General features: G+C 71.7%; 59 protein-coding genes (2 of these 59 running past the window's edge). 28 read left to right on the top strand and 31 right to left on the bottom strand.

Translation table 11 applies throughout. From position 1 onward, the window contains the following. Positions 1-433, bottom strand: partial view of a hypothetical protein gene (locus ACZ7PG_RS12610; protein WP_470239234.1) — the 5' portion only. Its footprint begins 95 nt before the window's first position; the window shows 433 of its 528 coding nt (coding positions 1-433); the start codon lies at positions 431-433; its stop codon lies off the left edge, out of view. A gap of 132 nt (positions 434-565) precedes the next feature. Between ACZ7PG_RS12610 and ACZ7PG_RS12605 the strand changes: the two genes are divergently transcribed. Then, positions 566-1426, top strand: coding sequence for a glycosyltransferase family 2 protein (locus ACZ7PG_RS12605; protein ID WP_470239233.1), 861 nt, complete (start codon positions 566-568; stop codon positions 1424-1426). On the opposite strand, the gene ACZ7PG_RS12600 is transcribed toward ACZ7PG_RS12605, so the two are convergent. Next, positions 1423-1896 (bottom strand): hypothetical protein, encoded by a 474-nt coding sequence (locus ACZ7PG_RS12600; protein ID WP_470239232.1) that lies wholly within the window; start codon positions 1894-1896, stop codon positions 1423-1425. The genes ACZ7PG_RS12605 and ACZ7PG_RS12600 overlap by 4 nt on opposite strands. 141 nt (positions 1897-2037) lie before the next feature. Between ACZ7PG_RS12600 and manB the strand changes: the two genes are divergently transcribed. Both manB and ACZ7PG_RS12590 read left to right on the top strand, forming a co-directional pair. After that, positions 2038-3117: a mannose-1-phosphate guanylyltransferase gene (gene manB, locus ACZ7PG_RS12595; RefSeq protein ID WP_470239231.1), complete on the top strand. Its 1080-nt coding sequence runs from the start codon at positions 2038-2040 to the stop codon at positions 3115-3117. Positions 3118-3119: 2 nt separating this feature from the next. Beyond that, on the top strand, positions 3120-4016 hold the full coding sequence (locus ACZ7PG_RS12590; protein ID WP_470239230.1) for a DNA-3-methyladenine glycosylase family protein: 897 nt from the start codon (positions 3120-3122) through the stop codon (positions 4014-4016). 9 nt (positions 4017-4025) lie between these two features. Here the strand turns inward: ACZ7PG_RS12590 and ACZ7PG_RS12585 are convergent, their stop codons facing one another. From ACZ7PG_RS12585 to ACZ7PG_RS12555, 7 genes are read right to left on the bottom strand one after another with little or no spacing between them, the layout of a single operon-like run. After that, complete coding sequence (locus ACZ7PG_RS12585; protein ID WP_470239229.1) at positions 4026-4328, bottom strand: hypothetical protein; 303 nt, start codon at positions 4326-4328, stop codon at positions 4026-4028. 2 nt (positions 4329-4330) lie between these two features. Continuing rightward, complete coding sequence (locus ACZ7PG_RS12580; protein ID WP_470239228.1) at positions 4331-4696, bottom strand: GntR family transcriptional regulator; 366 nt, start codon at positions 4694-4696, stop codon at positions 4331-4333. Next, positions 4693-5067 carry a hypothetical protein gene (locus tag ACZ7PG_RS12575; protein WP_470239227.1) on the bottom strand — a complete coding sequence of 125 codons (375 nt, stop codon included), beginning with the start codon at positions 5065-5067 and terminating at the stop codon, positions 4693-4695. Before ACZ7PG_RS12575 ends, ACZ7PG_RS12580 begins: the two co-directional genes overlap by 4 nt. Before the next feature lie 27 nt (positions 5068-5094). Further along, positions 5095-5640 carry an NUDIX hydrolase gene (locus ACZ7PG_RS12570; protein WP_470239226.1) on the bottom strand — a complete coding sequence of 182 codons (546 nt, stop codon included), beginning with the start codon at positions 5638-5640 and terminating at the stop codon, positions 5095-5097. After that, the gene (locus ACZ7PG_RS12565) at positions 5637-7031 is read right to left on the bottom strand and encodes a coenzyme F420-0:L-glutamate ligase (RefSeq protein ID WP_470239225.1); all 1395 of its coding nucleotides are present in this window, start codon (positions 7029-7031) and stop codon (positions 5637-5639) included. Before ACZ7PG_RS12565 ends, ACZ7PG_RS12570 begins: the two co-directional genes overlap by 4 nt. Next, positions 6967-7956, bottom strand: a complete 990-nt coding sequence (cofD, locus tag ACZ7PG_RS12560; protein WP_470239224.1) for a 2-phospho-L-lactate transferase — start codon at positions 7954-7956, stop codon at positions 6967-6969. Before cofD ends, ACZ7PG_RS12565 begins: the two co-directional genes overlap by 65 nt. After that, a complete protein-coding gene (locus ACZ7PG_RS12555) occupies positions 7953-8705 on the bottom strand; it encodes a GNAT family N-acetyltransferase (protein WP_470239223.1) in 753 nt (250 codons plus the stop codon). Before ACZ7PG_RS12555 ends, cofD begins: the two co-directional genes overlap by 4 nt. A 59-nt stretch (positions 8706-8764) precedes the next feature. Between ACZ7PG_RS12555 and ACZ7PG_RS12550 the strand changes: the two genes are divergently transcribed. The 4 genes from ACZ7PG_RS12550 (at position 8765) to ACZ7PG_RS12535 (ending at position 10809) form a co-directional block, all read left to right on the top strand. Further along, entirely contained in the window at positions 8765-8944 is a 180-nt protein-coding gene (locus tag ACZ7PG_RS12550) for a hypothetical protein (RefSeq protein WP_470239222.1), read from the top strand. A 109-nt stretch (positions 8945-9053) separates the two neighbouring features. Continuing rightward, positions 9054-9374, top strand: a complete 321-nt coding sequence (fdxA, locus tag ACZ7PG_RS12545; protein WP_086680320.1) for a ferredoxin — start codon at positions 9054-9056, stop codon at positions 9372-9374. Continuing rightward, positions 9371-10462 (top strand): succinyldiaminopimelate transaminase, encoded by a 1092-nt coding sequence (gene dapC, locus ACZ7PG_RS12540; RefSeq protein ID WP_470239221.1) that lies wholly within the window; start codon positions 9371-9373, stop codon positions 10460-10462. Before fdxA ends, dapC begins: the two co-directional genes overlap by 4 nt. 38 nt (positions 10463-10500) lie before the next feature. Further along, positions 10501-10809 carry an antibiotic biosynthesis monooxygenase gene (locus tag ACZ7PG_RS12535; RefSeq protein ID WP_470239220.1) on the top strand — a complete coding sequence of 103 codons (309 nt, stop codon included), beginning with the start codon at positions 10501-10503 and terminating at the stop codon, positions 10807-10809. Here ACZ7PG_RS12535 and ACZ7PG_RS12530 read toward each other — a convergent pair. Further along, positions 10803-11450, bottom strand: a complete 648-nt coding sequence (locus ACZ7PG_RS12530) for a TetR/AcrR family transcriptional regulator (RefSeq protein WP_470239219.1) — start codon at positions 11448-11450, stop codon at positions 10803-10805. The two genes, ACZ7PG_RS12535 and ACZ7PG_RS12530, sit on opposite strands and share 7 nt — an antisense overlap. A 44-nt stretch (positions 11451-11494) precedes the next feature. Here ACZ7PG_RS12530 and ACZ7PG_RS12525 point away from each other — a divergent pair, with 44 nt between their 5' ends. Next, positions 11495-12901 (top strand): FAD-dependent monooxygenase, encoded by a 1407-nt coding sequence (locus ACZ7PG_RS12525; RefSeq protein WP_470239218.1) that lies wholly within the window; start codon positions 11495-11497, stop codon positions 12899-12901. On the opposite strand, the gene ACZ7PG_RS12520 is transcribed toward ACZ7PG_RS12525, so the two are convergent. The 4 genes from ACZ7PG_RS12520 to ACZ7PG_RS12505 are packed head-to-tail and all read right to left on the bottom strand — an operon-like array spanning position 12902 to position 15503. Next, positions 12902-13078: a hypothetical protein gene (locus ACZ7PG_RS12520; RefSeq protein WP_470239217.1), complete on the bottom strand. Its 177-nt coding sequence runs from the start codon at positions 13076-13078 to the stop codon at positions 12902-12904. Positions 13079-13116: 38 nt separating this feature from the next. Continuing rightward, on the bottom strand, positions 13117-14055 hold the full coding sequence (locus ACZ7PG_RS12515) for a CHAD domain-containing protein (RefSeq protein ID WP_470239216.1): 939 nt from the start codon (positions 14053-14055) through the stop codon (positions 13117-13119). Between the two features lie 28 nt (positions 14056-14083). Beyond that, complete coding sequence (dapD, locus tag ACZ7PG_RS12510) at positions 14084-15067, bottom strand: 2,3,4,5-tetrahydropyridine-2,6-dicarboxylate N-succinyltransferase (RefSeq protein ID WP_470239215.1); 984 nt, start codon at positions 15065-15067, stop codon at positions 14084-14086. Between the two features lie 28 nt (positions 15068-15095). After that, entirely contained in the window at positions 15096-15503 is a 408-nt protein-coding gene (locus ACZ7PG_RS12505; protein ID WP_470240740.1) for a hypothetical protein, read from the bottom strand. Between the two features lie 44 nt (positions 15504-15547). On the opposite strand from ACZ7PG_RS12505, the gene dapE reads away from it, so the two are divergent. From dapE to ACZ7PG_RS12490, 3 genes are all read left to right on the top strand, one after another. Further along, positions 15548-16618 (top strand): succinyl-diaminopimelate desuccinylase, encoded by a 1071-nt coding sequence (gene dapE, locus ACZ7PG_RS12500; protein WP_470239214.1) that lies wholly within the window; start codon positions 15548-15550, stop codon positions 16616-16618. 118 nt (positions 16619-16736) lie between these two features. After that, the gene (locus ACZ7PG_RS12495; protein ID WP_470239213.1) at positions 16737-17537 is read left to right on the top strand and encodes a DUF3152 domain-containing protein; all 801 of its coding nucleotides are present in this window, start codon (positions 16737-16739) and stop codon (positions 17535-17537) included. 9 nt (positions 17538-17546) lie between these two features. Next, entirely contained in the window at positions 17547-18650 is a 1104-nt protein-coding gene (locus tag ACZ7PG_RS12490; protein WP_470239212.1) for an NADAR family protein, read from the top strand. Between the two features lie 42 nt (positions 18651-18692). On the opposite strand, the gene ACZ7PG_RS12485 is transcribed toward ACZ7PG_RS12490, so the two are convergent. From ACZ7PG_RS12485 to ACZ7PG_RS12460, 6 genes are all read right to left on the bottom strand, one after another. Beyond that, entirely contained in the window at positions 18693-19745 is a 1053-nt protein-coding gene (locus ACZ7PG_RS12485; protein WP_470239211.1) for a chitinase, read from the bottom strand. 137 nt (positions 19746-19882) lie between these two features. After that, entirely contained in the window at positions 19883-21487 is a 1605-nt protein-coding gene (locus tag ACZ7PG_RS12480) for a M28 family metallopeptidase (RefSeq protein WP_470239210.1), read from the bottom strand. Positions 21488-21573: 86 nt separating this feature from the next. Further along, positions 21574-23838 (bottom strand): M4 family metallopeptidase, encoded by a 2265-nt coding sequence (locus tag ACZ7PG_RS12475; protein WP_470239209.1) that lies wholly within the window; start codon positions 23836-23838, stop codon positions 21574-21576. 314 nt (positions 23839-24152) lie between these two features. Then, positions 24153-25418, bottom strand: coding sequence for a helix-turn-helix domain-containing protein (locus tag ACZ7PG_RS12470; RefSeq protein ID WP_470239208.1), 1266 nt, complete (start codon positions 25416-25418; stop codon positions 24153-24155). A 74-nt stretch (positions 25419-25492) separates the two neighbouring features. Continuing rightward, positions 25493-27508 (bottom strand): M4 family metallopeptidase, encoded by a 2016-nt coding sequence (locus ACZ7PG_RS12465; protein ID WP_470239207.1) that lies wholly within the window; start codon positions 27506-27508, stop codon positions 25493-25495. A 386-nt stretch (positions 27509-27894) separates the two neighbouring features. Beyond that, complete coding sequence (locus tag ACZ7PG_RS12460) at positions 27895-29187, bottom strand: helix-turn-helix domain-containing protein (RefSeq protein WP_470239206.1); 1293 nt, start codon at positions 29185-29187, stop codon at positions 27895-27897. 270 nt (positions 29188-29457) lie between these two features. Between ACZ7PG_RS12460 and ACZ7PG_RS12455 the strand changes: the two genes are divergently transcribed. From ACZ7PG_RS12455 to ACZ7PG_RS12445, 3 genes are read left to right on the top strand one after another with little or no spacing between them, the layout of a single operon-like run. Continuing rightward, on the top strand, positions 29458-31290 hold the full coding sequence (locus ACZ7PG_RS12455) for a glycoside hydrolase family 9 protein (protein ID WP_470239205.1): 1833 nt from the start codon (positions 29458-29460) through the stop codon (positions 31288-31290). A 9-nt stretch (positions 31291-31299) separates the two neighbouring features. After that, on the top strand, positions 31300-32085 hold the full coding sequence (locus ACZ7PG_RS12450; RefSeq protein ID WP_470239204.1) for an LOG family protein: 786 nt from the start codon (positions 31300-31302) through the stop codon (positions 32083-32085). Next, positions 32085-32669, top strand: coding sequence for an LOG family protein (locus tag ACZ7PG_RS12445; RefSeq protein WP_470239203.1), 585 nt, complete (start codon positions 32085-32087; stop codon positions 32667-32669). The genes ACZ7PG_RS12450 and ACZ7PG_RS12445 overlap by 1 nt, the downstream gene beginning before the upstream one ends. Here the strand turns inward: ACZ7PG_RS12445 and ACZ7PG_RS12440 are convergent. Beyond that, the gene (locus tag ACZ7PG_RS12440) at positions 32666-33340 is read right to left on the bottom strand and encodes a lysophospholipid acyltransferase family protein (RefSeq protein ID WP_470239202.1); all 675 of its coding nucleotides are present in this window, start codon (positions 33338-33340) and stop codon (positions 32666-32668) included. The two genes, ACZ7PG_RS12445 and ACZ7PG_RS12440, sit on opposite strands and share 4 nt — an antisense overlap. A 51-nt stretch (positions 33341-33391) precedes the next feature. Here ACZ7PG_RS12440 and ACZ7PG_RS12435 point away from each other — a divergent pair, with 51 nt between their 5' ends. Beyond that, positions 33392-34294, top strand: coding sequence for a glucosyl-3-phosphoglycerate synthase (locus ACZ7PG_RS12435; protein WP_470239201.1), 903 nt, complete (start codon positions 33392-33394; stop codon positions 34292-34294). Here ACZ7PG_RS12435 and cydC read toward each other — a convergent pair. From cydC to ACZ7PG_RS12415, 4 genes are all read right to left on the bottom strand, one after another. Further along, complete coding sequence (gene cydC / locus ACZ7PG_RS12430; protein ID WP_470239200.1) at positions 34230-35822, bottom strand: thiol reductant ABC exporter subunit CydC; 1593 nt, start codon at positions 35820-35822, stop codon at positions 34230-34232. The genes ACZ7PG_RS12435 and cydC overlap by 65 nt on opposite strands. 150 nt (positions 35823-35972) lie before the next feature. Further along, on the bottom strand, positions 35973-37532 hold the full coding sequence (cydD, locus tag ACZ7PG_RS12425; protein WP_470239199.1) for a thiol reductant ABC exporter subunit CydD: 1560 nt from the start codon (positions 37530-37532) through the stop codon (positions 35973-35975). Between the two features lie 10 nt (positions 37533-37542). After that, complete coding sequence (gene cydB, locus ACZ7PG_RS12420) at positions 37543-38529, bottom strand: cytochrome d ubiquinol oxidase subunit II (RefSeq protein ID WP_470239198.1); 987 nt, start codon at positions 38527-38529, stop codon at positions 37543-37545. 3 nt (positions 38530-38532) lie between these two features. Next, positions 38533-39711, bottom strand: coding sequence for a cytochrome ubiquinol oxidase subunit I (locus ACZ7PG_RS12415; RefSeq protein WP_470239197.1), 1179 nt, complete (start codon positions 39709-39711; stop codon positions 38533-38535). Positions 39712-39852: 141 nt separating this feature from the next. Here ACZ7PG_RS12415 and ACZ7PG_RS12410 point away from each other — a divergent pair, with 141 nt between their 5' ends. The 5 genes from ACZ7PG_RS12410 to ACZ7PG_RS12390 are packed head-to-tail and all read left to right on the top strand — an operon-like array spanning position 39853 to position 42178. Further along, positions 39853-40176: a helix-turn-helix transcriptional regulator gene (locus ACZ7PG_RS12410; RefSeq protein ID WP_470239196.1), complete on the top strand. Its 324-nt coding sequence runs from the start codon at positions 39853-39855 to the stop codon at positions 40174-40176. Next, a complete protein-coding gene (locus ACZ7PG_RS12405; protein ID WP_470239195.1) occupies positions 40173-40841 on the top strand; it encodes a permease prefix domain 1-containing protein in 669 nt (222 codons plus the stop codon). The genes ACZ7PG_RS12410 and ACZ7PG_RS12405 overlap by 4 nt, the downstream gene beginning before the upstream one ends. Further along, the gene (locus ACZ7PG_RS12400) at positions 40838-41161 is read left to right on the top strand and encodes a DivIVA domain-containing protein (RefSeq protein WP_470239194.1); all 324 of its coding nucleotides are present in this window, start codon (positions 40838-40840) and stop codon (positions 41159-41161) included. The genes ACZ7PG_RS12405 and ACZ7PG_RS12400 overlap by 4 nt, the downstream gene beginning before the upstream one ends. After that, positions 41158-41616, top strand: coding sequence for an SRPBCC family protein (locus tag ACZ7PG_RS12395; protein WP_470239193.1), 459 nt, complete (start codon positions 41158-41160; stop codon positions 41614-41616). The genes ACZ7PG_RS12400 and ACZ7PG_RS12395 overlap by 4 nt, the downstream gene beginning before the upstream one ends. Next, a complete protein-coding gene (locus ACZ7PG_RS12390; RefSeq protein ID WP_470239192.1) occupies positions 41609-42178 on the top strand; it encodes a DNA-3-methyladenine glycosylase I in 570 nt (189 codons plus the stop codon). The genes ACZ7PG_RS12395 and ACZ7PG_RS12390 overlap by 8 nt, the downstream gene beginning before the upstream one ends. Before the next feature lie 37 nt (positions 42179-42215). On the opposite strand, the gene ACZ7PG_RS12385 is transcribed toward ACZ7PG_RS12390, so the two are convergent. After that, a complete protein-coding gene (locus ACZ7PG_RS12385) occupies positions 42216-43010 on the bottom strand; it encodes an enoyl-CoA hydratase-related protein (protein ID WP_470239191.1) in 795 nt (264 codons plus the stop codon). Between the two features lie 211 nt (positions 43011-43221). Between ACZ7PG_RS12385 and ACZ7PG_RS12380 the strand changes: the two genes are divergently transcribed. Together ACZ7PG_RS12380 and ACZ7PG_RS12375 are read left to right on the top strand one after the other, a co-directional pair. Then, positions 43222-43389, top strand: a complete 168-nt coding sequence (locus ACZ7PG_RS12380) for a DUF3117 domain-containing protein (RefSeq protein ID WP_013222969.1) — start codon at positions 43222-43224, stop codon at positions 43387-43389. A gap of 90 nt (positions 43390-43479) precedes the next feature. Next, on the top strand, positions 43480-44943 hold the full coding sequence (locus tag ACZ7PG_RS12375) for a leucyl aminopeptidase family protein (protein WP_470239190.1): 1464 nt from the start codon (positions 43480-43482) through the stop codon (positions 44941-44943). 36 nt (positions 44944-44979) lie between these two features. Here ACZ7PG_RS12375 and ACZ7PG_RS12370 read toward each other — a convergent pair whose 3' ends face one another. Next, on the bottom strand, positions 44980-45897 hold the full coding sequence (locus tag ACZ7PG_RS12370) for a LysR family transcriptional regulator (RefSeq protein ID WP_470239189.1): 918 nt from the start codon (positions 45895-45897) through the stop codon (positions 44980-44982). Between the two features lie 50 nt (positions 45898-45947). On the opposite strand from ACZ7PG_RS12370, the gene ACZ7PG_RS12365 reads away from it, so the two are divergent. Then, entirely contained in the window at positions 45948-47135 is a 1188-nt protein-coding gene (locus ACZ7PG_RS12365) for an MFS transporter (RefSeq protein ID WP_470239188.1), read from the top strand. Positions 47136-47137: 2 nt separating this feature from the next. On the opposite strand, the gene ACZ7PG_RS12360 is transcribed toward ACZ7PG_RS12365, so the two are convergent. After that, the gene (locus ACZ7PG_RS12360) at positions 47138-47782 is read right to left on the bottom strand and encodes an O-methyltransferase (RefSeq protein ID WP_470239187.1); all 645 of its coding nucleotides are present in this window, start codon (positions 47780-47782) and stop codon (positions 47138-47140) included. 211 nt (positions 47783-47993) lie between these two features. Here ACZ7PG_RS12360 and sigE point away from each other — a divergent pair, with 211 nt between their 5' ends. The 5 genes from sigE to ACZ7PG_RS12335 all read left to right on the top strand — a co-directional run bounded on the left by sigE (position 47994) and on the right by ACZ7PG_RS12335 (position 52699). Then, positions 47994-48593, top strand: coding sequence for an RNA polymerase sigma factor SigE (gene sigE, locus ACZ7PG_RS12355; protein WP_470240739.1), 600 nt, complete (start codon positions 47994-47996; stop codon positions 48591-48593). Further along, positions 48590-49246: an anti-sigma factor family protein gene (locus ACZ7PG_RS12350; RefSeq protein ID WP_470239186.1), complete on the top strand. Its 657-nt coding sequence runs from the start codon at positions 48590-48592 to the stop codon at positions 49244-49246. The genes sigE and ACZ7PG_RS12350 overlap by 4 nt, the downstream gene beginning before the upstream one ends. Before the next feature lie 167 nt (positions 49247-49413). Then, a complete protein-coding gene (locus tag ACZ7PG_RS12345) occupies positions 49414-50928 on the top strand; it encodes a S1C family serine protease (protein ID WP_470239185.1) in 1515 nt (504 codons plus the stop codon). A gap of 76 nt (positions 50929-51004) precedes the next feature. Then, positions 51005-51430: a Sec-independent protein translocase protein TatB gene (gene tatB / locus ACZ7PG_RS12340; RefSeq protein ID WP_470239184.1), complete on the top strand. Its 426-nt coding sequence runs from the start codon at positions 51005-51007 to the stop codon at positions 51428-51430. 216 nt (positions 51431-51646) lie between these two features. Further along, a complete protein-coding gene (locus ACZ7PG_RS12335; protein ID WP_470239183.1) occupies positions 51647-52699 on the top strand; it encodes a hypothetical protein in 1053 nt (350 codons plus the stop codon). Positions 52700-52706: 7 nt separating this feature from the next. Here ACZ7PG_RS12335 and ACZ7PG_RS12330 read toward each other — a convergent pair whose 3' ends face one another. The 3 genes in view from ACZ7PG_RS12330 to ACZ7PG_RS12320 are tightly spaced (at most 10 nt apart) and all read right to left on the bottom strand, a layout consistent with a single transcriptional unit that may run on beyond the window. After that, entirely contained in the window at positions 52707-53852 is a 1146-nt protein-coding gene (locus tag ACZ7PG_RS12330; RefSeq protein WP_470239182.1) for an Mrp/NBP35 family ATP-binding protein, read from the bottom strand. Positions 53853-53862: 10 nt separating this feature from the next. Next, complete coding sequence (locus tag ACZ7PG_RS12325) at positions 53863-54372, bottom strand: DUF1003 domain-containing protein (RefSeq protein ID WP_285482684.1); 510 nt, start codon at positions 54370-54372, stop codon at positions 53863-53865. After that, a protein-coding gene (locus ACZ7PG_RS12320; RefSeq protein WP_470239181.1) for a magnesium transporter MgtE N-terminal domain-containing protein crosses the window boundary here: on the bottom strand, positions 54365-54989 show its final stretch. 677 nt of this gene lie beyond the right edge of the window; 625 of the gene's 1302 nt are visible here — the last part of the coding sequence; the start codon falls outside the window, past its right edge; it ends in the stop codon at positions 54365-54367. Before ACZ7PG_RS12320 ends, ACZ7PG_RS12325 begins: the two co-directional genes overlap by 8 nt.

Raw genomic sequence — 54989 nt, 5'->3', positions numbered from 1 at the left:
GAAGCGGTTCTGCCGTCGAGTCGACGTGTTCGTAGATGAGTTCGGTCTTCGAGGGACGGACGCCCAGCGCGTGCTGCAGGGTCTGGCGGTCCTGGCCGTCGCGGTGGTCGCGCGTGTCGAGGATCAGCCGATGGGCCTGCAGAGCGAGCAAGTCCTGGGCGAGCAGCGCGAGACAGCGCTGCCGGGCGGCTTCTTCGGTCTTGGGCGAGCACTTACCGACGTAAAGCCTCGATGTGACCGGTAGCGCGGCCATCCGATCGATGAGCATCCTGCGGCGAGGTTCCTTCTCCTTCTTGAAGTGCAGCTCGCGCGCGCCGCGGAGCAGGAGTGACGGCAACGCTCGCCGGGTGGGGGTCAGATGCGCGGGTTCCACGATCGTCGCGCACAGCAGATAAGTGCCGGCGCGAGCTGACTCGTCGACGAAGGCGTGCACCGTAATCGCCCCATCATGACGAGCTGGTTCTACGAGCCGCGTTCGGGTGACTACTTTTGGTGACGGGCGGTGTTTTTGTCACCGGTCGCGGGGTGGCGGGGTTGCGTTGGGTGACCGGTGGACAATGGCCGGGTGACTGAGCACTCCCGCTATGGCGACGATGTCGGCGTCGTGACCGTGACCTACTTCTCCGAGGACACCATCGAGCGGTTCCTCGAGACCCTCGAGAAGGCCACCGAGCGCGAGGTCAAGGTGGTCGTCGCGGACAACGCGTCCGTCGAGGGTGCCCTCGAAGAAGTCGCGAAAAAGCACAAGAACGTGCAGCTGCTCAGCATCGGGGAGAACGTCGGCTACGGGGCCGCCGCCAACCGCGGTGCCGCCGAGCTGGACGACCGGTACGGCTGGGTCGTCGTCGTCAACCCGGACCTCGAATGGGAGCCCGGCTCGCTCGACGCGCTCCTCGACGTCGCGAGCCGGTGGCCGCGTGGGGGTGCCTTCGGGCCGCTCATCAAGGACCTCGACGGCACCGTCTACCCCTCGGCGCGGCTGCTGCCGTCGTTCGGGCGCGGCATCGGGCACGCCGCCTTCGCGAAGGTCTGGCCGGGCAACCCCTGGACGAAGCAGTACCGCCAGGAGACCGGCACGCCGGTCGAGCGCACGTCGGGCTGGTTGTCCGGTTCGTGCCAGCTCATCCGCCGGGAGGCGTTCGACTCCGTCGGCGGCTTCGACACGCGCTACTTCATGTACTTCGAGGACGTCGACCTCGGCGACCGGCTGGCGCAGGCCGGCTGGCTGAACGTCTACGCGCCGTCCGCGAGCGTTACCCACGAAGGCGGGCACTCCACGTCGCAGGCGTCGAAGAAGATGCTCAAGGCCCACCACGACAGCGCTTACCGCTACCTCGCCGACCGCCACCCGGGCCTCGTCTGGAAGCCGGTGCTGGCCGCCGCGAAGCTCGGCCTCGCGCTCAGGCTGAAGCTCGAGACCCGCTAGATCCCGTCGAGCCGGCGCGAAAGGTCCGACCGGCCGTTGGTCTGCGTCACCGTCGGCACCAGTCCGGTGTCCTCCGGGTCGGGTTCCTTCAGCGGGCTCGTGATCGGCTCGGCCTGGGGACGGCGGGCCAGCGGCGTCGTCACCGGGGTCTTCATCGGTGTCGTCGGCGACGGCGTGCTCAGCGGCGCGGTCGCCTGCGGGCGACGGACGGCCGAGCCACCGGTGGCCTCCAGCCGCCGCGTGGGCGACGCACCCGCGAGCGGGTGGTCGTTCTCCTCGATCAGCGACGCCGGGAGCTGCGTGGTCGTGTCCGGGTCCTGGCGTCTGTCGAGGCCGTCGATGGCGGCACGCGGTATCTGCTGCGTGTTCGAGGCGTCCATCGGCGAGATGGCGCTGTCCGGCGTCACCACGAACACACCGCGCGCCTGGGCTCGTGCGAGCAGGGCGTCCGCCCGATCGCGGGGGTCCATCCCCTCGGCCTCCCGACTGACCCGGGGCCCTCTGGGGAAAGGCCCGCCTGTTTCCTGTCTAGGGTAGGCCCTCCGGGCGACCTCCGTCAGGGTTTCCCGCGGCTTGTCGCTCAGCGGTGCGTGATACAGGAGGAGATTTCCGTGACGTCCGAGGTCGAGATCGACGCCGTCGTGCTGGTCGGGGGCAAGGGCACGCGCCTGCGGCCACTGACGCTATCGGCGCCGAAGCCGATGCTCCCGACAGCCGGGACGCCCTACCTGAGCCACCTGTTCTCGCGCATCCGCGAGGCCGGGATCCGGCACGTGGTGCTGGGGACGAGCTACCGGGCGGAGGTGTTCGAGGAGTACTTCGGCGACGGCAAGTCGATCGGTCTGGACCTCGAGTACGTCGTCGAGGAGAACCCGCTCGACACGGCGGGCGCCATCCGGAACGTCTACGACAAGCTGCGCGCCGACCACGTGATCGTCTTCAACGGCGACATCATCTCCGGCTCCGACCTCGGCGAGCAGCTGCGCGTGCACCGCGAGTCCGAGGCCGACGTCACGCTGCACCTGCAGCGCGTGCCCGACCCGAGCCGGTTCGGCTCGGTGCCGACCGACGAGACCGGCCGCGTCCAGGCGTTCCTCGAGAAGACGCCGAACCCGCCGACCGACCAGATCAACGCCGGCTGCTACGTCTTCCGCCGCCCGGTGATCGAGGCCATCCCGACCGGGCGTCGAGTCTCCGTCGAGCGCGAGACGTTCCCGCAGCTGCTGGAGCAGGGCGCGCACATCCAGGGCTTCGTCGACGCGTCCTACTGGCTGGACGTCGGCACGCCCGAGGCGTTCGTCCGCGGGTCGGCCGACCTCGTGCGGGGCGTGGCGCCGACGTCGGCGCTGCCCGGCCGCCCCGGTGACTTCCTGGTGCTCGACGGCGCTTCCGTGGCCGAAGACGCCCAGCTGTCCGGCGGTTCGACGATCGGTGTCGCCGCCGTGGTCGGCTCGGGCGCGAAGATCGACGGCTCGGTGCTGTTCGACGGCGCTGCCGTGTCCGAGGGCGCGATCGTCGAGCGCTCGGTGCTGGGACACGGCGCGCGCGTCGGCGCCGGCGCGGTGCTGCGCGGGGTCGTGCTGGGCGACGGCGCGTCCGTCGGCGCCGGCTGCGAGCTGCTCGACGGCGCCCGGATCTGGCCGGACGTCGTGCTGCCCGACGGTTCCGTCCGCTTCTCGAGCGACGCGTAGCGATGTTCTGGCGTCCCGCGTTCGAGGTCGACCTGGGCGGTGTCCTGGGTCCGCTGAAGCGCGGGCGCGGATCGCTGAACATCCTCACCGACGAGCGCGGGATCACGTGGCTCGCGTCGAACACGCCGGACGGCCCGGGCACGCTCGCCCTGCGCAAGCTGACCGACGGCCGGATCGAGGCGGCGGCCTGGGGCGACGGCGCGGACCGGCTGCTCACCGGCGTCCCGGCGCTGCTCGGCGCGGACGACGACGATTCGGAGTTCGTCGCGCACCACGACGTCGTCGCGCGCGCCCGGCGGGAGAACCCGGGGCTGCGGCTCGGCGCGACCGGCGTGGTGTGGGACTGGCTGGTGCTCGCGGTGCTGGAGCAGAAGGTGACCGGCAAGGAGGCGATCCGGTCGTGGGCCGAGCTGTGCCGCCGGTTCGGCACGCCGGCGCCCGGGCCGGGGCCGGAGCGGCTGCGCGTGCCGCCGACGCCGGTCGCGCTGCGGTCGCTGCCGGACTGGCACTGGCACCGCGCGGGCGTCGACATCAAGCGCCGCACGGCGTTGCTCAACGCGGCGCGCGTCGCCGGTCACCTGGAGCGGGCGGTGGAGCTGCGCGGACTCGAGGGTCGCCACCTGCTGCGGCACGTCCCGGGCATCGGCGTGTGGACGGCGGCGGAGATCGCGCAGCGCGCATGGGGCGACCCGGACGCGGTCAGCTTCGGCGACTACAACATCCCGTCGATGGTCGGGAACGCCGTGCTGGGCCTGAAACTCGACGACGCGGGGATGGCGGAGGTCCTGGCACCGTATGCCCCGCAGCGGCAGCGGGCGGTGCGCTACCTGGAGGCGGCGGGGCATCGGCGGCCACGGTTCGGCCCGCGGATCGAGCTGCGCGACTACCGCGCGATGTGACGCCCCGGGCTACTGCTGCGGCGGGTAAGGCGGCTGCTGCCCCGGAAAGCCTTGCTGCGGCGGGTATCCCGGCTGCTGACCCGGGTACCCCTGCTGCGGCGGGTAGCCGGGCTGCGCCGGCGGGTAACCCGGTTGTTGGCCCGGATAACCCGGCTGCTGGCCCGGGTAGCCCTGCTGGGGCGGGTAGCCGGGGTAGTGCTGCGGTGGGTACGGCGGCAGCTTCGGCTTGTTGTTCACGTTGATCAAGACCACCACGACCGTCGCGACCAGCGCGACCGGTATCAGGATGATCAGCAGCATCAGCACGCTCACGGTCAGCTCTTCCCCTCGTCGAGTGCGGCGCGGGCGATCGCCAGCGCTTCCGCGTCGTCCAAGCCCAGTTTGCGGGTGAGCGCAGCGTATTCCGCCGCCGCCTGCTGGGCGCGGCGGCGGCTCTGGTCGCCCGATGCCGCGACGAAGCTGCCCGCCCGGCCGCGCGTCTCGATCAGCCCGGCTTCCTCCAGCTCGCGGTACGCGCGGGCCACCGTGTTCGGGGCGATCCCCAGGTCGGCGGCGAACTGCCGGACCGTGGGCAGCTTCGTGCCGACCGCCAGCGAACGGTCGTTGATGCGCGTCGCCAGCCCGGACCGGACCTGCTCGAACGGGGGGACCGGCGAACCGCTGTCGAAGGGGATGATCACCAGCTCTGCGGACCCGCTCCCGGGCCCGGCGGCCGTTGCCCGTACGGACCCTGCGGCGCGTACTGCTGCTGGGGCATCGGCTGCGACGGCGGGTACGCCTGCTGCGGCGCGAAACCCTGCTGCGGCGGATACGGCTGCGTGAACCCCTGCGGCGGCGGCTGAAACCCTTGCTGCGGCGGGAAGTTCGGAGGGAACTGCCCGCTCTTCTTCATCGCCTCTTCGCGGCGCATCTTCGACACCCGCACCGCCACCACGATCACGAACACGATGATCGCCAGGATCAGCAGGCCGACGACGATGTAGCCGAACACCCCGCTGTCCCCGCCGCTGCCGGAGTGATAGTGCACCCGCTCGGGGAACTGCGTAGCCATGTGGTCCCTCCCTCTCCGCAGCCCAGGCTAGTGCCCGGCACCGACAGGAACGGCCGCTTTCACCAGATCGGCGAGATCTTCGGACCCCGCCGGGAGCGCGTCCACCGGCCACCACCGCAGGTCGTCGGACTCGTCGCTGCGCACCGGCTCCGCGCCCGCCGGGGCGTGCACCGCGTACCGGACGTCGAAGTGCCGCGTCGGCACGCCGAGGGAGCAGGTGATCGGGTGGACGTCGAGGTGCACCGGCTCCGGGGAGATCCGCAGCCCGGTCATGCCGGACTCCTCGGTGGCCTCCCGCAGCGCTGCCCCGGCCAGCGAGACGTCGGAAGGTTCGCAGTGCCCGCCGAGCTGCAGCCAGCGGCCGACGCGCGGGTGCAGCGTCAGCAGCACCCGCGTCCCGGTGTGGTCCAAAACCACCGCCGACGCCGTGAGGTGCCCGGCTTCGCACGAGCGCTGACAGCTGTCCTCGCGCGCCGCGAGGAACCCGAGGAACGCCTGCCGCAGCGACTCCTGGGACGCGAGCGCGGGCCGCCACGACCCCAGCGTCGTGACGGCGTCTTCGTGCAGAGTCACAGCTCCAGCAACCCTTCGCCCGGCGAGGCCGACCCCCGCGGGGCCGGTTCGGTGAGCGGGACGCCGATCGCGACCGAGCCCAGCGGCTGCCAGCCCTCGTCCAGGCCGAGGACGTCGCGGACGATGTCGGCCGCGAAGATCGTCGACCCGATCCAGCACGAGCCGAGGCCTTCGGCGGCGAGCGCGACCAGCAGGCCCTGCACCGCGGCCCCGCCGGCGACGGTGAACATCGTCCGTTCGCAGTCGTTGCGGCGGGCGTCGGGGTAGGTGTGCGCGCCGTCCGGCACCAGGAACGGGATGACGACTTCCGGCGCCCGGTAAAGGATGTCGCCGCGGCTGAGCCGTTTCGCGACCTGCTCCGGCGTGAATTCGTCACCGGTCAGGTCGGCCTGCCACGCTTCGCGCATCGCGTCGAGCAGCTGCTTGCGTTTCCCGCCGTCGCGCAGCCAGACGAACCGCACCGGGTGCGTGTGGTGCGGCGCGGGCGCGGTGAGCGCCGAGCCGACCGCCCGCCGGATCGACGTCGGCGAGACCGGCTCGTCGCTGAACTGCCGCACGGACCGCCGGACCGGCACGGCTTCCCGGCGGCCCTGCGCGATGGCCTCGTTCGTGCCCAGCCGGAAGAGGTCCTCCTCGAGCGGGCGGACCAGGTTCCGGGCCGTCGAGCCGTCGTCGAAGATGTCCAGACCGCGGACGACGGCGACCGGCGTGCCGCCGAGCTTGCCCTTGACCAGGTCGGCGGCCGCGGCGAGCTCGTCGGCGATCGCGACCTCGGTGACGGCCAGCTCGTTGCCCTGCCCGTCGATCTCGCCGCGGTAGGCGTGCAGCACGCGCAGCCCGGACGAGCCGATCGCGGCGTCGGTCTGCCCGACCCGCCACGCGCGGCCCATCGTGTCCGTGACGACCACCGCGACCTCGACGCCGAGCCGCTCGCGCAGCCCGTTGCGCAGCGCCAGCGCCGACGCGTCCGGGTCGGCCGGTAGCAGCGCGACCTCGTCACCTTCGACGTTCGACGCGTCGATGCCCGACGCCGCCTGCACGATCCCCAGGTGGTTCTGGGTGATCACCGTGCGCGCGATCCGCGCGACCACCCGGACGGCCTCGCGGTCGACGAGCTTGCGGCGCTCGGCGTCGCGGACCTCGGGGTCCGCGGGCACCTTGACCAGCCTGCCCTCGGCCTTCGAGACGATCTTGCTGGTCACGACCAGGACGTCACCCGAGCGCAGCCAGGGCGCGGCCTTGACGATCGCGCCGGTCAGGTCGTCGCCGGGGCGGAACTCCGGCAGCCCGCTGACGGGCAGGATCTCCAGCTTGGCGGAGGCGTGGTCATTCAACGGGGGCTCCAGCCAGTTCGAGCGCCGCGCGGGCCATCGCCGCGGTCGCGTCCACATCGGACATCAGCAGCGGGACGTCGCGGACGGTCACGCCCGGCACGTCCGCCGTCTCGCCTTCCGCGATCAGCCAGCCGTCGAGCACGCCGTCGGCCTTGCGCGAGCCGTAGTGCCGGCCCACCGCCTCGGCCGACGTCTCGACGCCGATCGCGGTCAGGCACGCGTCGGCCATGCCGCGCAGCGCCTTGCCGCCGATGATCGGCGACACCCCGACGACACCCGCGGACGTCTTGCGCAGCGCGTCCCGGATCCCGGGCACGCCCAGGGTGGTGCCGACCGACACGACCGGGTTCGACGGCGCGAGCAGCACGGCGTCGGCGTCCTTGATGGCCTCGAGCACGCCCGGCGCGGGCTTGGCCTCGTCGTTGCCGACCGCGACGATCGAGTGCGCCTTCGGCTCGGCGCGGTAGCGCACCCACCACTCCTGGAAGTGGATGGCCTTCTGCTGCCCGTCCTGCTCCGGGTCGTCGATCACGACGTGCGTCTCGACGCGGTCGTCCGACATCGGCAGCAGCCGGACGCCGGGCTGCCAGCGGTCGCACAGGGCCTCGGTCACCGCCGACAGCGGGTAGCCCGCGCGCAGCATCCGCGACCGGATCAGGTGGGTGGCGATGTCCTTGTCGCCGAGCCCGAACCAGTCCGGGTCGGCGCCGTAGGCCGCCAGCTCCTCCTTGACCACCCAGGTCTCACCCGAGTGCCCCCAGCCGCGTTCCTTGTCGATCCCGCCGCCCAGGGTGTACATGCAGGTGTCCAGGTCCGGGCAGATCCGCAGGCCGTGCATCCAGACGTCGTCGCCGGTGTTGACCAGCGCCGTCACCTCGTGCTCCGACTCGCTCGCGCCTTCGGGCGACATGCCCAGCGCCGACTTCAAACCCAGCAGGAAGCGGGCCCCGCCCACTCCGCCGACCATTACCACGATCTTCACGACGTCGAATCCTCGCACGAGCCGGGTGCGGGCACCCAGTACCGGTATCTGTGGTGCGGGGCGTAGCCGAGCCCCGCGTAGAGCGCGAGCGCGCCCGAGTTCCCCTCCGCCACCTGCAACACCCCGTGGTCCGCTCCGTGTTCCGCGCCCCACGTGTGCAGGGCGCCCATCAGCGCCGACGCGAGCCCGCGGCGGCGGAAGGCGGGATCCACCTCCAGGCGCCCGACGTGGAGCCAGCCGTCGACCAGTGCGCCGCGGACGACCCCGGCGGTGGCGCCGTCGAGTGTCGCGACGCCGTACCCGACCTTCCCACCGGTCAGGACGCTCCGGGCGGCCGGGATGTCCTCGCCGGGCCCGAGCGTCAGGTCCCACCACGCCGGCGTCGGCTCGTCGTGCACGACGACGCCGTCGGCCGGGGATGCGCCGGTCAGCGGCGCGGTGAGCACGACGACCTCGTGGCCGCGGTGGTGCCGCGTCGCCTGGAACCAGCCCTCGGCGACGATCGCCCGCTCGTTCGGGCTGTCGCGGAGCACCTGCACCATCGGCTGGATCCCCCGATCGTGGGCGAAGTCACACACCGCGCGCAGGGCGTCCGGGATCGGCAGGCCGGGGTCGCCGACGGCGAGCGCGCTGTTCGCGCGGCCGGTGAAGCCGTCCGCCCAGCGCAGCCGCCAGGTCCCCAAGGGTTTTTCGACCAGCGGCGGCCATGCTCTGCTGCAGGCGATTTCGAGCGTCTCGGGTGCGTTCACCGCTAGATTGTCCCCAAGGCCGTGAAAGGCGCGGAGCGGATTTTCCCGAGGAGGTGGCCGTGGGCATCCAGCGCAAGGACGAGCGGCACAACGAGAAGCTCGTCGACGAGATCTCCGAAGGGTTCAACCGCGCCGTGGGGGAGAAGAAGTCCGACAGTGACGCAGGCGAGGCACCCAAACCCCGCTTCGTCATCACCGGCGACGCGCGGGCCACCCCACCGCGGCGCCGGGAGAGGTGAGCGCCATACCCGGGGTATGGCTAAGGCTTGCCTCACCAACCGAACGGGTGGCCGAACCGCGTAGTGTCGGCCACGACTGGCTGTTTGCAGAGAAAAGCAGGAGTGCGCAGTGACCTACGTGATCGCCGAGCCCTGCGTCGACGTGCTCGACAAGGCGTGTATCGACGAGTGCCCCGTGGACTGCATCTACGAGGGCGAGCGGATGCTGTACATCCACCCGGACGAGTGCGTCGACTGCGGCGCCTGCGAGCCGGTCTGCCCGGTCGAGGCGATCTACTACGAGGACGACGTCCCGGACAACTGGTCGGACTACACCAAGGCCAACGTCGACTTCTTCGACGAGCTGGGCTCGCCCGGCGGCGCCTCCAAGGTGGGCAAGACCGCGCACGACCCGGGGTTCATCAAGGCCCTGCCCCCGCAGGGCGAATGAGCCGGGTCTCGCTGCCCGACTTTCCCTGGGATTCGCTCGCCGAGGTCAAGGCCACGGCGAGCGCGCACCCCGGCGGGATGGTCGACCTCTCCATCGGCACGCCCGTCGACCCGGTCCCGGCCGGCATCCGCGACGCGCTCGCGTCGGTGTCGGAGATCCCGGGCTACCCGACGACGCACGGCATCCCGGCCCTGCGCGCGGCGGCCATCGCCGCGCTGGGCCGCCGGCACGGCGTCACCGGCATCGAGCCGGACGCCGTGCTCCCGACGATCGGGTCGAAGGAGGCCGTGGCCTGGCTGCCGCGGCTGCTCGGCTTCGGCGCGGGTGACCTCGTCGTCATCCCGGAGCTGGCCTACCCGACGTACGAGGTAGGGGCGCTCCTGGCGGGCGCGTCGATCCTGCGCGCGGACAGCACGGTCGCGCTCGGCCCGCAGCGGCCGGCGATGATCTGGATCAACTCGCCGTCCAACCCGACCGGCAAGGTGCTCCCGGTCGAGCACCTGCGCAAGGTCGTCGAGTGGGCCCGCGAGCGCGACGTCGTGGTGGTGTCCGACGAGTGCTACCTGGCGCTGGGCTGGGAGACGTCGCCGCTGTCGGTGCTGCACCCGGACGTCTGCGGCGGCAGCACCGAGGGCCTGATCGCGGTGCATTCGCTGTCGAAGTCGGCGAACCTGGCCAGTTATCGCGCCGGTTTTTTGACCGGCGACCCCCGGCTGATCGCGCAGCTGCTGGAGATCCGCAAGCACGCGGGCATGATCGTGCCCCGCCCGGTCCAGGAGGCGATGGTCGCCGCTTTGACCGACGACGAGGCCCTCACGGCTCAGCGCGAGCGTTACGCACGGCGTCGGCTGGCGTTGCGGAAGGCGTTGCAGGACAACGGTTTCCGGATCGACCATTCCGAGGCGGGGCTGTACCTGTGGGCCACGCGGGATGAGGACGCGTCGGCGACGGTCGAGTGGCTGGCCGACCGCGGGATCCTGGTGGCCCCGGGCACGTTCTACGGCCCGGCCGGCGGTAAGCACGTCCGGGTCGCGTTGACCGCGACGGATGAGCGCGTTGACGCCGCTGTGGAGCGCCTGACCGCCTAACGGCGAAAACTGTCGGTGCTCCCGGCTAGGTTCCAGCGGTGACGACGATCGAACTGGCCCGCTTCCGGGTCGACGAAGCCGCGGTGGAGCAGCTGGTGGCGGAGCGCCCGGCGATGGTCGAGGCGATGCGACGGCGGTTCCCCGGTTGTCTCGCCGCGTACCTGACCCGGGAGGACGACGGCGGCTGGCTGGACGTCGTCCTCTGGCGCAGCCGGGTCGAGGCCGATGAGGCGGCCCGGCTGATCGGCTCGGTGCCCGAGTGCGCCGCCTGGTTCCGGCACATCGGCACGTCCGCGGGGCCGCGTCACGTCGAGGTCGTCGACGCATGGCCGGAACCGCCTCAGTAGTCCCGGCCTGTGAAGCCCCGGTAGACGAACCGGGTGAGCGCCTCGATCGCCTCTTCGTCCGTCGGTGGGGTCCAGCCCGCCGGGGCCGGGTCGAGGAGCCACATCTGGGCGAAGCTGTCGACCAGCTGGTACATCATCGCGATCGACAGCTCCGTGCTCGCCGGGAGGCGCATCCCCGCCGCCGTCACGTGGGCCAGGTGGCCGTTGAGGTCCGATGCCTGGGTCGCGCCGAAGCTCGCCAGTGTGCGGGCGAACGCGTCGTTGACCATCGACGCCTGGCGCAGTGCCTGCATCGTCGACGCGTGTTCCCGGTAGAAGTCCCAGTACTGGGCCACGTGCCAGCGGACCGCCGCCGGGTCGCTGAAGTCCGACAGGTGACCCTCGGTCAGCGCGCTCTCGTCGCCTGATGCCGCGATGTCGGCCAGGAGCGCCTCGAGCAGCTCCTCCTTGCCCGCGAAGTGGTTGTAGAACGACCCCGCGGCCCGGCCGGCCTCGGCGGTGATGTCCGTGATCTTCGTGTTCAGGTAGCCCTTGCGCGCGAACACGCTCCGGGCCGCCGCCTTCAGCGCGGTCTCCGTCTCCGCGGCCTTCTCCTTGCGGTTCACCGCCACCTCCTTGACGTCGGACGCTAGCAGTGTCATTCTGAATCCAGATTCACTGAATTTCAATTCACTGGGAGGATGAGATGGACACACGGGTGCTGATCGCGGGAGCCGGGCCGACCGGGCTGACGCTGGCCATCGAGCTGGCGCGGCGCGACGTCGCCGTGCGGATCATCGACAAGGCCGAGACGTACTTCGTCGGCTCGCGCGGCGACGGGCTCCAGCCCCGCACGCTGGAGATCTTCGAAGACCTCGGCGTGCTCGACGCGGTGCTGGCCGCGGGGGCCGCGCCGGTGCCGATGAAGATCCACCTCGGCGGCGAGGTCGTCGGCGAGCGGATGATGTTCGACCCCGTCGAGCCGACGCCGGCGAAGCCGTACCCGACCGGCTGGTTCCTCGGCCAGTCGCAGACCGAGGGCATCCTGCGCGACCGGCTGGCCGAGTTCGGCGTCCACGTCGAGCTGAACACCGCGCTGACCGGCTTCGAGCAGGACGCCGACGGCGTCACGGCCACGCTCAGCACGGGCGAGACGGTCCGCGCCGAGTACCTGGTCGGCGCCGACGGCGGCAAGAGCGTCGTCCGCAAGACGCTGGGGATCGCGTTCGAGGGCACCACCGACGAGTCGATCCGGATGCTGCTCGGCGACGTCCACGCCGACGGCCTCGACCGCGCGTACGGCCACTGGTTCGCGGCGCCGGAAGACCCGATGAGCGGCATGATGTTCAGCCCGCTGCCGGGCACCCCGTGGTTCCAGTTCGGCGCGCCGCTCGGCGACGGCGAGCTCGACGTCGAGACCGCGCTGCCCGCGGTCCAGGCCCGGCTCGACGCCCTCAGCGGCGGCACCGTCAAGCTGTCCGACCTGGCCTGGTCGACGGTGTGGCGGCCGAACGTCCGGCTCGCGGCGCGCTTCCGTGACGGCCGGGTCTTCCTGGCCGGCGACGCCGCGCACGTCCACCCGCCGACCGGCGGCCAGGGCCTGAACACCGGCGTCGGGGACGGCTACAACCTGGGCTGGAAGCTCGCGGACGGCTCACCCGAGCTGATCGACAGCTACGAGGTCGAGCGCCGGACGAACGCGGCGCGCGTGCTCGGGATCTCGACCGAGCTGATGCAGAAGTACGTCGACGGCGACGAGGACGCGCACAAGCGCGGCGAGGACACCCAGCAGCTGGACATCAGCTACCGCGGCGGCCCGCTGTCCCCGGCCGGCTCGGGTGCTCTCCAGCCGGGCGACCGCGCCCCGGACGCGCCCCTGACCGACGCGAACGGCAAGCGCGTGCGGCTGTTCGAGCTGTTCCGCGGCCCGCACGCGACGTCGCTGACCTTCGGCGACGGCGAGGCGGAGGGCTACCGGATCCTGCCCGCGGGGAGTGTCGCGACCGGCACCGACCTGGTCGACGACGGTGGCCACGCGTACGCGGCGTACGAGGCCGAGGGTGGCCGGCAGGTGCTCATCCGGCCCGACGGGTACGTCTGGTCGATCGCCTGATCACGACATCCCGCTGTGCGTGGAGTTGTCGTAGGTGCCGTTCGGCTTGGCGCGGTAGGGGTAGCGGCCGAGCTTCCGCCCGCGCCGCACCCGGCGGCCGGCCAGGACCCCGATCGTGAGAATGATCAGGAGCAGCAGGACCACTCCGCCGATGGCCAGGGTCAGTGCGGTCGCCATCAGCCGAGCTTACGGTCGGCGGCAGGGCTCCGGGGCGGTCAGGCGTGCAGAGCCCGAGCGGCGTCGTCGACCGCGGCCCAGGACGCGCGCCAGACCGCGCGGGCCTCGGCTCGGCGGGCCAGCTCGCGCTCGGCGATCCGGCCGGCGACGAAGCCGACCTCGCCGTCCGCCGTGTCCAGCACCGTGCGCATCCGCTCGGCCGCGATCACCGCGTCCTGGTGGTCGCCGAGCACGGTCTGGAAGTCCCGGGTCGCCTTGATCAGCCGCTTGATCCGCTTGGCCTGCTTCTTCTTCGCCGACGTCTGGGCCAGCTCGGCCGCGTAGCGCAGCTTCTTGCCGTGGATGCGCAGGTCGTGCAGGTCGTCGTCCGGCGGGTCGGCGGCCAGCGCGCGGACGGCCTTGGCGAGCTTGCGGTGCGGCTTCGCCAGCCCGGCGACCAGGTCGTGCGACTGCTCCGCCACCTCGGCGGCGGCCTCCCGGTCGCGGGTCAGCAGGCTGACCTCGCGCAACAGCGTCGAGTAGCGCGCACTGGACAACGCCCTGGTCAGCCGCCGTTTCGCCGCGGTGCGCTCGGTGACGAACCGGGACACCAGCCGGCGCCCGGCGGCCTGGTCGCGGACCTCGAAGTCGGCGATGACCTCGCGCAGGTGCCCGATCAGGACGTCGTGGTCCCGCACCTCGCCGAGCGACTGGCCGAGCCAGCCCAGCTCCGCGCGCACCGGCTCGGCGCCGTCCCCGACCAGCGTGCCGGACAGCTTCAGCACGCTGCGCATCCGCCGCAGGGCGACGCGCATCTGGTGCAGGTCCTCGGGGTCGGCGCCCGAGCGCGTACCGGGTTCGTACGCGAGCAGCGCCCGGATCTCCCGGTCGAGCTTGGCCCGCACGTGGTGGACCGCCGGATCCGCCGGACCCGCCTCGACCGGGAGCTCCGGCAGGCCCAGCTCGGCCGGGGTACGCGGCAACGATTCGGTGGTCACACCATGAATACTAAGTGAATTCCGCCGCTCAGTCGTTGGCGTGCAGGATCGAGTTCAGCTCGACGCCGGCCCCGGTCCGCGGCACGACCTCGACCGCGCCGGTCGCCGAGTTGCGGCGGAACACCGCACCCGAGACGCCGTTGAGCTCGCGGGCCTTGACGACCTTGCCGTCGACGACGACCTTCGTCCCCGCCGTGACGTACAGCCCGGCCTCGACGACCGTGTCGTCGCCCAGCGAGATCCCGACGCCGCCGTTCGCGCCGATCAGGCAACGCTCGCCCAGCGAGATCGTCTCCTTGCCGCCGCCCGAGAGCGTGCCCATGATCGACGCGCCGCCGCCGACGTCCGAGCCGTCGCCGACCACCACGCCGGCCGAAATCCGGCCTTCGACCATCGACGCGCCGAGCGTGCCGGCGTTGAAGTTCACGAAGCCCTCGTGCATCACGGTCGTGCCGCTCGCCAGGTGCGCGCCGAGCCGGACGCGGTCCGCGTCGCCGATCCGGACACCCGACGGCAGGACGTAGTCGACCATCCGCGGGAACTTGTCCACGCTGTAGACGGTGACCGCGCCGCGCGAGCGCAGCCGCAGCCGCGTCGTCTCGAAGCCCTCGACCGGGCACGGGCCGTGGTTGGTCCACACGACGTTGGCCAGCAGGCCGAACATGCCGTCGAGGTTCTGGCCGTGCGGGCGGACCAGGCGGTGCGAGAGCAGGTGCAGCCGCAGGTACATGTCGTGGGTGTCCACGGGCGCGTCGGCGAGCTTGCCGATCGTGGTGCGGACGGCGACGACCTCGACCCCGCGGTCGGTGTCCGGGCCGAGCAGCGCCGCGGCGGCCTCGCCGAGCAGCTCGGTGGCCTCTTCGGTGCCGAGGCGTTCCGTGCCGGCGGTGCCACCTTCGGTCAGCTTCGGCTGCGGGTACCAGGTGTCGAGGACGGTCCCGTCGGTCGCGACGGTGGCCAGCCCGACGCCGCTGGCGCCGGTCGTTTCGGGGTTCGGGCTCTGCTCGCTCACGCCCGACACGGTAGTCGAGTGACCCGCGTCAACCACTCGTGGGCCGGGCCGCTACCTGCTTCTTCAGCCCGTCGAGAGCAGCGGCGACGTCGACCAGCGCCTGCGTGCAGGGGCCGCCCGGGGCGGGCACGGTCGTGCAGCCCGCGCCGCGGAAGGCCTTCACGGCGGTGTCGAGCTTGTCCGCTTCGGCGACCAGCTGCGGGTCGCGGTCGTCGGCGCGCTTGCGGGCCGTGCCCGGGACGTTCGCGACCTCCGTGACGTACTTCTCACAGCCCTTCGGCAGCTGGGTGCGCGGGCTCGCGTAGCACTGGTCGGCGGTCAGCGCGTCCAGCTTCGTCGGGAGCGCGTCCGGCCCGGGCTCGCCACCCTGCTTGGGGGTCGGGCCGGCTTCGTTTCCGCAGCCGGACAGGACCAGGACCAGCAACGCGCCGCCCACGGCGACCGGGAACCTACGCACACCCTCACGGTAGCGTGCCGGGCATGAGCCTCGACCTGCACGCCGACCCCGTCGACCTGACCGCCGCGCTCGTGGACGTCTTCAGCGTGTCGGGCAGCGAGGCCGAGCTGGCGGCGTTGGTGCAGGCAGCGTTGGAGAAGCAGGCACCGCACCTCGAGGTGATCCGCAGCGGCGACGCCGTCCTGGCGCGCACGAACCTCGGCCGCGCGTCGCGGGTGGTGCTCGCCGGGCACCTGGACACCGTGCCGGAAAACGGCAATTTCCCTTCGCGGCGCGAAGGCACCGGCGCCGACGAGATCCTGCACGGCCTCGGCACGGTCGACATGAAGAGCGGCGACGCGGTGTTCCTGCACCTCGCCGCGACCTTGCCTTCGCCCAGGCACGACATCACTTTCGTCTTCTACGACAACGAAGAGGTCGAAGCGGTCAAGAACGGCCTCGGCCGGATCGAGCGCGAGCTGCCGGAGTGGCTGGCGGGCGACCTGGCGATCGTCGGCGAGCCGTCGAACGGGGTGATCGAGGCGGGCTGCCAGGGCACGATGCGCGTCGAGCTGAGCCTGGCCGGGAAGCGCGCGCACACGGCGCGGGCGTGGATGGGCGAGAACGCGATCCATGCGCTGGCCGAGCCCCTGCGGCGGCTGGCGGAGTACGCGCCGCGGGTCGTGGACATCGACGGGCTGACCTACCGCGAGGGCCTGCAGGCGACGAAGATCAACGGCGGCGTCGCGGGCAACGTGGTCCCGGATTCGGCGGTGCTGACGGTGAACTTCCGCTTCGCCCCCGACCGTTCCCCGGAGGCGGCGGAACGTCACGTGCGCGACGTGTTCGACGGCTACGAACTGTCCGTTGTGGACATGTCCCCGGGCGCACTCCCGGGATTGTCGGCCCCGGCGGCGGCGGAGCTGGTGGCGGCAGCGGGCGGCCGCGCGGCGGCAAAGCTGGGCTGGACGGACGTGGCGCGCTTCGCGGCACTGGGGATGCCGGCGGTGAACTTCGGCCCGGGCAACCCGACCCTGGCCCACACGAAGCAGGAGAACGTCCACACGGCGGAGATCCGCCAGGTGACCGAGGTGCTGCGCAAGTTCCTGTCCTGAGTGGCCGTCGTCACACTCGCGGCGGCTGAGCTGCGGTGACTCTGTGCCATAGTGCGTCACCGCAACTTTTCCGTGTTGCCGGCCGTATCTCCCGGTGAGGGTGATTCCGGGAGGGACCATGTCGAAAACCGCGAGACGGGCCGCGGCCGTCGCCGGGCTCGCGCTGGCGGTCGTCGGTGCGCTCACCGCCTGTGAGCAGCAGCCCGTCGCCGCGCCCGCGGCCGGGCCGATCGTCACCGCCATCGGCGATGCCACCGCGCTCCCGCCGCCGCCCGACGAGCGGCAGCCCGTCACGCAGACCGCACCCGTCGAAGTCGCCATCACCTTCCCGCGGACCGGCTCCGGCCAGTGGATGTTCACCCCCGGCAGCGACGAGGTGGCCGGAACCGCGGGCAAGCTCATGCGCTACCGGATCGCCCTGGAAACCGACATCGACGGCGTCGGGCCGGCCGCGTTCGCCAAGAGCATCCGCGGCATCCTCGGCGACCCGCGCGGCTGGACCGGCGGCGGCGAGTGGCGGCTGCAGGAGGTCGGGCCCGAAGACCCCGCCGACTTCACGATCTACCTCGCGACGCCGGCCAGCCGCGACAGACTCTGCGGTGGCACGGCGGACAGCTACACCTCCTGCCGCAACGGCAGCAACGTCGTGCTCAACGTCGCCCGCTGGGCCAACGCCGTCCCGAACTACGGCGCCCCGCTCGACGTCTACCGGCAGTACATGGTCACCCACGAGACCGGGCACCGGCTCGGCCACGGCCACGAGCTGTGCCCGGGCGCGGGCCGGCCGGCGCCGGTGATGGAGCAGCAGACGCTCGGGCTGCACGGCTGCGTCCCGAACCCCTGGCCCTTCCCGAACGGCCGCGAGTACGCCGGCCCGTCGGGCGAGTACAACGACCCGATCCCGGCCGGCGACTCCTAGGCTTGCCGCATGCCGGACACCACTCCGACCTGGCGCACCGTCGAGGGCGACGTCGTTCAGGGGCGGCAACGCCTGATCTTCGTCAACGAACACGACAGCTGCATCCTGACCACGCTCGCCGTCTACGCCGACGGCGTCGTCGGCTGGCGGTGGAAGACGACCGACTTCGACGGCCTTCGCACCGCGTTCGCCGACGGCACCCTGACCCTGACCCCACCCGAGGACGCGAGGGTCATCGTGAACGGCACCGCCGCCGGCACAGTGCGGCTGGAGTCCTGGCTGACGCCCGACCTCCTCATCGCGGACCTCTCCGACGAGGTGGACCGGCTCAACGACCGGCCGGACTCCTCCGGGCGCTGCTGGGACGCGCTTCTCGCGTATGCCGCCGAGCCGAGCCCCGCCAACCTGGAGATCGTCCGCGAGCGGTACCACGCGGTGCCCGAGCACCGGCGGATCTACGTGCTCGGCGACATGGACCAGAACGACGTGCCGGTGCGGATCCTGCTCGCCAAGTCGGGCGAGACGATCCCCGCCCGGGACCCCGACCGCACAATCACCGTGACGCCGGAGAAGCAGGAGTGGGCGCTGGAGTACTTCCGCCGCAGCGAGCGCGGTGTCGCCGAGTCGCGGCAGCGGAACGCGGCGGACGGGCCGGAGACACCGGGCGCGATCCCGCTGCGGATCGACGTCGGGGTCTACCCGACCGGCTGGCCGGAGCCACCGGGCCCCGAGGTGTTGCAGATCGACTACCCGGCACCGGTTGTGCACGACGGCCGGGAGTACCGGACGGTCATGCACGCCTACTGGGCGCTGTCCACCGACGACGCCGCCTGGCACGATCGGATCGCCGCCGTCGAGCTCGGCCGCGAAGCCCGGATCCTCGCCGAGCGGGCACCCCGCCGGGACGGCTGGTCCGCGGTGCGGCTCGGGGTGATGGCCGCGCTCCTGCGGGACAAGTTCGACCGGCATCCGGCGATGGCGCAGCGGCTGCGGGAAACCGGCGACGCCCGGCTGCTCTACGGCGATTGGGGTTCGCGGTACTGGAGCTCCAGCGGCGCCAACTGGGTGGGGCGCCTGCTGGAGCTGGTGCGGTCGGAACTCGCGGGACGCTGATCGGGACCACCGGCCCGGAACGAGTCCGGGCCGGTGCGACTTCTAGCGGCCCTGCAACGACTTGACGTTGTTGCCGAAGGTCCAGCCCTTCGAGCCGTCCCAGTTGATCGACCAGTCCATCAGGCCCTTGAGCCCCGGAACCGACCGCCACGCCTGGGAAACCAGGCTCGTCGACATGTAGCCGCCACCCGCGCCGGGCTGCGCCGGCAACCCCGGCACCTGCTTGTCGTACGGGACGCGGATCGTCGTGCCCTGCACCACCAGGCCGTTGTTCAGGCACTGCGTCTGCACGGTGAAGCCCTGCACGGTCCCGGCCTGGTACGAGTCGCCCGAGCAGCCGTACATCGACCCGTTGTAGTACTGCATGTTCAGCCACCACAGCCGGCCGTTGTCCGCGTACTTCTTGATGATCGGCAGGTACGCGCCCCAGATCGAGCCGTAGGTGATGCTGCCGCCGGTCACGTACGCCGTCTCCGGCGCCATCGTGAGCCCGAAGTTCGACGGCATCTTCGCGAGCACGCCGTCGATGATCCGGATCAGGTTGGACTGCGACGCCGACAACGTCTTGATGTTGCCGCTGCCGGTCAGCCCGGTCTCGATGTCGATGTCGATCCCGTCGAAGTTGTACGCCTTCAGGATCGGCACGACCGTGGCGACGAACTTGTCGGCCACCGCCGACGACGACAGGTCGATCCCGGCCGCCGCGCCGCCGATCGACATCAGGAGCGTCGCGCCCGCGGCCTTCGCCGCGCACATCTCGGCGGGCGTCGACACCTTGACGCCGGCGTCCATCCCGTTCTCCCACAACACGGTCCCGTCGGACCGGATCACCGGGAACGCGGCGTTGATGACGTTGTAGCCGTGCTGCGCCATGCGGCTGTCGGTGATCGGCACCCAGCCCATCCCGGGGTGGACGCCGTTCGCGGCGCCGTCCCAGTTCTCCCAGTACCCCTGGAGGACCTTGCCCGCGGGCCGGGATTTCACCGCGCACGTGTCGGCCTGCACCGCCCCCTGCGCGGGGGCCGACACGAGCAGCGGGACGGCCAGGACCGCTGCCAGAAGGGTTCCGAACAGGCTGGTTCTGCGACCGGACATACCGATTCCCATCGTCGTTGAGGGCGAACGCGGCGTGTGGCGTCCACGATAGGGAACCGGGGAAAGCGCTGACTACCTACGAACGGGTGGTCTAGACAACCTGGGGCACCCCGGTGAGAGGCGCCCCAGGCCGGGGGTCAGACGGTCAGCGTCCAGGAGGACAGGTAACCGGTGTCGGCCGGGCCGACGTCCCGCAGCCGCAGCTGCCAGGCACCGTTCGCGGCCTCCGAAGAGGCGTTGACGGTGTAGGTGGTGTCGAGGTTCGGCGTCGAGTCGCTGCTGGAGTTCTTCAGCCGGTACGCCGTGCCGTCCGGGGCGACGAGGTCGATGACCAGGTCACCGCGGTAGGTGTGGGTGATGTGCACCTCGACCTTGGTGGCGGTGGACGCGTTGCGCGCGCAGCCGCCGACGGTCGCCGTGCTGTTCACCGCGGCACCGGGGTAGTCCGGGATGTTCAGCCGGGTCCCGTTGGTCACCGGCGCGCACGAGGACGTCCCGACGCCGAGGGTGAACGACGCCGTGTGGTCGACGCTCGCGCCGTCCGCTGTCACGGTGACCGGGAAACTGCCGGTCGGAGTGCTCGAAGACGTCGTGATCGTCAGCGTCGAAGAACCGCCCGACTGGACGGTGGCCGGGCTGAACGACGCCGTCGCGCCCGACGGCAGGCCGGACGCCGACAGCGAGATGGACTGCGCGCTGCCGGACGTCGTCGCGGTGCCGACCGCGACCTGCAGCGACTGTCCGGGTTGGACGGTCCCGGCGGTCGGGTTCAGGTTCACCGAGAAGTCGTTGCCGGTCGTCGTCGCGACGGCCAGCTTCCAGAGCGCGTACCCGATCGCGTCGGAGTTCTTCTCCAGCGGGGTGTCCGGGATGTTCGCCGTCGTGTCGCAGGCGCGGTGGTAGCAGTTGTCGAACGCCGCACCCGCGGTGCCGCCCCACTTCTGGGCCTGCGCCGAGCTCTTGATGTCGCCGGCGCCGGTGGCCAGGCCGCCGACCGGGATGCCCGCGCTCTTGAAGGACGCGTGGTCGGAGCGGCCGTCGCCTTCGCTGTCGCCCTCGGTCTGGATGCCGATGGACGAGAAGTACTCGTCGAAGATCGCCTTGACCGACGCGACGTCGTCGTAGACGAAGTAGCCCCAGTTCTTCGAGCCGATCATGTCGAAGTTGAGGTAGGTCTTGATCTTCGTGCGCTCGGCGCTCGGGAGGTTGTTGACGTAGTACTTCGAGCCGACCAGGCCGGACTCCTCGTCGGCCCACCAGGCGAAGCGGACGCGCTTGGCCATCGCCGGATTGGTGCGGGCCAGCGTCAGAGCCGTCTCGAGGATCGACGCGCTGCCGGAGCCGTTGTCGTTGATGCCGGGGCCGGCGCTCACGCTGTCGAGGTGCGCGCCGAGCATGATGACCTGGCTCGCGTCACCCTGCGGCCACTCCGCGATCAGGTTCTGCGACTGCCCGATGCAGCTGGTGCACGTCTGGCGGGTCGTGGTGAAACCCGCGTTCTTCAGCAGGTTCTCCACATAGGACACCGACGCCGCGTACCCGGCGCCGCGCGGGGAGCGCGTGCCGCCGTTGTTGTTGGCGATGGTCTGCAGCTGGTTGAGGTGGGTCTTGATGTTGGCCAGCGAGATGTCCGGCGCGGCGAGTGCCGTGGCCGGCGCGGCGGTGGCCGCTGGCGCGGAGACGACGCCCAGCACGGCGGCCAGGGCGGTGACCCCGGCGCCGAGTCGTGTTGTCCACTTCATGGCGGTGAGTTCCTTCGGTGGGGGTTGGGGGAGAACGGCCGTGAAGGCCGCACCGGGCTGGTGCGGCCTTCACGGGTGGGGAACTGCTACACGGTCAACGTCCAGGAGGACAGGTAACCGGTGTCGGCGGGGCCGACGTCTCGGATGCGGAGCTGCCACGCGCCGTTCGCGGCTTCCGAAGAAGCGTTGGCGGTGTAGGTGGTGTTGATGTTCGGCGTCGACGACGAGCTGGAGTTCTTCAGCCGGTAGGCGGTGCCGTCCGGCGCGACCAGGTCGAGGACCAGGTCACCGCTGTAGGTGTGGGTGATGTGCACCTCGACCTTGGTGGCGTTCGACGCGTTGCGCGCGCAGCCCGCCACGGTGTTCGAGCTGCTGACCGCGGCACCCGGGTAGTCCGGGATGTTCAGCCGCGTCCCGTTGGTCACCGCGGCGCACGAACCCGTGGTCCCGACGGACAGCGTGTACTGCGCCGTGTGGTCCGTGCTGGCCCCGTCGGCGGTGATGGTGATCGGGAAGCTGCCGGTCGGCGTCGACGACGTCGTCGCGATCGTCAGCGTCGAGGAGCCGCCGGACTGGATGGTCGCCGGGCTGAACGACGCGGTCGCGCCGGCCGGGAGACCCGAGGCGGACAGCGTGATCGACTGTGCCGCGCCGGAGGTGATCGCGGTGCCGACGGTGGTGGTCGCCGAGGCGCCCGGCTGCACGGAACCCGAAGCCGGGTTCAGCGCGACGGAGAAGTCCGGACCGCCGCCGCTGCACGAGGTGGGCTCACCGGTCGCGGTGGTGACGGAGACGGCGTCCCACGCGGCCTTGGTGGCGTTGTACTCGGTGCAGCTGCCCGGGAAGAGCGCGATCGCGGCTTCGAGGGTCGCCTTGCGGGCGGCCTTGTGGTTCCACGACGAGGTCTTCTTCAGCAGGCCGTTGTAGAAGATCTTGCCGGCCTTCTGGATGCCGACGCCGGTGACCGACGAGCTGTTGCACGTCGGGCTGTTCGGCTTGCCGCCACCGGGCGCGGAGCCCTCGGCGAGCAGGTAGAACCAGTGGTTCTGCGGGCCGGCCGCCGCGTGCACCTCGGTGCTCGGGATCGACGACGAGTAGCAGTTCGGGTCGCCGACCAGCGACGGCTGGTACATGTAGCGGATCGGGCCCTGGCCGACCAGGTTGACGCCCTCGCCGACCTGGTAGTCCGGGACGTCCTTCGGGTTGTTGGCGTACGCCTCGGTCAGCGCGCCGAAGATGTCACCCGTCGACTCGTTCATCCCGCCGTTCTCGTTGCCGGAACCGGCACCGCCCGGGGTGAACTGGAAGATGCCGTGCCCGAACTCGTGGCCGACGACGTCCATCGAGGTGGCCTGGCGCTGGTTGTCCTGCGAGTGCCCGAAGTGCGTGGACGAACCGTTCCAGTAGGCGTTGACGTCGCTCAGGCCGACCGACGCCGGGTAACCGGTGCCGCTGCCGTTGATGCCGTTGCGGCCCAGCCAGTCGGCGAGCATCTTCCACTCGGTCTGCACGCCGAAGAGCGTGTCGACGCAGGCGGTCTCGAGGTCCGTGCCGGTGCCGTTGCCCCAGGCGTTGTCGGTGCCGCTGTAGACGGAACCGCCTTCGCGGCCGCAGCTGATGCCGGTGCGGCCCGGGTCGCGCATGGTGTAGGTGGTGCCGGACTGCGTCGTGTCGATGGAGACGTTGCCGACGTAGTAGCTGTTGCCGGTGCCGGCGACGTTCACGGTGTTCGGCTGGGCCTGGCTCTTCGCCCCGGAGGCGAACGTCTTGACGTCGTCGCGCTTGTCGAGCACCGCGCCGGTGGCGGCGTCGACGAACACGTGCAGGTTGCTCGGTGCGGTGGCGGTGCGCCCGGCGACGACGACCTCGTAGGCGAGCCTGGGGCTCGCTCCGGCCAGCACGACCTTCTCCGGCGTGCTCACACTGTCCACAGTGGGCAGTTGAGCGCGCGCGGTGGCCGCGGCCTTCGCGGCGTCGAGCGCGGCCTGCGTCCCGACGGTGATGGCCGCGGTCTCGGCGGCGCTGGTGCCGCGGACGCGCCCGGCCCCGTCGGCGACGACGACCGCGTCCCCGCCCACGACCCGCAGGCCCTGGTAGGTCCGCTGGTAGGCGCCGTAGAACAGGCCACCGCCACCGGCGGTGAGCCCGATGCGCTGGAACGATTCCGCCGGTCCGCGCTTGAGCGCGTCCAGTCCGGAAGCCGCGGCCTGGTCGGCGGCGCGGGCGGCCGCGACGTCGGGGGCGGCGGGCTGGGCCTGGGGAGACGCGCTCGCCGGTGCCACCGGCAGCGCGAGCGTCATGGCGAGCCCGGCGGCGGCCGCCAAGCCCGTTCTGAACCCACGATGGGTCATCGAGGTCTTCCTTCCATGAAGGCAGGAGGATGGGAGCGGTGCGGGGGAAGAAGGGGACGTGTCCAAGCTGCTAACAGGAGGTATGCGTCCGGACGCATCCGAGTAAAGGATCAGCGGATCGGGGCGTCAATGCGCCGAACGGACCAATGCCACGTTCCGGATTCGGCGGTCAATTCGTACAAACCCCGCCGGTGCTGGGGATTCTCGACGCATTTCGCACCGGAACGACTTTCGTAGGGACTGTCCCGGACACCATCCGAACGCCGGGAGGTCTCGATCAACGGGAATCGTTAGTACTGCTTAAGAAAACGATGTCAGTCGGCTTCGGCGCCCAACGCGAGCAGCCCGTTCCGCAGCACGTTCGCGGCTTCTTCGGCCCGCCCGGTCTCGCCCAGAAGCTCGCTCAGCGGCCGCAGGGCGCGCACCAGCACACCCCGCGCCCCGAGCCCGGTGGCCAGTTCGACCGCCGCCCGCAGGTACTCCGCCGCGCTTCGGGCGTCTCCGCGGGCGCGGGCCAGCGACCCCAGCTGCAACCGGAGTTCCGCGGCCAGCGGCGTGCCCGCCACGACGGCCGGGCGGACCTGGTCGAGCAGCGCGCCCGCCGTCTCCAGCCGGCCCGCCGCCAGGTACTCCGACGCCAGCTCGACCGTGATCGCCGGGACGTCGTCGGGCCACGCCGTTTCCCGCGCCGCGCCGAGGTCGGCCAGCGCGCCCTCGACGTCGCCCGCGCGGCCGCGGATCCGGGCCCTGGCCAGCAGGCAGTGCGCCATCGCCGGGTGCAGCGCCCGTTCCTGCATGAGGTCGTAGGCCGCGGCGACCGACGCGGCCGCGTCGGCGAACCGGTCGGCCGCCAGGTGGCTGCGGCACACCTCGACGTGGCTGCGGGTCAGCTCGGCGAGCACCGCCGGGCCACCGCGGGTGAGCCGCAGCGCCGACTCGGCGTACTCCGCGGCCCGCTCCAGATCGCCCTGACGCAGGTGCCGCTCGGCGAGGCAGGCCCGCAGCGTCAGCAGCATCGACGGCTGCGGGTACCCGTCGCGCAGCAGCTCCGCGTGGCAGGTTTCCAGCAGGTGCAAGGAATACTGCGCCTCGCCCCAGCCGCTCAGCACCGCCGCGCGCAAGGGGACGACCATCGCCCGCACCGGCGGCGGCTCACCCGACAACGCCGTCTCGGCCTCGGCGACGTACTTCGTGCGGGCGTCGCCGGTGGAGTACCCGGCCAGCCACAGCAGCGCGATGCCCGCCTGCCGCGGCCGGTCGAGACGTTCGGCCTGTCGCCGGATCCGCTGCATCCGCGGGGTCGCGCGGCGGGCGTCGCCGGTCAGGAACCGGTCCGCCGTCTCGATCAGCTCGAGGTCGAGCTCCAGGAGCTCCCGGGGCGAGCTGCCGCCGAGCAGCTCGTCCGGATCGATGCCCAGCTGCTGGGCGAAGAACCGCAGCGCGTCGCCCGACGGCGTCCGCGCGCCGGTCTCGACCGACGACACGTACGCCGCGGAGTACTGCGGCCCGGCCAGTTCGCGCTGCGTGAGCCCGCGCTCGGTGCGCAGCTCACGCAGGCGTTCGCCGACGCTCTCGCTCACTCGGGTCGCCCTTCCACCGGTTCAGGGTAGGCCGCGTGGCGGCGGGGGAGTCGCCCGCCGCCACGCGACCGGGTTCAGCAGGCGCCGCCGTCGCTCCACACGGCCCACGAGGTGGGCGCGCCGGGCTCGGCACCGGTCGAGTACCACAGGGACGTCCACTTGTGACCGTTGTGGCCGACGACGTCGTTGGGCACGTAGGCCTTCGCGGTGTCCCACTCGGCGATACCGTCACAGCCGGTCGGCGGGGTGCCGGTGCCGACGGTGAGCGAGAACTGCGCGGTGTGGTCGGCGTCGGTGCCGTCGCCGGTGACCGTCACCTGGCTGGTGCCCTGCGGCGTGGTCGCCGAGGTGGTGATGGTCAGCGTCGCCGTGCCGCCGGACTGGACGCTCGCCGGGCTGAAGGTCGCCTTCGCGCCTTCGGGAAGGCCGGTCGCGAGCAACTGCACCGTCTGGGCGCTGCCCTGCGTGACCCGGGTGGTCACCGTGGTGGTCGCGGTCTGTCCCGGTTGGACGGACGCGGACGCCGGCGACAGCGTCAGCGAGTAGTCGTTGCCGGCCGGCGGCTGGCCGCTGCAGGTCGGCTCACCGCTGACGGCCGGCACGCTCACCGCGTCCCAGGCGGCCTTGGTGGCGGTGAACTCGGTGCAGCTGCCCGGGAAGAGTGCGATCGCGGCTTCGAGCGTGGCCTTGCGGGCGGCCTTGTGGTTCCAGGAGGACGTCTTCTTCAGCAGTCCGTTGTAGAAGATCTTGCCGGCCTTCTGGATGCCGACGCCGGTGACAGTGCTGTTGTTGCACGTCGGGCTGGCGCCGCTGCCCTGGGAGAGCAGGTAGAACCAGTGGTTCTGCGGGCCCGCGGCGGCGTGCACCTCGGTGCTCGGGATCGAGGCCGAGTAGCAGTTCGGGTCGCCGACCTTCGACGGGTTGTCCATGTAGCGGATCGGGCCCTGGCCGACGAGGTTGACGCCTTCGCCGACGCTGAAGTCCGGGGTGTCCTTCGGGTTGTTGGCGTAGTACTCGGTCAGGGCGCCGAAGATGTCGCCGGTGGACTCGTTGAGGCCGCCGTTCTCGTTGCCGGAGCCGGCGCCGCCCGGGGTCGTCTGGAAGATCGCGTGCCCGTACTCGTGGCCGACGACGTCCATCGGCGTCGCCTGGCGGCGGTTGTCCTGCGAGTGCCCGAAGTGGGTCGAGGAGCCGTCCCAGTAGGCGTTGACGTCGTTGAGGCCGACGCTCGCGCGGAAGCCGCCGCCGGCGCCGTCGATGCCGTTGCGGCCCAGCCACTCGCCAAGCATCTTCCACTCGGTCTGGACGCTGTAGAGCGCGTCGACGCAGCCGGTTTCGAGGTCGGTGCCCGAGGCGTTGCCCCAGGTGTTGGTGCTCTTGGTGAAGATCGCGCCGCCTTCGCGGCCGCAGGCGATGCCGCGGCGGCCGGGGTCGGTCATCGAGTAGGAGCTGCCGGAGCCGGACGTGTCGATCGGGACGGTGCCGGCGTAGTAGGAGTTGCCGGTGCCCGCTTCGCGGACGTCGTCGCGGGTGTCGAGGACCTTGCCGGTGGCGCTGTCGACGAAGACGTGCAGCTTGGTGGGTTTGGTGTTGTCGCGGCCGCTGACCACGACCTCGTAGGCGAGCTTCGGTTCTTGTCCGGCCAGCACGACGAGCTTCGGCGCGGTGCTGCTGTCTACTGTGGACACCTTGCTCGTGGCGATCTTGGTGGCCTGCGCGGCGTTGAGCGTCGCCTGGGTCTTCACCGTGATCGGCGCGGTGCGGGCGGCTTCGGTGCCGCGGACGCGCCCGGCCCCGTCGGCGACGACGACCGCGTCCCCGCCGACGACCGGCAGGCCGTGGTAAGTGCGCTGGTAGGAGGCGTAGTAGAGCCCGCCGCCACCCGGGGTGACCCCGGTGCGGACGAAGGCCTCCCCGGCGCCCTTGGCGAGCCGGTCGGCGCCGTTCAGGGCGGCCTGGTCGGCGGCACGGGCGGCGAGCGCCTCGGGCGGGGTGGCGGGTGCGGGTGCGGCGGCAGCCGGGATCGCCGGCACCGTCGCGAAGGTCAGGGCCAGGCCGGCGATCGCCGCCAGCCCTCGTGGGGATCTCATGGGGAACCTTTCCGGGGACGCGAGGAGTGTGTCCAGCGAAATAACTGGTGTTATTCCGCCGGACGCGTCCGAGTAAAGGTTCCGCTCGCCGGTCGGTCAATGGGCCGAACGGCCCAGTCGCCACCCGCGAAGATCACGACGTCCCGCGCGAAACCGCAGGAAACGCCCCGGTTGCCGACTGGTCTGAACCAATTCACCAGACTTTGGTAGGAAACTTCCCCCACCCGGACCACCAGTCCCGCAGGTCCGCCTTACCGCACCGGAAGACACGCGTACCCCGACGGACGACACGCGTACTCAGCCGGACGACACGGGCTTGCAGGGTTCCTGGGCCGTGTCGTCCATCCAGGTACGCGTGTCGTCCGTGTGGGTACGCGTGTCGTCCGTTACGAGTCGGTGCCGGCGGCGGAGTCGAGGCCTCTTTGGTAGGCCTGGATCGCGTCGGTGAGATGACCACGTTGTCGAAGGACGTCGCCGAGGCGGAGGGACGTCGAGACCGCCGCGCCGTGCAGGGAGGCCCGGGTCTGGATTTCCGCCGCCTCGCGCAGGAGGCGGGTCGCCTCGGGAAGGTCGCCGCGGGACTGCGCGATCTGGCCCAGCAGGCCCGTCGCCTCGCCGAGGGACTCGACGTCGCGGGCCAGGAGCGGCCAGACGTCGGCGACGAGCGTGGCCGCGTCGGAAGCGGCCCCTTGGCGTAGGCGGACCTCGGCCAGCTCGAGCGTCGCGCCCGCGACGCCTTCCTCCGCGCCGATCGCCGCCAGCTCGTCGCGGGCCGACGTCAGCTCGTCTCGGGCCTCGTCCAGGCGGCCCAGCCGGCGCAGCAGGTACCCGCGGGCCCAGCGGCAGCGGGCCGCGTCGCGGTCGAAGCCCACCGACGCGAACAGGCGGCACGCCTCGATCAGGTCCTGCTCCGCCCGGTCGGACTGGCCCGTCGCCTGCCAGACCTGCGACGCCTGCCGGTGGAACCGCGCGACGAAGTCGGGCCGCGTGGCCACCCGGACGAGGCGAAGCCCGGCGACGGCCGCGCGCTGCGCCCGGTGCAGCCCGCCCATCTCCATCAGCGGGTGGATCAACGCGCTGAGCAGGCACAGCTCGGCGTCGGGGTCGAGGTCCGGAGCGGCGAGCGCCGACTCGACGCGCGCGATCGCGGCGCCGGCGTCGCCGCTGAGGTACCGGCAGCCCGACCAGCGGTGCACGATCATCGCCCGCAGCCACGGCGGCGCCGCGTCGGCCAGTTCCGACGCGTGCTCCAGCTCCTTCTGGGCGCCCTCGACGTCGAACTGCTGCCACTTCACCTCGGCGAGGCAGAACCGCGCGTAGCACTCGACGTCGTCGAGGCGGTAGCCCGCGGCCCGCTTCCCGACGGCCGCGAACCGTTCTTCCGCGAGCGCGACCTGGCCCTGTTCGAGGTCGCGGTAGCCCTCGTCGAGGGACGCGCGCAGCTCGTCGGCGACCCCCGGCGGACGGCCGAACCGCAGGTCGTCGGCGGTGAGGCCGAGCCGTCGCGCCAGGTAGGCGAGCATCTCCTCCGACGGCGGCCGGCTGCCGGTCTCGACCTTCGCGAGAAACCCCCGGTCGTACCCCGGCTCGGCCAGCTCGCGCTGAGTCCACCCGCGGTCGGCGCGCAGCCGGCGGATCCGCGCGCCGAGCGGTTCGGTCATCTCCCCACGGTAGGTCATGGCCTCGCGGAGCCGTCACGCCAGAGACGCGGGCGTGCCCGGACGGGCATCACGTGTGTCCACGGAGGCATCACCCGTGATCAGAGGGGCATCACGCGTGATTCGAGAGGCATCACGCGTGATGCCCGCCCAATCACGCGTGATGCCTGCCCAGTCACGCGTGATGCCTGGCCAGTCACGCGCGGAAACGGACATATTGACGGCCCGCCCGCGCCGGGTTAGCGTTCTCTCGCTAAATAGGAAACTTTCCTAACAAAGTGGAGGGCGACCATGCGCCTGCTTCCCCTCGCGACGGCGGCCGCGCTGGCCGTCCCCCTCGCCGCGACCCCGGCCGAAGCCGCGACGCCGGCCGAGGTGCGTGTCGACCAAGTCGGGTACGCGCTGGGCGAGGCGAAGCACGCCTACCTGCTCGGCGGCGCGGCGGGGAAGTTCACCGTCGTCGACGAGCGTGGCCGCACCGTCCGCGAGGGACGCACCGGCGCCAGTCTCGGCGCCTGGAACGCGCGGTACGCCAACGTCTTCGACCTTGATCTGTCCACTGTGGATCGGCCAGGCACCTACCGCGTCAAGGCCGCCGGAGCGACGTCGCCGCCGTTCCGGATCGATACCGCCAGCCGCCTGTTCCGCCCGCTCGTGCGGGCCACCACCGAGTTCTTCCAGGCCCAGCGCGACGGCCACGACGTCGTCCTCGGCCGCCTCGATCGCGAGCCGTCGCACCTCGCCGACCGGAAAGCCACCGTCTACGCCGAGCCGAAGTTCGCCGGCGAAGGTGGCGACGAAATCGTCGAACCGCTGAAGCCGCAGGGTGGCCCGGTCGACGTCGAAGGCGGCTGGGTCGACGCCGGCGACTTCGTCAAGTTCACCTCGAACACCGCGTATTCGCTGGCCGAGCTGGGTTTCGTGCTGCGCGACGACCCCGATCCGGTGCTGGCCAAGGAGGTCCGCTTCGGCCTCGACTGGCTCGACAAGATGTGGGACGGCAAGACGAAGACCCTCTACGCCCAGGTCGGCATCGGCACCGGCAGCGAGGAGTTCGGCTTCCTCGGCGACCACGACGTCTGGCGCGAGCCGCAGGACGACGACGCCCTCGACGTCAAGCCCGGTGACCCCGCCTACTTCGTCAAGTACCGCCCGGTGTTCCCGGCCGCCCCCGCGGGCGCGCCGCTCTCCCCGAACCTCGCCGGCCGCGTCGCCGCCGCCTTCGCGCTCGGCGCGCAGATCCAGGCCCACCGCGACCCGCGCCTGGCCCGGCACTACCTGAGCGAGGCCGCGGCGGTGTTCGCCCAGGCCAAGACGACGGGCGTCGGCGAGCTCGTCAGCGCGTTCCCGCACGCCTACTACCCGGAGTCGTCCTGGGAAGACGACCTGGAGCTCGGCGCGACGCAGCTCGCGCTGGCCGCCCGCAAGCTCGGCGACCCACGCGCGAACGGCTGGGCCCGCGACGCGGCGAAGTGGGCGAAGGCGTACATCGGCAGCGACGACACGAGCACGTTGAACCTCTACGACACCAGCGCGCTCGCCCACGCCGACCTCGCCGGCCTGCTGCGCACCGGCGTCCCCGGGGCGGCCCTCGGCGCCCGCGAGCTGGCCGCCGACCTGCGTCGTCAGCTCGATTCCGGAGTGGCACAGGCGAAGAAGAGTCCATTCCGGACCGCGGTCGACGTCACGGACTTCGACGCCGCCAGCAAGAGCTTCGGCTTCGCGGCCACCGCGCGGCTCTACCAGCGCGTCACCGGCGACACCCGCTACGCCGCCTTCGGCGCGCGACAGCGTGACTTCACGCTCGGCGCGAACGCCTGGGGCGTGTCGCTCGTGGTCGGCGTCGGCACGACGTTCCCGCAGTGCCCGCACCACCAGGCCGCGAACCTCGCCGGACCTTCGAAAGTGCTGTACGGCGCAGTCGTCAACGGCCCGAACGGCGCGGACAACTTCGCGGATCTGCCGTTCCCGGCGGGCGCGAAGGAATGCACCCGTCTGTATGAATCCTTCGACGGCCAGGGAAGTCGCTACGCCGACGACCTGAGTTCATGGCCCAGCAACGAGCCGGCCATCGACTTCACCTCCACGGCGTTGTTGGCATTCTCGCTGGCGGGCAGGCCGTAGCATGGGGAAGTGAGTGAACAATCTGAGTTTCCGGACGGCCAGTACCCCGAGCGCCCGGTAGAGCGCCACAAGGGCCCGGTCGTGCTGCGTCGCGACCGCCGCGACCAGGGCAGCACCACCGACCAGCGCCTCCTGGACGCGCGCGGCCCGAGCGACTGGGTGCACACCGACCCGTGGCGCGTGCTGCGCATCCAGGCCGAGTTCGTCGAGGGCTTCGGCGCGCTCGCCGAGGTCCCGCGCGCGGTCACCGTGTTCGGCTCGGCCCGCACCAAGCGCGACCACCCGGAGTACGAGCTCGGCCGCAAGATCGGCGCGGCGCTGGCCAACGCCGGCTTCGCCGTGATGACCGGCGGCGGCCCGGGCGCGATGGAAGCCGTCAACCGCGGCGCGGCCGAGGCCGGCGGCTTCTCCGTCGGGCTGGGCATCGAGCTGCCGTTCGAGCAGGGCCTGAACCCCTGGGTCGACCTCGGCGTCAACTTCCGGTACTTCTTCGCCCGGAAGACGATGTTCATCAAGTATTCGCAGGCCTTCATCTGCCTGCCCGGCGGCTTCGGCACGCTCGACGAGCTGTTCGAGGCGCTGACGCTGGTGCAGACCAAGAAGGTCACGAAGTTCCCGGTGGTGCTGTTCGGCAGCGACTACTGGGGCGGGCTCTACGACTGGATCGCCAAGACCGTGCAGGGCGAGGGCAAGGTCAGCCCGCACGACCTGGACCTGCTGCACGTCACCGACGACATCGACGACGCCGTCCGCGTGGTCCAGGAGTCCTACCAGGCATGGGAGGACACCCACTGATGAGCCGGATCTGTGTCTTCTGCGGCTCGTCGATGGGGTTCTCGCCGCGCTACGCCGAGCAGGCGGCGGCGCTGGGCAAGCTGCTGGCCCAGCGCGGCATCGGCCTGGTCTACGGCGGCGCGAGCGTCGGCACGATGGGCGTCGTCGCCGACGCGGCGCTGGCCGCGGGCGGCGAGGTGATCGGCGTGATCCCGGAGGCGCTCTCGTCGGTCGAGATCTCCCACGCGGGACTGTCCGAGCTGCACGTCGTGGCGGACATGCACGAGCGCAAGGCCAAGATGGCGGCCCTGTCCGACGGCTTCCTGGCCCTCCCGGGCGGCGCGGGCACGCTCGAGGAGCTGTTCGAGGTCTGGACGTGGGCCCAGCTCGGCCTGCACGGCAAGCCGATCGGCCTGGTCGACGTCGACGGGTACTACGGGCCGCTGGTCGCGTTCGCCGACCACATGGTGACCGAGGGGTTCGTCAAGCCGGAGTACCGGCAGCTCCTGATGACCGACGCCGACCCGGCGGTGCTGCTCGACCGGTTCGAGACCTACGTTCCGCCGGCGCCGCCGAAGTGGGCGAAGGAGCCGCCCGGCATCTAGGCGACGCCCTCGCTGGGCCGCTTGTGGTACGTGTCCACGTACTCCTGGCCCGAGATCTCCAGGATCTGGTACATGACCTCGTCGGTGACCGAGCGGCGGATCGCCGGCGAGTAGTCCTGGCCCTCGTAGCGCGAGAAGTCCAGTGGCTCGCCGAACGTGATGCTGATCTTGGCCGGGCGCGGGACGCGCTTGCCGGCGGGCTGGAGCTGCTCGGTGCCGGTCAGCGCGACCGGCACCACCTTCGCGCCCGTCGCCAGTGCCAGCGCCGCGACGCCCGTGTGGCCCCGGTGCAGCCGGCCGTCCAGGGAGCGCGTGCCTTCGGGGTAGATCGCGAAGACGCCGCCCGCGTCGAGGACCTTGCGGGCCGCCTCCAGCGCCGCCAGCCCGGCCTGCGCGTTGCCGCGCTCGACCGGGATGTAGCCGAGCCCGCCGACGAACCCGGCCATCAGCTTGCCCTTGGCGCCCTTGCCGGTGAAGTACTCCGCCTTGCCGAGGAACTTGACCTGCCGCGGCGTCGCGAACGTGATCACGCCGGTGTCGAGCGCGGCGCGGTGGTTGGCCGCCAAGATCACCGGGCCCGTCGTCGGCACGTTCTCGACGCCGATCACCTCGGGCCGGTACACCGCCCTGGCCAGCGGCCCCAGCACGAACCGGACAAGCAGCGCGATCAAGTGGTCCTCCTCATCGGGTGCGGTCACCTCAGCATGGCACGATCGCTACTCGTGAGTTGGTTCGAGCGGCGTACCTGGCAGGAGCCCGGTTGGACGCCTGACGACATCGTGACCGCGAAGGGTGACCGCACGGTTTCGGTGGTGCTACCGGCGCTGGACGAAGAGCGGACCGTCGGTGACGTCGTCGCGTCCGTCCGGCCGCTCGTCGGCAGCGTCGTCGACGAGCTGATCGTCATGGACTCGGGTTCCACGGACCGCACGGTCCCAACCGCCGAGGCCGCCGGCGCGCGGGTCGTCCGCCGCGAGGACGTCCTGCCGGACGTGCCGCCGGTACCCGGCAAGGGCGAGGTGCTGTGGCGCTCGCTGGCCGCGACCAGCGGCGACTTCGTCGTCTTCCTCGACTCCGACCTCGTCGACCCGGACCCGGCGTTCGTGCCGTCGCTGCTCGGGCCGCTCGTGTCCGAAAGCGACGTCCACCTGGTCAAGGGCTTCTACCGCCGTCCGCTGCGGCTGGAGAGCTCGGGCGGTGGCCGCGTCACCGAGCTGCTCGCGCGGCCGGTGCTCTCGGCGTTGCGCCCCGCGCTCGGCGAGCTGATCCAGCCCCTCGGCGGCGAGTACGCGGGCACGCGCGAGTTCCTGGAGTCGGTGCCGTTCGCCGCCGGCTACGGCGTCGAGATCGGGCTGCTGCTCGACGCCGAGGCGCGCCACGGCCTCGACGGGCTCGCGCAGGTCAACCTCGGCGTCCGCAAGCACCGGAACCGGTCCCTGCCGCAGCTGGGCGCGATGTCCCGGCAGATCCTGGGCACGGCGCTCGCACGCTGCGGGATCCCGGCCGCGGACGCGCCGTTCACGCAGTTCGTGCAGGTGGACGAGGAGTGGCTGCCGGACGTCACCGAGGTCCGGGTCGCGGACCGGCCGCCGATGCGGGAAGTGCTCGCCCGTCCTCGAGGATGACGACCTCGTCGAAGCCCGCCAGGTGCTCGGGGCGGTGCGTCACCAGGACGACGCTGCCCTGCGCCTTGGCGAGGACCTTCGTGAGGACGGCGTCGCCGTGGGCGGGGTCGAGGCCTTCGACCGGCTCGTCGAGCACGAGGACCCCCGGCGCGGCCAGGACCGCGCGGGCGAGGATCAGCCGCTGGCGCTGACCGCCGGAGAGCGAGTCGCCGTCCGGGCCGGTGTCGCGGTCCAGGCCGAGGTCGAAATCGGCGGTCGCGCAGGCTTCCCGCAGCTCTTCGTCGGTGGCGTCCGGCCTGGCGAGCAGGAGGTTCTCGCGGACGGTCGTGTGGAAGACGTGGGCGTCGGCCAGCGCGCCGGAGACGAGTCGCGGCAGGTCGGCGTACTCGGCGACCGGCCGGCCGTCGAGGAGCACCTGGCCGTCCGTGGGGGTTTCGAGGCCGAGGAGGAGCCGGAGCAGCGTCGTCTTGCCGGCGCCGCTGGGGCCGAGGATCCCGACGCGCTTGCCGGGCGGGAGGTCGAGGTCGACGTCCTTCAGCGCCGGCGCGCGGCCGGGGTACCGGACGCCGGCCTTCCGGAGCGTGAAGTGTCCACTTTGTACGGACCGGGTGCCGAGGGGCCGGGCGGGTTCGGTGAGCACGGCCTGCACCCGCGCGGCCGACGCGCGGATCTCGGGCACGCGCCGGGCGGCGCCGACGAGCGGCAGGACGACTTCGAAGGTGGTCATGGCGGCCAGGGCGAGCGCGGCGGTCCAGGGCACGGAGGCGTGGCAGAGCAGCGCGACGGCGGCGGTGGTGAGCAGCTGGACGAGCGTCCCGGCGGCGGCGAGCAGGGCGGTGTTCGCCGACGCTTTCCGCTCGCTCGCGGCGAGCCGGTCGACGACGGCGGTGGCTCGCGCGCGAGTCGGCTCCAGGGCACCGGCGGCGACGAGCTCGCGGTGCCCGGTGACGAGCTCGACGGCCCGTTCGGCGAGTTCCGCCCGCTTCGGCGCGTCTTCCTGGGCCGCACGCCGGGTGACCCGCACGACCAGCCACGGCAGCAGCACCCCGCCGACGAGCAGCCCGCCCGCGAGCGCGGCGGCGGCCGGCGCCGACGCGGTGGCGGTGACGGCCACGGCGGCGGTCCCGACGAGCGCGGCGACCCCGGCGGGCAGCAGCCACCGCAGGACGGCGTCCTGCAGAGCGTCCACATCGGACACGAGCCGGGTGAGGAGGTCGCCGCCGGAGTGGCGCGTGCCGGGGATGAGGGCCTGGTAGACGCGAGTGCGAACGGCCCCGAGCCACCGCAGGACGACTTCGTGCCCGGCGAGCCGCTCGGCGTACCGGAGGCCCCCGCGCAGGAGGGCGAGGGTCCGGACGGCGACGATGGCGACGGTGAGGGCTTCGAGCGGCGGCCGTTCCGCGGCGCGCAGCAGCAGCCAGGCGGCGGTGGCCATGAGCGCGAGGGCGGCGAGTTCGGCCCCGGCACCGAGGAGGGCGGCGCGCAGGAGCCGGAGGATGTCTTTGGGGGAAAGGGCCCAGATTTTCATGCCGCCACCTCTGTGCGCACCCGGCTGTCGCGTAGGAGCCGGAGGATGTTTTTGCGGGAAAGGGCCCAGATTTTCATGCCGCCACCTCTGTGCGCACCCGGCTGTCGCGCAGGAGCCGGAGGATGTCTTTGCGGGACAGGGCCCAGACGTTCATGCGGCCACCTCCGTGCGCACCCGGCCGTCGCGCAACTCGATCACGTGCTGCGCCAACGCGGCCATCGCCGGGCGGTGGGCGACCAGCACCGCCGTCCGGCCGGGCAGCAGCCGGCGCGTCGCCGACAGCACCGCCGCCTCCGTGCGGGTGTCCAGCCGGGCCGTCGGCTCGTCGAGCAGCACCAGCCCCGCCGACGTCCGGGCCAGCGCCCGGGCCAGCCCGACCCGCTGGCGCTGACCCGCCGACAGGACCTCGCCCAGCTCGCCCACCGGCGTCTCGAACCCGGCCGGCAACCCCGCCGCCACCGAATCCAGCGACGCCGCCCGGGCCGCCGCCGGGACGTCCGCGGCCGACCCCAGCGCGATGTTCGAAGCCAGCGACCCCCGGAACAGCGTCGGCCGCTGCGGCACCCACGCCACGTCGGCCAGCCAGTCCGAAGGCGAGAGCGTCCGCAGGTCCACGCCGTCGATCAGAACGCGTCCCGAAGAAGGCGGGACGAACCCCAGCAGCACCGCGAGCAGTGTGCTCTTCCCGGACCCGCTCGGTCCGACCAAGGCCACCCGGGCACCGGCGGGCACCGTCAAGTCCACATCGGACAGAGCCAGCCGGCCGTCGTAGGACACCGAAACCCGCTCGAAGACCACGGAAGGCGCACCCCGCCGTCGAGTGGAAGCGGCCGGCCGGGGAAGCACCACCGGCACCGCCAAGGCCTCCCGCAACGCCGTCAACCCCTCCGCCGCCGCGTGGAACTTCGCCCCCGCCGCCCGCAGCGGCAGGTACGCCTCCGGCGCCAGGACCAGGATCAGCAGCGCCGTCCGGGCGTCGAGACCACCGGACAGCAGCCGGAACCCGATCGGCACCGCGACCAGCGCCACCGACATGGTCGCCACCAGCTCCAGCACCAGCGACGACAGGAAGGCCACCCGCAGCGTCTTCACCGTCGCGTCGGCGTGGGCGGACGCCATCGAACGGACCGTCGACGCCTGCGCCGATGCCCGCCCGAACACCTTCAGCGTCTCGAGCCCGCGGACGACGTCGAGGAAGTGCCCGCCCAGCTTCGTCAGCAACGACCACTGCCGCGACGTCCGCGCCGCCGTGTGCTTCCCGACCAGGATCGCGAACACCGGGATCAGCGGCAGCGTCGCCGTCACGACCAGCGCCGACACGACGTCGGTCGTGAACAGCCGCACGATCACCGCGATCGGCACCACCACCGAGACGACCAGCGATGGCAGGTACCCGGTCAGGTAGCTGTCCGTCGCGTCGACACCGCGCGTGATCTGCGTGGCGACGACCCCGGCGCGGTCCGAAGCCGAGCCGAGCAGCCGACGGCGCAGGCCGGCGCGGACCGAAGCCGCGAACCGTCCACTGAGGACACCGTGCCCCCAGGTGAGCACGGCCCGGCCGAGCAGGGCCACGACCAGGAAGAGCGAGACCCCGCCGCCGGTGAGCAGCGTGGCCAGCCCTTCGGCCTGGACCAGCACCAGAACGGCGGAGAGCACTCCGAGCACGGCCAGCACGACCAGGTACCGCCGGAGTCCGGGCAGAGCAGGCACCGAATCCCCCTCAGAAGTGCAGCAGCGAGCGCTGGTCGACCGGATGCCGGTGCGCGCGCCAGGTCAGCCACTGCACCACCAGGAGCACCGGCACCGCCGGCACGGCGAACCAGCCCAGCACCGCGAACGTGCCGGCCGCCGTCGCCGCTTGGTCCACGCTCAGCGCGTAGTCCGGCGAGACGAGCACCGAGGGGAACCGCAGCGTGCCGGCGAGCAGCGCCGGGCAGGCCGCGAGCACCATCGACCCGATGAGCGCCACCCGGTACCGCCGGCCCGCCAGCGCCAGCCGGAAGACGGCGAACGCGGCGAACGTCAGCACGACCACCCCCACGCCGAGCACCGTGCCGCCGTCCAGCGTGAAGAACCCCCACACCGTGGCGATCACGAGGAAGGCGAGCACGGGCGCCGAGAAGGCCCGCGCCAGCCGCACCGCGCGGCCGGCCAGCTCCGCCGGCGCGCGCACGGCGAGGAACGCCGCGCCCTGCAGGCAGAACAGCGCGACGAACCCGAGCCCCCAGAGCACCGCGTACGGGTCGAACAGCGCGAGCACGTTCCCGGACGGCGAGCCGTCGGCGTCCAGGGGCAGGCCGCGCACCAGGTTGCCGAGGAACAGGCCCCACGACAACGCCGTCACCAGCGCGCCGCCGACGATGCCCGCCGTCCAGGCGCCGCGCCGCGCGTCCGGGCGGCGGCTGCGCAGCTGCATCGACGCCGTGAACGTGACCAGGCCGAGCAGCAGCGTCACGACCAGGACGTACGCCCCGGCGAACACCTTGCCCTCCAGGTGCGGGAACGCGCCGAACAGCACGCCGACCGCGGCCACCAGCCACACCTCGTTGGCCAGGAAGAACGGCCCGAGCGCGCCGAGTGTCTGCCGTCGTCGCCGCTCGTCGGCCTCGAACGCGGGCAACAGCATGCCGACGCCGTAGTCGTAGCCCGCCAGCGCGAAGTACCCGCAGGTCAGCAGGCCCAGCAGGCACCACCAGAAAGTCGTCATCGGTCAGACTCCGCTCAGGACGGGCAGTTCGGCGGGCGCGGTGGGCTCATCGGGGTCACCGACCGGCTCCGGGCCGCGCTTGGCGACCCGCGCCATGAGCACCCAGTCGGCGACCGCGAGCGCGGCGAACAGCAGCGAGAAAGCGATGAAGGAGAAGAGGATCTGGCCGGCGGGGACGTCCGCGATCGCGTCCGCGGTGCGCAGCTTCCCCCAGACCAGCCACGGCTGGCGGCCGAGCTCGCGCACCAGCCAGCCCATGATCGCCGCGAGGAAGGGCAACGGGATCGCCGCGACCATCAGGTAGTGCAGGAGCCGGGCCTTGGTGATCCAGTTCCGGACCAGCAGCAGCGTGCCGAGGATCGCGCACAGGAACATGAGGAACCCGAGCCCGATCATCGCGCCGAGCGGCGCGCCCACCGCGCCTTCGCCCAGCTTGTCCGGTTGGTACATCTTCAGCTCGCCGAACTGCGCGAAGCCCTGGTTGACCACGAAGATCGACCCGACGAGCGCCGCGACGACGCCGATCCGCATCGAGCGGCGGAAGAACTCGACCTCGGCGGTGCGCTTCAGGAAGTGGTACGCGCTGACGCCGACCACGAAGAACCCGCCGGTCACCAGCGCGGCGCTGAGCACGTGCGGCAGCGACGCGACCAGCGCCGGGTTCGAGAACAGGGCGCCGAAGTCGTCGAGGTGCAGCGTGCCGCCCTCGAGCCGGCTGCCGACCGGGTTCTGCAGGAACGAGTTGGCCAGCATGATGAACAGCGCCGACGCGTACGCGGTCAGCGTGACCAGCCAGATCAGCGTCAGGTGCAGCCACTTGTTCAGGCGCCCGAAGCCGAAGATCCACAGGCCGAGGAAGGTCGACTCGAGGAAGAACGCGACCAGCGTCTCAATGGCCAGCGGTGCGCCGAAGACGTCACCGGCGAAAGTGGAAAGACCGGTCCAGGTCAGGCCGAACTGGAATTCCATCACGATTCCGGTGACGATCCCCAGCGCGTAGTTGATCACGTACAGGCGGCCCCAGAAGCGCGTCATCCGGAGCAGTTCGGGCTTGCCGCCGAGCGTCCAGCGCGTCTGCATCACGGCCACCAGCGTGACCAACCCCAGTGTGAGCAGCACGAACAGGAAGTGGAACGAGGTCGTCGTCGCGAACTGGAGTCTCGCGACCGGGAGTGCGTCCATGCCGGCCGACTATATACGTAGTCTGGCTACATGTAGCCGGTAAATCCATGAGATCCGGGTCATCTCCGGGAAATACCCCGGTGTGTCCGGAGTGTCCGGTCAATAGCGTGTCCGGGGTGGGCATGCGTAGACTGCGTACCTATGAAGGCGGACACCTTGCGCGGGCACCTCGACGCGTTGCTGCTGGCCGTGCTCGACGGCCGGAAGCTGCACGGCTACGCGATCATCGAGGCGCTCCAGCTGCGCAGCGACGGCGCGCTCGACCTGCCGACCGGCACCGTCTACCCGGCGCTGCGCCGGCTCGAGCGGGCCGGCTGGCTGGCTAGCGAATGGGACGTCGTGTCCGGCCGGAAGCGCCGCACCTACCGGCTCACCCGCTCCGGGCAGCAGGCCTTGGCCGCCGAACGCGCCGAGTGGCGGGAGTTCACGGCGGTCATCGGGGGAGTGCTGGGGGCACAGTCATGATCGAGGGCTACATCCAGGAGCTGGACCACCGGCTGCACGGCTGCGGCCGCTTCAAGGCCGACCTGCTGGGCGAGGCCCGCGACGGCCTGCACGACGCCGCCGACGCCTACCGCGCCGGCGGCTGGAGCGACGAGGACGCCGAGCGCCGCGCGGTCGCCGACTTCGGCCCGGCGGCCGTCGTCGCCCGCGACTACCAGGCCGAGCTCGGCATGCTCAGCGGCGTCCGGACGCTGTGGAAGCTCGTCATCGGCGTCCCGTTGATGCAGGCCTCCTGGGACTACGCCCGGATCCTCACCTTCGGCGAGTGGACGAACCTGTCGACGCCCACGCCGGAGTGGTACAAGGTGATCGCCCACGCCACCCACGGCGCCGTCTTCGTGGTGCCGGTGATCGGTCTGATCGCCCTGCTCGGCATCCGCTGGCTCAGCCGCCGCCTCGACGCCGTCCGGCTCGCCCGGTTGTGCGGAGTCCTGATCGCGCTGGCCGTCGGCATCAACCTCGCCTCGGTCGGGCTGGTCATCGGCTCGACCGGCTTGGTCGACGTCTCGAGGCTGTTCTTGAGCGTCCCGTGCGTCCTGTTGATGGTCGCGTGGGTGCTGCTTTCGCTGCGGCTGGTCGTGCTCGCGAGACGATCCTGGGGTGGGTATGCCACGATCGTCGCGTGACGACCGCGCTGATCTACCTCGTAGTCATGCTGCTGGTGGCCGCCGTGGTGTTCCTGCTCGCCGCCGTGGTCTTCGGCCGGGGTGAAGAGCTCGCCCCACTGCCGCCGGGCAGCTCGCCGACGCGCCTGCCCGCCGAGGACATCACCGGCGAGGACCTGCGGGACGTCCGCTTCCAGCAGGTCCTGCGCGGCTACAAGATGTCCGAAGTGGACTGGGTGATGCGCCGCCTCGGCGTCGAGCTCGACGAGCTGCGTGACCGCGTAGCCGAGCTGGAGCAGCGCGAACACGAGCGGGAGAGCTCGCCCGAAGGCGCCCAGTGACGGATCTGATCCTGTCGGTCGACGTCCGCGCGCCGGCCGGCACGACCTGGCTCGCGCTGACGGACTGGACGCGCCAGGGCGAGTGGATGCTCGGCACCGAGGTCGAGGTCGTCGAGGGCAACGGCCGCAGCGTCGGGTCGCGCCTGTCGGCGTTCACCGGGGTGGCCGGGGTCGGGTTCACCGACACGATGGAGATCACCAGCTGGGAGCCGCCGGTGCGGTGCGGGGTCCGCCACCTCGGCAGCGTCGTGCAGGGCACGGGCGTGTTCCAGGTGGTGCCCAAGGGCGCGACGCGCTCGACGTTCGTCTGGGCCGAGCACCTGCGGCTGCCGTTCGGGCCGCTGGGCCGGCTCGGCTGGCCGGTGGTGAAACCGGCGTTCGCGCTGGGGGTGCGCCAGTCGCTGCGGCGGTTCGCGCGGTTCGCGGAGGACTATTCGGTGGGTGGGGATGAGTGAGCTTCTCGGCGCCGACGGCGTCGCACGGTGCGGCTGGGGCAATTCGACCCCGGACTACGCGGACTACCACGACAAGGAGTGGGGCACGCCGCTGCGCGGGCAGGACGAGCTGTACGAGCGGCTGTGCCTCGAGTCGTTCCAGTCGGGGCTCTCGTGGATCACGATCCTGCGCAAGCGCGAGGGCTTCCGGAAGGCGTTCAAGCAGTTCAAGCCGGCGAAGGTGGCGAAGTTCGGCGACGCCGACGTCGAGCGGCTGATGCAGGACGCGTCGATCGTGCGGAACCGGGCCAAGATCCTGGCCGCGATCAACAACGCGAAGGCGATCGCCGCGCTGGACACGCCGCTGGACGACCTGCTGTGGTCGTTCGCGCCCGCCGATCATGTCCGGCCGAAGACGATGGCCGACGTCCCGGCCATCACCGACGAGTCCAAGGCGATGGCGAAGGACCTGAAGAAGCGCGGCTTCGTGTTCCTCGGCCCGACCACGTGCTACGCGCTGATGCAGGCCACCGGCATGGTCGACGACCACGTCGAAGGCTGCTTCCGGGCCGGTCGTGAGTGAGAAACAGGGTTAGAACACTGTTTCTCACTCACGACGCTCACTTGCCCTGGAAGTTCGGCTTGCGCTTGCCGACGAAGGCCTCGACGGCTTCGCTGTGGTCGGCCGTCGCGCCGAGCGCGGTCTGGGCGGCGTCCTCGGCGGCGAGGGCCTCGTCGAACGTCGACTGCGCCGCCAGGTTGAGGACTCCCTTGATCTTCGCGTAGGCGACGGTCGGCCCGGCCGCGAGCTTCGCCGCGATCTTCTGGGCGCGTCCCGGCAGCTCCTCGTCCGGCACGACCTCGCCGACCAGGCCGAGCCGCAGCGCCTCCGCCGCGTCGACGGTCCGGGCCAGCAGCATCAGCTCGGCGGCGCGGCCGTAGCCGACCAGCCGCTGCAGCGTCCAGGACGCACCCGAGTCCGGGCCGAGCCCGACGTTGGCGAACGCCATCAGGAACGACGACGACTCGGCGGCGATCCGCAGGTCACTGGCGTAGGCGAAGGCGGCCCCGGCGCCGGCGGCGGTGCCGTTGACCGCCGCGATGACCGGCTTCTCCATCGACACGATCGCCTGGACGATCGGGTTGTAGTGCTCCTTCACCGTGTGTAGCGGGGCGGGGTCACCCGCCTGGAGCAGTCCTACATGTTCCTTCAAATCCTGGCCGGCGCAGAACGCCTTGCCCGAACCGGTCAGGACGACCGCGCGGACGGCGTCGTCGTCCGCGGCCTCGCGCAGGGCCGCGAGCAGCGCTTCCTTCAGCTCGACGGTCAGCGAGTTGTACGCCTGGGGCCGGTTGAGGGTCAGGGTGCGCACCCCGTCGGCGTCGGCGATCAGCAGGACGTCGGATGTGGTCACGTCTTCTCCTTGCGCGGATACGTCGGTCGTCCGACAGTCTTCCACCCCATCCTTTCACCTCCCGCGAGCCGCATACCAGCACCGATACGGCGGCAAAAGATCGGTCCGCTGATGCGCCCGGCCGCTGATGAGGGACAATGGACACCAAGACCCGGCTGGCTTTCACGCGAGCGCGACCCGGGCGCGCCGGTTGAGACGGAGGGAGCACGCTATGGCGGCCATGAAGCCCCGGACCGGAGATGGTCCCCTCGAAGTGACTAAGGAGGGGCGGGGCCTCGTGATGCGCGTACCGCTCGAGGGTGGTGGGCGACTCGTCGTCGAACTTTCCGCGGAAGAAGCGAAGGACCTCGGCGCCGCTTTGGCGGAGGTCACCGGCTGAGCCGACCCCCTCGAACCGTCCTTCCGTCGCACCCCGGTCTCCCTTCGGAGGCCGGGGTCGCGGTTCCTCTGCGCCCGAAGGTTGCTCACTGTGCGTAATCCGCTACCCCCCGTTCCGACCAGTCTGCTCGACATCGAGGTGGCGGGCGACCTCCGTCGCGGCGCCCCGGTGGCCCGGCTGGTGACGGCACCCGCCGACGACGTCGAGTCCGAGCCGCTGGAGATCGGCGGTGTCCGGATCACCGGCAAGGCGGGCGACGTGCAGACGGTCCCCGCCGGCGAAGCCCGCTGGGTCGCGGGCTTGGGCAACGGCGAGCCGAAGCAGTACCGGAAGGCGGGCGCGGCGCTGGTCCGCGCGGTCAACGCGGGACTGGCGGACGACGTCGACCACGGTGGCAAGGCGTTCCGCGCGGTGCAGCTCGTGCTGCCTGAGGAAGCTTCCGGCGAGCACGTCACCGAGCTGGCGCTGGGGCTGCTGCTCGGCGGCTACAAGTTCAAGGTGACGGGTGAGGAGCCTTCGCCGTCGGTGCGGACCGTGCGGCTGGTGACGCACGACCGGGCGGTTCCTTCGTTCACGGCGCTGGTTTCGCGGGCGTCGGTGCTGGCCGCGTCGACGGCGTTGACGCGCGACCTCGCGAACACGCCGTCCAACATCAAGAGCCCGGCCTGGCTCGCCGACACCGCGGCCCGGGTGGCCGGCCCGCGCGTCGAGGTGGCGATCCGCGACGAGAAGTGGCTGACGACGCAGGGCTTCGGCGGCGTCTTGGCGGTCGGCGGCGGGTCGTCGAGGCCGCCGCGGCTGATCGAAATGACGTACAAGCCGTCGGGGGCGGCGAAGCACCTGCTGCTGGTGGGCAAGGGCATCACGTTCGACACGGGCGGCCTGTCGATCAAGCCGGCCGACGGCATGCACCTGATGCGCACGGACATGGCGGGCGGCGCGGCGGTGATCGCGGCGATCCGCGGCATCGCGGCACTGGAGCTCCCGGTCCGCGTGACGGCGCTGGTGCCGGCGGCGGAGAACCACGTGTCGGGATCGGCGTACCGGCCGGGCGACATCGTCCGGCACTACGGCGGCAAGACGACCGAGGTCGGCAACACGGACGCGGAGGGCCGCATGGTCCTGGCCGACGCGCTGGTCTACGGAATCCGCAAGTTTTCGCCGGACCTCGTCGTCGACGCGGCGACGTTGACGGGCGCGATGAAGGTGTCGCTGGGGCTGCGTACGGGCGGGCTGTTCGCTTCGGAGGACTCGCTGGCTTCGCTGGTTCGCGCGGCGGGGGAGCGCGTGGGCGAGGCGTGGTGGCGCATGCCGCTGACGGAGGACTACGCGGAGAACGTCCGCGGTGAGTTCGGCGACGTCCGCCAGACCCCGGCGGGCCCGGGCAGCATCACGGCGGCGCTGTTCTTGCGGGAGTTCACGTCGGGGCTGCCGTGGGCGCACCTGGACATCGCGGGGCCGGCGAGGTCGGAGAAGAACTACGACGACGTGGTCCCGGGGGCGACGGGCTTCGCGGCCCGGACGCTGGTGGAGCTGGCGGCTTCGCTGGCCTGAGGTCGTGAGTGAGAAACAGGGTTAGAACACTGTTTCTCACTCACGACGGGGGGCCGTGGCCAGGACGTGGTCGCGGAAGCCGGTCACCGCCGGGGTCGTCGGCTCCTCCGCGCGCCACGCCAGGCCGATCGTCCGGTACGGGCGTGGGTCCAGCGGTACCTCCGCCACCCCCGCCGGGCTGCCCGGGCCGAACCGGGGCAACAGTGCCACCCCCAGGCCCGCCGCCACCAGCCCTCGCACCGTGTCCGACTCCTGGCCCTCGAACGCGATCTTCGGCGTGAAACCCGCCGCCGCGCACAGCTCGTCGGTCAGGGTCCGGACTCCGTAGCCCTGCTCCAGCAGCACGAACTCCTCGTCGGCCAGCTCCGTCATCCGCACCGACTCCCGGCCCGCCAGGTGGTGGCCCGCCGGGACCGACAGCAGGATCTCCTCCGCCACCAAGCCCGCCGTGGCCAGCGACGGCTCCGCGGGCAGCGGCGCCAGCAGGGCCAGGTCCAGCTCGCCGCCCACCAGGCGGTCGATCATCTCCTGCCGCGAGCCCTGGACCAGCGTGAACCGCACTCCCGGGTACCGCGCCCGGTGCCCGCGCAGCAGCGACGGCACCAGTGACCGCCCGAGCAGGTGCAGGAACCCCAGCACGACGTGTCCCGACTCCGGCGCCACCTCCTCGCGCGCCAGCCGGACGCCCGTGTCCAGCGCCGCCAAGCCGCGCTCGGCCGCTTCGGCCAGCAGCTCCGCCGCGCGCGTGAGGCGGATGCCGCGGCCGTCCGGAACCGTCAGCGGCGCCCCCAGCGCGTCCGCCAGCGCCGCGAGCCGGCGGCTCACCGTCGGCTGCGGGACGCCCAGCAGTTCGGCCGCGCGTGTGACGTTCCTCGTCTCGCGCAGCGCGGCGAGCAACGGCAGGTGGGGCGCCACCTGCGCCGTCAGCGAGTCATACGTCACCGCATCAATCATGCCATGTTGACGCATTGGACGTATTGGTTAGCTTTGCTTACTTTCAGGTGGTGACTTCCACGCGCCGAGTCAAGACCGCCGTCGCCGCGGCCGGGATCTCCTCCTTCGCCCTGCTCTACGCGCCGCAGCCGGTGCTGCCCCAGCTCGCCGCGCAGTACCACCTCGACCCCGGCGGCGCGGCGCTCGCGGTCAGCGTCGCGACCGGCGCGCTCGCGATCGCCGTCCTGCCGATCGCCGCGCTGTCCGAGGTGGTCGGCCGGCGGCCGGTGATCCTGACGTCGGTGATCGCGTCCGTCGTCTTCGGGCTGCTGCTGCCGCTGATGCCGACGTACCCGGCGCTGCTCGTCCTGCGCGCGCTTCAAGGCATCGCGATCGCCGGCTTTCCCGGCGTCGCGGCCGCCTACCTGGCCGAACGCCTCGGGCGCGCGGGCGTCGCCGCCGCCGTCGGCGCGATGATCGCGGGCAACACGATCGGTGGCATGCTCGGCCGGCTGGCCAGCGGGTTCACCGCCGGGCCGCTCGGCTGGCACGGCGCGCTGTTCGTCGTCGCGGGCGTGGGGGCGATCTGCTCGGCGATCACGGTCGTGACGCTGCCGCCGGGCACGCGCCCGCGCGGCGACGCCCAGCTCAGGGCGGTGGCGAAAGGCCTGGTCACGGCGTTGAGCAAGCCGGTGCTGCTCGCCCAGTACACCGTCGCGCTGCTGGCGATGGGCTCGTTCGTCGCGCTCTACAACGCGGCCGGGTTTCGGCTGACCGGTCACCCGCTGGACCTGTCGCCGGCGATCGCGTCGCTGGTCTTCCTGGCCTACGCGACGGGCTCGGTGTCGTCGGCCGCGGCCGGCCGGCTCGTGGCGCGCGTGGGACGACGTCGGGCGCTGATCGGCGCGTTGCTGCTGACGGCGGTCGGCGCGGCGTTGACACTGCCGGAGTCACTGCCGCTGGTCATCGCCGGGTTCCTGGTGCTGACCTGCGCGTTCTTCGCGGCGCACGCGGTCGCGAACGGCTGGGCGGCGGCCGACGCGCCGGAGAACGCACGCGGCCAGGTGGGCGGCATGTACACGGCGACGTACTACCTGGGCAGCAGCGTCGGAGGGGCGGCGGGAGCGTGGGTCTACGGGCACGCGGGCTGGTCGTGGCTGATCACACTGGTGGCGGCGTGGCTTTTGCTGGCGGCGGCCGCGGTCACCGCCGGTACGCGGGTCCGCACGGAGCGGCGCGAGCTGGTCAACGCGGCCTGACGTCAGGTCGCCGCTGCGACGAGCAGGCCGCCGCCCACTGGCAGGAGGGCGGGGACCAGGCGTTCGTCCTCGCGGAAGGCCCGTGCCACCTCGCGTAGCGCCAGGGTCTCCGGGTCGCGGTGGGACGGGTCGATCACACGCCCGCCCGCCAGGACGTTGTGGAACGCGATGATCCCGCCGCGTCGCAGCAGGGACACCCCCAGCTCGTAGCACCCCGGGTACTCGATGTGGGCGGCGTCGACGAACACCAGGTCGTAGCCGCCCGGCGTCAGCCGCTGGAGGACGTCCAGTGCGCGGCCGACGATCAGCCTCGTCCGGCCCGGTGCGTAGCCGGCCTCGCGGAACGTCGCGCGGGCCGCTCGCTGGTACTCCGGCTCGACGTCGATCGAGGTCAGGATGCCGTCCGGGGCCATTCCGCGCAGCAGGCTCAGCCCGCTCACTCCGGCGCCCGTTCCGACCTCGACGACGGCCTTCGCGCGCAGTGTCGCGGCCAGGAAGCGCAGGGTCGCGCCCGCGCCTGCGCTCAGGGAGCTGCAGCCCAGGTCATCGGCCCGTGCGCGCGCCGAAGACAGCACCTCGTCGTCGGGCAGGTACCCGTCGACGAACCCGGAGTCGGCCGGTGCGGCCGCGGGGGTGGGCGTGTTCACGCACGGAGGTTAGCGTTGGTTGTCGATAAATCCGCGCAGGCTCCCTGGTAAGCACCCCGGAAGAAGTTCTCAGCCCGCTCTCAGCCCAGTCTCACTAGAACCATAAGGAGTCCCGAGAGACTGAAATCCGAGCCCACGGGGAACACCGTGGCGACAGCCCGCGTTGGGTGGAGCAGACAGGAGAACACAGATGGAGGTGCCTGCTCCCGCGATGCAGAACGCCGTTGCCGATAACGACGCCGACGCGGCTCAGCCCGTGTCCCTGGACGAGGCGGCCTGGACGCCACCGTCCTGGGACGAGGTCGTCCGCGAGCACAGCGACCGGGTCTACCGGCTCGCCTACCGCCTGACCGGCAACACGCACGACGCCGAGGACCTCACCCAGGAGACCTTCATCCGGGTCTTCCGGTCGCTGGCGTCCTACAAGCCCGGCACGTTCGAGGGCTGGCTGCACCGGATCACCACCAACCTCTTCCTCGACATGGCCCGCCGCCGCTCGCGCGTGCGGATGGAAGGCCTGCCGGAGGACACCGACCGCATCGTGGGCGACGACCCGAGCCCCGAACAGGTCTTCTCCGACACCCACCTGGACCCGGACCTGCAGGCCGCGCTCGACGAGCTGCCGCCGGAGTTCCGCGCCGCCGTGGTGCTGTGTGACGTCGAAGGCCTCTCGTACGAGGAGATCGGCGCGACGCTCGGTGTCAAGCTGGGCACCGTCCGCAGCCGGATCCACCGCGGGCGGCAGGCCCTGCGCGCGTCGCTCGAGCGCCGGCGCGCTCACGCCCCGGAGTCTGCGAAGGTGTCGGTATGACCGCACCCCGAGGCTGGGGACTCCCCGAGTCGCACCTGCTGCCGGACGCCGTGGTGGCGTTCGTCGATGGTGAGCTTTCGCACGGCGCCCGCGACCGCGCGGCGTCCCACATCACGCGCTGCCCCGGGTGCGCCGCCGAAGTGCGCGCCCAGCGGCAGACGGTGGACGCGATCCGCCGCGCGGGCGCGCCGTCGATGTCGGCGGGGTTCCTGGCGAGCCTGCAGTCGATCCCGGAACACACCGACCTCCCGAGCGCACCGGACAACCTCGCGATCACCGCCGACGGCCAGCTGGTCGCGGTCCAGCGCCCGGACCGGGTCGCGGGGCTCCGGGACACGGGCGTCCTGGGTGGTGTCGCGCCGTTGGGATCAACGGCGCCACTGGGCCAGTCACCGAACGTTCTCGGCGGTGGCCGGTTTAAGCGCCGCGCCGCGCAGGGAGCCGGCGTGGTGGTGTCCGGGCTGGTGCTGAGCGCGCTGGCGCTGGTCGGGACGACCGCGGACAGCGGCGACGGCAGCCCGGAGACCGGGGGAGGGGCGCCGCAGCCGGCGAACCTGCTGCCGGCCCAGATGGCGGTGCCTCGGCCGGTGGTTCAGGCTCCGACGTCCACCCCGGTGAGCTCGCCGTCGGCCGTGCCGGTCGGGATCCGCTGAGACTTGTTTCCCGCGAAGGCCGCCATGAGGGATTCCTCGTGGCGGCCTTCGTCATGTCCGGTGCCCGGCCCAAGCAACAGCCATTTCACTGACGGACCGGCAGACTCGCGGCACCGGGTTTGGGTATCGTCACGCCCAGCCACCTGATCTTCAGCACCGGGGAATGAATGACCGAGCCGAACGTGAATCCCGAGCAGCCCGGCGCGCCTGACGCCGACCGGCTGGGTCCGCGGCCGCTCGCGCGGCCGGCCGTCGATGCGGCGCAGGCCGCCGTCTTCGGCAGGCCGAGTGGGGTCGACGGGGCGTTCGACCAGCTCTACTCCCCGCAGAAGTCCAACGGTGTCCGGCTCGCCCCGCCCGCTCCCGAGTCCCTCGCCGAAGCCTTCCGGCGGCCGCCCGGGGCCGAAGGCGTGCTGCTCGAACGGCCGCGGGAAGCCACCGGCGATCCGAAAGAGCACGAGCCGCCCCTCTGGAACAGCACCAGCGATCCCTGGCGCGATCCGGGCGCGGGCGCCGTCCTCGCCGGTCCGGCGGTGCCCGCCGAAGACGAGGAAAAGCCCGCCAAACGTCCGCCCGGCGCCCTGCTCAGCCTGCCCGAGGTCCTCTTCGGACGCCGTGTGCGGCCGAAGGCGCTGGTCCTGCTCGGGGTCGTCGCGCTGCTCATCGGGGCCGCCGGCGGGTTCGTCGGCTGGTGGGTCGCCGACACCGGGAACGGCCTCACCGGCTCCGCCACCATCTCCGAAGCCGAAGCCGCCAAGGAACGCCCCGCCGGTTCCATCGCGGAGATCACCAAGCGCGTCGCGCCCGCCGTCGTCTCGCTCGAGGTCTTCAAGCCCGGCGCCGACTCCGGCGAGCAGGGCTCCGGCGTGATGATCGACCCCCAGGGCTACATCCTCACCAACGAGCACGTGATCTCCTCCGCGAGCGCCGACCCGGCCGTCAAGGTCACCGCGATCTTCATCGACGGCACCCGCACCGAGGCGAAGCTCGTCGGCTCCGACCAGAAGACCGACCTCGCCGTCGTCAAGGTCAACGTCACCAACCCGACCGTCCTGCAGATCGGCAAGTCCTCGGACCTGCAGGTCGGCGACACGGTGATGGCCATCGGCTCGCCGCTCGCGCTGCAGAACTCCGTGACCGCCGGCATCGTCAGCGCCCTCAACCGGCCGATCACCGCGGGCGGCGACAACGGCGCCCCGCCGGTCACCTACGAAGCCATCCAGACCGACGCCGCCATCAACCACGGCAACTCGGGTGGCGCGCTCGTCGACTCCACCGGCGCGCTCGTCGGGATCAACTCGTCGATCCGCTCCTCCGGCGCGGACGGCGGCAGCATCGGCATCGGCTTCGCCATCCCGAGCGACTACGCGGTCAAGATCGCGAAGGCGCTCATCAAGGACGGCAAGGTCCAGCACGCCGACATCGGCATCAACGCCTCCTCGACCGTCGCCGGCTCCTCCACCATGGGCGCCCAGGTGAAGAACGTCGCGCCCGGCGGGCCGGCCGCGAACGCCGGCATCAAGGAGGGCGACGTCATCACGAAGATCGGCGGCCGCCTGGTGCGGGACTCCTCCGAGCTGACGGTCGCGGTGCGCGCCCACGACGTCGGCGAGGTCGTTCCGGTGCAGCTGGTCCGGGACGGCGCGAGCTTCGTCGTCGACGTAACCCTGGCTTCCGACTGAGTTCCCGCGTTCGGCCTGCCGGAGCGCGGGCCGGGGCGGGTACCCTGGGCGGGTAGGTTCCGAGCGGAGGTAGACGGTGTTCGACAGTGTCGGATGGGGGGAAATCCTCGTCCTCATCATCGCCGGTCTTTTCATCCTCGGCCCGGAACGGCTTCCCGAAGCGGCGTCCTGGATGGCGAAGAGCGTGAAGAAGGTCCGCGACTTCGCGACCGGCGCGCGGGAACAGCTCCGTGAGGAGATGGGCCCGGAGTTCGACCAGCTCCGCAAGCCGCTCGAAGACCTGCGCGGGCTGCGCAACTTCGACCCGAAGCGGGTGGTGACGCAGCACCTGTTCGACGGTGACGCGGACCCGCTCGGCATCAAGGGCATCACGAACGGCAGCCCGAACCTGAGCGGGAGCAACGGTTCCAACGGGACGAACGGGTACACGGCGCCCCAGGCGAAGCAGCCGGAGCCGCTGAAGCCGGGAGAGCGCCCGCCGATCGACCCGGACGCCACGTAGTCTCAGCCGCTGAAGCCGGGGGAGCGCCCGCCGATCGACCCGGACGCCACGTAGCCTCAGCTGGTTATCCACAGCTCAGCCGTGATGTGGACAAGTCGGCCATTGCCGAGGCATTTAGGGTTTTCCGTGTGCTGCCCCCGGTAAAATAAGAGCGGGGCCGGACCCCCGGAGAGGGTGGGGGCTGCTTTTGTGGCCCCGTCGACAAATGGGGGACAAATGAAACTCAAGTCGCTGGGCTGTGTCCTGCTCGCGGCAGGACTGCTGGGGTCGGCGCAAACGGCCTCCGCCGCGGAAACCGCCGCCGCCTGCACCTGGAAGCCCACCGCCCTCGGCGCGGGCACCGCCGTCAGCGCGCAGGTGACCGCCACCGACGACAAGGGGAACTTCGCCGGCTGGACACTGCCGACCGACGAGTTCGGCGTGACCCGCCGCGCCGCTTCCTGGACCGGCGCGGCGTTCACCGACCTCGGCACGGCGGGTACCGCCGGTGCCGCCGTGACCGCCGAGAACCGCTCGGGCGCCGTCGCCGGGACCGCGAGCTACTCGCTCTTCGGGTCCGGCTTCCTCTTCCAGAAGGCCTTCAAGAGCTCCGGCGGCACCCTCGTGCAGCTGCCGTTCCCGACCTCGAGCCAGCTGCCCGCGGGCTACACGCTCTCGAGCGCGCTCGGCATCACCGACTCCGGCGACGTCATCGGCGTCGTGCGCAAGCAGAACGGCTCAGGCACGACCCCGGTCCGCTGGCCCGCCGCCCAGCCGGGCACCGTGACGCTGCTGACCGGCCTGCCGTCGGGCCTGGCCGCGGTCGACACGGACGGCTCGATCGTGCTGAACAGCGGGGACATCTGGCGCGACGGGACGCTGACCCACCTGGGCACCCTGCCGGGCCTCGAGTACGCGTGGCCCGAGGCCATCAAGGACGGCCGCGTCGTCGGCTACGGCGTCTACAACGGCAAGAAGGTCGGCGTGTACTGGGACCAGCAGCACGCCGCCCAAGTCCTGCCGAAGTCCAGCTACAACCTGTCCAACGGCAACCCGGGCTTCTCCATCAACGCGAACGGCCTGATCACCGGCCGGATCGACGAAGCGAACGGCGGCAACGACGCGGCGGGTACCGGCTACGGCGTCTGGAACCAGGGCACCTTCGTCTCGAAGTTCGGTGACCTCAAGGCCGACCTGCCCGTGGTCGTCGGCGACGACGGCACCGTGGGTGGCTACCGCCACGACTCCGCGACGCAGCACTCCACCGCGTACGTCTGGCGCTGCTCCTAGGGACGGCTCAGCGGCCGGCCGGGGTGACGTTCAGCATCATCCCGGCCAGGCCGCGCGCCCGGACCGTCAGCTTCTTCGCCGTCTCCTTCAGCACCACCGACGCCGGCGCGTCCGGGGCGGTCAGCACCAGCGGCGTTCCCGCGTCGCCCTGCTCGCGCAGGCGCGGGTCCAGCGGCACCTGACCCAGCAGCGGCACCTCGGAGCCGATCGACTTCGTCAGCGACTCGGCCACCGTCTGGCCGCCGCCCGAGCCGAAGATCTCCAGGCGGGAGCCGTCTTCCTGCTCCAGCCACGACATGTTCTCGATGACCCCGGCGACGCGCTGACGCGTCTGCAGCGCGATCGCGCCGGCCCGCTCGGCCACCTCCGCCGCGGCCTGCTGCGGGGTCGTGACCACCAGGATCTCCGCGTTCGGGATCAGCTGGGCCACCGAGATCGCGATGTCGCCGGTGCCCGGCGGCAGGTCCAGCAGCAGGATGTCGAGGTCGCCCCAGAAGACGTCCGCCAGGAACTGCTGCAGCGCGCGGTGCAGCATCGGCCCGCGCCACACCACCGGCGTGTTGCCCGGGGTGAACATGCCGATCGAGATCACCTTCACGCCGTGCGCCTGCGGCGGCATGATCATCGTGTCGACCTTGGTCGGCTTCTCGCGTGTGCCCAGCATGCGGGGGATCGAGTGGCCGTAGATGTCGGCGTCGACGACACCCACCGAGAGGCCCCGCTGGGCCATCGCCGCGGCCAGGTTCACCGTGACCGACGACTTGCCGACGCCGCCCTTGCCCGACGCCACGCAGTACACCCGCGTCATCGAGCCCGGCTGCGCGAACGGGATGACCGGCTCCGCGGCGTCCCCGCGCAGCGACTTCCGCAGCTCGGAGCGCTGTTCGTCACTCATGACGTCGAGCTCCACGCGGACGTCGGCGACGCCCGGGAGCTTCGAGACGGCTTCCTTCGTGTCGTTGGTCAGCGTCGCCTTGAGCGGGCAGCCGGCCACCGTCAGGTAGATCCCGACGGTGACGACACCGTCTTCGCCGACGACGACGTCCTTCACCATCCCCAGGTCCGTGATGGGTTTGTGGATCTCGGGATCTTGCACGCTCTTCAGCGCGCTGCGGACGTCGTCGACGCTGGGGAGCTGCTGAGTGCTGGTCACCCCGTCCATGTTACGAGCCGGTAGGAGTGCGGTTCGGTTTGGCCTTCCTGGGCTGGACGTCGAGGTCCTCCCGCAGCCGGTCCAGCTCGCTGCGCAGGTAGTCCCGCGTCGCCACTTCGCCGACCGCCAGCCGCAGCGCCGCCAGCTCCCGGGCCAGGTATTCGGTGTCGGCCTTCGTCTGCGCGGCCCGGTTCCGGTCCTCGTCCAGCGAGACGCGGTCGCGGTCGTCCTGCCGGTTCTGCGCGAGCAGGATCAGCGGCGCCGCGTACGCCGCCTGCGTCGAAAAGGCCAGGTTGAGCAGGATGAACGGGTACGGGTCCCACTGCAGCGACACCGCGAACAGGTTCAGCACGATCCAGACGAACACCAGCAGCGTCTGCCAGAACAGGTACTTCCCGGTGCCGAGGAACCGGGCGACGCGCTCGGTGAGCCTGCCGAAGGTGTCCGGATCGATGTTCAGCTTGAACCGGCTCTGGCTGCGCGGCTGGTCCAGCCGCCGTCCGGACGTCAGTTCAGGCACGGTCCGCCTCCTCCAGGTGTTCGCCGGTCTCGCCGGTGGTGTCGTGCAGGCCGGTTTCGCGCCAGTCCTCGGGCAGCAGGTGGTCGAGGACGTCGTCCACGGTGACCGCGCCGAGCAGGTGGTCTTCGGTGTCGACGACCGGGCCGCAGGTCAGGTTGTAGGCGGCGAAGTACCGCGTGACCTCGGCCAGCGTCGCGTTGGGGCGCAGCGCCGCCAGGCCGGTGTCGACGGCGCTCGCCACGAGCTCGGCCGGCGGCTCGCGCAGCAGCCGCTGGAAGTGCACGACGCCGACGAAACGCCCGGTCGGCGTCGCGGTCGGCGGGCGGCAGACGAACACCATGCTGGCCAGCGCGGGCGGCAGCTCGGCGTTGCGGATGTGGGCCAGCGCCTCGGCGATCGTCGTGTCGGGCGTGAGCACCACCGGCTCCGGCGTCATCAGGCCGCCCGCGGTGTCGGACGAGTAGGCCAGCAGCCGCTTGACCGGCGCGGACTCCTCCGGCTCCATCAGCTCCAGCAGCCGGCTCTGCTCCGCGGGAGCGAGCTCGGCGAGCAGGTCGGCGGCGTCGTCCGGGTTCATCGCCTCGAGGATGTCGGCCGCGCGCTCCTCGGCGAGGTAG

Source organism: Amycolatopsis sp. NPDC114504 (genome assembly GCF_055633595.1).
Note: the sequence above shows the minus strand (reverse complement) of the source record. Positions and strands in the feature narration are given on the sequence as shown.

Excerpts from the sequence above, each read along its gene's own strand:
- ACZ7PG_RS12575 (WP_470239227.1), bottom strand. The coding sequence starts at position 5,067 with ATGGCTACGCAGTTCCCCGAGCGGGTGCACTATCACTCCGGCAGCGGC.
- ACZ7PG_RS12390 (WP_470239192.1), top strand. The coding sequence starts at position 41,609 with ATGAGTGAGCTTCTCGGCGCCGACGGCGTCGCACGGTGCGGCTGGGGC.
- ACZ7PG_RS12380 (WP_013222969.1), top strand. The coding sequence starts at position 43,222 with ATGGCGGCCATGAAGCCCCGGACCGGAGATGGTCCCCTCGAAGTGACT.
- ACZ7PG_RS12480 (WP_470239210.1), bottom strand. The coding sequence starts at position 21,487 with ATGAAGTGGACAACACGACTCGGCGCCGGGGTCACCGCCCTGGCCGCC.
- cydC (WP_470239200.1), bottom strand. The coding sequence starts at position 35,822 with ATGAAAATCTGGGCCCTTTCCCCCAAAGACATCCTCCGGCTCCTGCGC.
- ACZ7PG_RS12490 (WP_470239212.1), top strand. The coding sequence starts at position 17,547 with ATGCCGGACACCACTCCGACCTGGCGCACCGTCGAGGGCGACGTCGTT.
- ACZ7PG_RS12335 (WP_470239183.1), top strand. The coding sequence starts at position 51,647 with ATGAAACTCAAGTCGCTGGGCTGTGTCCTGCTCGCGGCAGGACTGCTG.
- ACZ7PG_RS12370 (WP_470239189.1), bottom strand. The coding sequence starts at position 45,897 with ATGATTGATGCGGTGACGTATGACTCGCTGACGGCGCAGGTGGCGCCC.
- ACZ7PG_RS12565 (WP_470239225.1), bottom strand. The coding sequence starts at position 7,031 with ATGTGGACGCGACCGCGGCGATGGCCCGCGCGGCGCTCGAACTGGCTG.
- ACZ7PG_RS12465 (WP_470239207.1), bottom strand. The coding sequence starts at position 27,508 with ATGAGATCCCCACGAGGGCTGGCGGCGATCGCCGGCCTGGCCCTGACC.
- dapE (WP_470239214.1), top strand. The coding sequence starts at position 15,548 with ATGAGCCTCGACCTGCACGCCGACCCCGTCGACCTGACCGCCGCGCTC.
- ACZ7PG_RS12345 (WP_470239185.1), top strand. The coding sequence starts at position 49,414 with ATGACCGAGCCGAACGTGAATCCCGAGCAGCCCGGCGCGCCTGACGCC.
- ACZ7PG_RS12590 (WP_470239230.1), top strand. The coding sequence starts at position 3,120 with ATGTTCTGGCGTCCCGCGTTCGAGGTCGACCTGGGCGGTGTCCTGGGT.
- sigE (WP_470240739.1), top strand. The coding sequence starts at position 47,994 with ATGCAGAACGCCGTTGCCGATAACGACGCCGACGCGGCTCAGCCCGTG.
- ACZ7PG_RS12350 (WP_470239186.1), top strand. The coding sequence starts at position 48,590 with ATGACCGCACCCCGAGGCTGGGGACTCCCCGAGTCGCACCTGCTGCCG.
- ACZ7PG_RS12520 (WP_470239217.1), bottom strand. The coding sequence starts at position 13,078 with ATGGCGACCGCACTGACCCTGGCCATCGGCGGAGTGGTCCTGCTGCTC.
- ACZ7PG_RS12475 (WP_470239209.1), bottom strand. The coding sequence starts at position 23,838 with ATGACCCATCGTGGGTTCAGAACGGGCTTGGCGGCCGCCGCCGGGCTC.
- dapC (WP_470239221.1), top strand. The coding sequence starts at position 9,371 with ATGAGCCGGGTCTCGCTGCCCGACTTTCCCTGGGATTCGCTCGCCGAG.
- ACZ7PG_RS12455 (WP_470239205.1), top strand. The coding sequence starts at position 29,458 with ATGCGCCTGCTTCCCCTCGCGACGGCGGCCGCGCTGGCCGTCCCCCTC.
- ACZ7PG_RS12460 (WP_470239206.1), bottom strand. The coding sequence starts at position 29,187 with ATGACCTACCGTGGGGAGATGACCGAACCGCTCGGCGCGCGGATCCGC.
- ACZ7PG_RS12530 (WP_470239219.1), bottom strand. The coding sequence starts at position 11,450 with ATGACACTGCTAGCGTCCGACGTCAAGGAGGTGGCGGTGAACCGCAAG.
- ACZ7PG_RS12525 (WP_470239218.1), top strand. The coding sequence starts at position 11,495 with ATGGACACACGGGTGCTGATCGCGGGAGCCGGGCCGACCGGGCTGACG.
- ACZ7PG_RS12415 (WP_470239197.1), bottom strand. The coding sequence starts at position 39,711 with ATGGACGCACTCCCGGTCGCGAGACTCCAGTTCGCGACGACGACCTCG.
- ACZ7PG_RS12410 (WP_470239196.1), top strand. The coding sequence starts at position 39,853 with ATGAAGGCGGACACCTTGCGCGGGCACCTCGACGCGTTGCTGCTGGCC.
- ACZ7PG_RS12495 (WP_470239213.1), top strand. The coding sequence starts at position 16,737 with ATGTCGAAAACCGCGAGACGGGCCGCGGCCGTCGCCGGGCTCGCGCTG.
- ACZ7PG_RS12600 (WP_470239232.1), bottom strand. The coding sequence starts at position 1,896 with ATGGACCCCCGCGATCGGGCGGACGCCCTGCTCGCACGAGCCCAGGCG.
- ACZ7PG_RS12445 (WP_470239203.1), top strand. The coding sequence starts at position 32,085 with ATGAGCCGGATCTGTGTCTTCTGCGGCTCGTCGATGGGGTTCTCGCCG.
- ACZ7PG_RS12405 (WP_470239195.1), top strand. The coding sequence starts at position 40,173 with ATGATCGAGGGCTACATCCAGGAGCTGGACCACCGGCTGCACGGCTGC.
- ACZ7PG_RS12485 (WP_470239211.1), bottom strand. The coding sequence starts at position 19,745 with ATGTCCGGTCGCAGAACCAGCCTGTTCGGAACCCTTCTGGCAGCGGTC.
- cydB (WP_470239198.1), bottom strand. The coding sequence starts at position 38,529 with ATGACGACTTTCTGGTGGTGCCTGCTGGGCCTGCTGACCTGCGGGTAC.